This is a genomic window from Moorena sp. SIO1G6, assembly GCF_010672795.1.
GTDB lineage: Bacteria > Cyanobacteriota > Cyanobacteriia > Cyanobacteriales > Coleofasciculaceae > Moorena > Moorena producens.
Window position 1 is genome coordinate 1 of sequence record NZ_JAAHFZ010000043.1, and the last position, 51,534, is coordinate 51,534.

General features: G+C 42.6%; 44 protein-coding genes and 3 pseudogenes. 26 read left to right on the forward strand and 21 right to left on the reverse strand.

What is annotated here, in order from left to right; genetic code table 11:
* Positions 1-439 precede the first annotated feature (439 nt).
* Positions 440-580 (reverse strand): hypothetical protein, encoded by a 141-nt coding sequence (locus F6K63_RS27405; protein ID WP_287254556.1) that lies wholly within the window; start codon positions 578-580, stop codon positions 440-442.
* Between the two features lie 148 nt (positions 581-728).
* On the opposite strand from F6K63_RS27405, the gene F6K63_RS27410 reads away from it, so the two are divergent.
* The 3 genes from F6K63_RS27410 to F6K63_RS27420 all read left to right on the forward strand — a co-directional run bounded on the left by F6K63_RS27410 (position 729) and on the right by F6K63_RS27420 (position 3,677).
* Positions 729-1,589, forward strand: a complete 861-nt coding sequence (locus F6K63_RS27410; protein ID WP_008178237.1) for a ribonuclease HI family protein — start codon at positions 729-731, stop codon at positions 1,587-1,589.
* An 804-nt stretch (positions 1,590-2,393) separates the two neighbouring features.
* Positions 2,394-2,903: a late competence development ComFB family protein gene (locus F6K63_RS27415; RefSeq protein WP_008178239.1), complete on the forward strand. Its 510-nt coding sequence runs from the start codon at positions 2,394-2,396 to the stop codon at positions 2,901-2,903.
* Positions 2,904-3,221: 318 nt separating this feature from the next.
* Positions 3,222-3,677 (forward strand): SRPBCC family protein, encoded by a 456-nt coding sequence (locus tag F6K63_RS27420; RefSeq protein ID WP_008178241.1) that lies wholly within the window; start codon positions 3,222-3,224, stop codon positions 3,675-3,677.
* A 274-nt stretch (positions 3,678-3,951) separates the two neighbouring features.
* Here F6K63_RS27420 and F6K63_RS27425 read toward each other — a convergent pair whose 3' ends face one another.
* Complete coding sequence (locus tag F6K63_RS27425) at positions 3,952-4,263, reverse strand: TRADD-N-associated membrane domain-containing protein (protein ID WP_008178243.1); 312 nt, start codon at positions 4,261-4,263, stop codon at positions 3,952-3,954.
* Between the two features lie 397 nt (positions 4,264-4,660).
* Positions 4,661-4,798 carry a hypothetical protein gene (locus F6K63_RS27430; protein WP_154659751.1) on the reverse strand — a complete coding sequence of 46 codons (138 nt, stop codon included), beginning with the start codon at positions 4,796-4,798 and terminating at the stop codon, positions 4,661-4,663.
* Between F6K63_RS27430 and F6K63_RS27435 the strand changes: the two genes are divergently transcribed.
* The gene (locus F6K63_RS27435) at positions 4,782-6,158 is read left to right on the forward strand and encodes an AAA family ATPase (protein ID WP_008182711.1); all 1,377 of its coding nucleotides are present in this window, start codon (positions 4,782-4,784) and stop codon (positions 6,156-6,158) included. The genes F6K63_RS27430 and F6K63_RS27435 overlap by 17 nt on opposite strands.
* A 135-nt stretch (positions 6,159-6,293) precedes the next feature.
* Positions 6,294-9,197 carry a WD40 repeat domain-containing protein gene (locus F6K63_RS27440; protein WP_008182713.1) on the forward strand — a complete coding sequence of 968 codons (2,904 nt, stop codon included), beginning with the start codon at positions 6,294-6,296 and terminating at the stop codon, positions 9,195-9,197.
* Between the two features lie 588 nt (positions 9,198-9,785).
* On the opposite strand, the gene F6K63_RS27445 is transcribed toward F6K63_RS27440, so the two are convergent.
* From F6K63_RS27445 to F6K63_RS27455, 3 genes are all read right to left on the reverse strand, one after another.
* Positions 9,786-10,142, reverse strand: a complete 357-nt coding sequence (locus tag F6K63_RS27445; RefSeq protein WP_008182715.1) for a XisI protein — start codon at positions 10,140-10,142, stop codon at positions 9,786-9,788.
* Positions 10,133-10,543, reverse strand: coding sequence for an element excision factor XisH family protein (locus F6K63_RS27450; protein ID WP_008182717.1), 411 nt, complete (start codon positions 10,541-10,543; stop codon positions 10,133-10,135). Before F6K63_RS27450 ends, F6K63_RS27445 begins: the two co-directional genes overlap by 10 nt.
* A 192-nt stretch (positions 10,544-10,735) precedes the next feature.
* Positions 10,736-10,915, reverse strand: coding sequence for a hypothetical protein (locus tag F6K63_RS27455; protein WP_287313641.1), 180 nt, complete (start codon positions 10,913-10,915; stop codon positions 10,736-10,738).
* Positions 10,916-11,114: 199 nt separating this feature from the next.
* On the opposite strand from F6K63_RS27455, the pseudogene F6K63_RS38025 reads away from it, so the two are divergent.
* From F6K63_RS38025 to F6K63_RS27475, 3 genes and pseudogenes are all read left to right on the forward strand, one after another.
* Positions 11,115-11,471 (forward strand): annotated as a pseudogene (locus F6K63_RS38025) (type II toxin-antitoxin system RelE/ParE family toxin).
* A gap of 19 nt (positions 11,472-11,490) precedes the next feature.
* Positions 11,491-11,820 (forward strand): helix-turn-helix domain-containing protein, encoded by a 330-nt coding sequence (locus tag F6K63_RS27470; protein WP_008182726.1) that lies wholly within the window; start codon positions 11,491-11,493, stop codon positions 11,818-11,820.
* Between the two features lie 21 nt (positions 11,821-11,841).
* Complete coding sequence (locus F6K63_RS27475; protein WP_154659752.1) at positions 11,842-12,003, forward strand: hypothetical protein; 162 nt, start codon at positions 11,842-11,844, stop codon at positions 12,001-12,003.
* Positions 12,004-12,141: 138 nt separating this feature from the next.
* Here the strand turns inward: F6K63_RS27475 and F6K63_RS27480 are convergent, their stop codons facing one another.
* A complete protein-coding gene (locus tag F6K63_RS27480; protein WP_071986857.1) occupies positions 12,142-12,396 on the reverse strand; it encodes a hypothetical protein in 255 nt (84 codons plus the stop codon).
* A gap of 1,007 nt (positions 12,397-13,403) precedes the next feature.
* On the reverse strand, positions 13,404-14,273 hold the full coding sequence (locus F6K63_RS27485; RefSeq protein WP_287263812.1) for an EamA family transporter: 870 nt from the start codon (positions 14,271-14,273) through the stop codon (positions 13,404-13,406).
* 1,127 nt (positions 14,274-15,400) lie between these two features.
* Here F6K63_RS27485 and F6K63_RS27490 point away from each other — a divergent pair.
* From F6K63_RS27490 to psb34, 3 genes are all read left to right on the forward strand, one after another.
* Entirely contained in the window at positions 15,401-15,895 is a 495-nt protein-coding gene (locus F6K63_RS27490) for a RodZ family helix-turn-helix domain-containing protein (protein WP_075873601.1), read from the forward strand.
* 326 nt (positions 15,896-16,221) lie between these two features.
* Positions 16,222-18,237, forward strand: coding sequence for a glycine oxidase ThiO (gene thiO, locus F6K63_RS38030; protein WP_008178249.1), 2,016 nt, complete (start codon positions 16,222-16,224; stop codon positions 18,235-18,237).
* A gap of 162 nt (positions 18,238-18,399) precedes the next feature.
* Positions 18,400-18,579 carry a photosystem II assembly protein Psb34 gene (psb34, locus tag F6K63_RS27500; RefSeq protein ID WP_008178251.1) on the forward strand — a complete coding sequence of 60 codons (180 nt, stop codon included), beginning with the start codon at positions 18,400-18,402 and terminating at the stop codon, positions 18,577-18,579.
* 57 nt (positions 18,580-18,636) lie between these two features.
* Here psb34 and F6K63_RS27505 read toward each other — a convergent pair whose 3' ends face one another.
* Entirely contained in the window at positions 18,637-19,677 is a 1,041-nt protein-coding gene (locus F6K63_RS27505) for a tetratricopeptide repeat protein (RefSeq protein WP_008178253.1), read from the reverse strand.
* 204 nt (positions 19,678-19,881) lie between these two features.
* On the opposite strand from F6K63_RS27505, the gene psbP reads away from it, so the two are divergent.
* The 6 genes from psbP (at position 19,882) to F6K63_RS27535 (ending at position 25,938) form a co-directional block, all read left to right on the forward strand.
* Positions 19,882-20,424 carry a photosystem II reaction center PsbP gene (psbP, locus tag F6K63_RS27510; RefSeq protein WP_044491972.1) on the forward strand — a complete coding sequence of 181 codons (543 nt, stop codon included), beginning with the start codon at positions 19,882-19,884 and terminating at the stop codon, positions 20,422-20,424.
* 211 nt (positions 20,425-20,635) lie between these two features.
* On the forward strand, positions 20,636-21,229 hold the full coding sequence (locus tag F6K63_RS27515; RefSeq protein ID WP_287313643.1) for a Maf family protein: 594 nt from the start codon (positions 20,636-20,638) through the stop codon (positions 21,227-21,229).
* A gap of 158 nt (positions 21,230-21,387) precedes the next feature.
* Complete coding sequence (locus F6K63_RS27520) at positions 21,388-21,822, forward strand: hypothetical protein (RefSeq protein WP_287313645.1); 435 nt, start codon at positions 21,388-21,390, stop codon at positions 21,820-21,822.
* A gap of 120 nt (positions 21,823-21,942) precedes the next feature.
* Positions 21,943-22,068, forward strand: coding sequence for a hypothetical protein (locus F6K63_RS27525; protein ID WP_267871964.1), 126 nt, complete (start codon positions 21,943-21,945; stop codon positions 22,066-22,068).
* Between the two features lie 476 nt (positions 22,069-22,544).
* Positions 22,545-24,632, forward strand: coding sequence for a hypothetical protein (locus F6K63_RS27530; protein WP_008178262.1), 2,088 nt, complete (start codon positions 22,545-22,547; stop codon positions 24,630-24,632).
* A gap of 415 nt (positions 24,633-25,047) precedes the next feature.
* Positions 25,048-25,938 (forward strand): DUF8581 family protein, encoded by an 891-nt coding sequence (locus F6K63_RS27535; RefSeq protein ID WP_008178266.1) that lies wholly within the window; start codon positions 25,048-25,050, stop codon positions 25,936-25,938.
* Between the two features lie 20 nt (positions 25,939-25,958).
* Here the strand turns inward: F6K63_RS27535 and F6K63_RS27540 are convergent, their stop codons facing one another.
* The 3 genes from F6K63_RS27540 to F6K63_RS27550 form a co-directional block, all read right to left on the reverse strand.
* The gene (locus tag F6K63_RS27540; protein ID WP_008178268.1) at positions 25,959-27,110 is read right to left on the reverse strand and encodes an aspartate carbamoyltransferase catalytic subunit; all 1,152 of its coding nucleotides are present in this window, start codon (positions 27,108-27,110) and stop codon (positions 25,959-25,961) included.
* Between the two features lie 50 nt (positions 27,111-27,160).
* On the reverse strand, positions 27,161-28,387 hold the full coding sequence (locus F6K63_RS27545) for an RNA-guided endonuclease InsQ/TnpB family protein (RefSeq protein ID WP_287313647.1): 1,227 nt from the start codon (positions 28,385-28,387) through the stop codon (positions 27,161-27,163).
* Positions 28,388-29,012: 625 nt separating this feature from the next.
* Positions 29,013-30,473 carry a phospholipase D-like domain-containing protein gene (locus tag F6K63_RS27550; protein ID WP_287313649.1) on the reverse strand — a complete coding sequence of 487 codons (1,461 nt, stop codon included), beginning with the start codon at positions 30,471-30,473 and terminating at the stop codon, positions 29,013-29,015.
* A gap of 207 nt (positions 30,474-30,680) precedes the next feature.
* On the opposite strand from F6K63_RS27550, the gene F6K63_RS27555 reads away from it, so the two are divergent.
* From F6K63_RS27555 to F6K63_RS27590, 8 genes and pseudogenes are all read left to right on the forward strand, one after another.
* Positions 30,681-31,061, forward strand: a complete 381-nt coding sequence (locus F6K63_RS27555) for a DUF7682 family zinc-binding protein (protein WP_008178278.1) — start codon at positions 30,681-30,683, stop codon at positions 31,059-31,061.
* 104 nt (positions 31,062-31,165) lie between these two features.
* Positions 31,166-32,329 (forward strand): cysteine desulfurase family protein, encoded by a 1,164-nt coding sequence (locus tag F6K63_RS27560; protein WP_287313651.1) that lies wholly within the window; start codon positions 31,166-31,168, stop codon positions 32,327-32,329.
* Positions 32,330-32,463: 134 nt separating this feature from the next.
* Positions 32,464-33,219 carry a DUF1995 family protein gene (locus tag F6K63_RS27565; RefSeq protein ID WP_008178282.1) on the forward strand — a complete coding sequence of 252 codons (756 nt, stop codon included), beginning with the start codon at positions 32,464-32,466 and terminating at the stop codon, positions 33,217-33,219.
* A gap of 470 nt (positions 33,220-33,689) precedes the next feature.
* Positions 33,690-36,968 (forward strand): hybrid sensor histidine kinase/response regulator, encoded by a 3,279-nt coding sequence (locus tag F6K63_RS27570; RefSeq protein ID WP_287313653.1) that lies wholly within the window; start codon positions 33,690-33,692, stop codon positions 36,966-36,968.
* Positions 36,969-37,123: 155 nt separating this feature from the next.
* A pseudogene (locus F6K63_RS38035) lies at positions 37,124-37,555 on the forward strand (hypothetical protein); the annotation flags it as partial.
* Positions 37,497-37,691 (forward strand): hypothetical protein, encoded by a 195-nt coding sequence (locus tag F6K63_RS27580; protein WP_131826941.1) that lies wholly within the window; start codon positions 37,497-37,499, stop codon positions 37,689-37,691. The pseudogene F6K63_RS38035 and the gene F6K63_RS27580, both read left to right, overlap by 59 nt.
* Positions 37,692-37,697: 6 nt before the next feature.
* Positions 37,698-38,804: pseudogene (locus tag F6K63_RS27585) on the forward strand (ISAs1 family transposase); the annotation flags it as partial.
* 184 nt (positions 38,805-38,988) lie between these two features.
* Positions 38,989-39,630 carry a LysE/ArgO family amino acid transporter gene (locus F6K63_RS27590; RefSeq protein ID WP_008178299.1) on the forward strand — a complete coding sequence of 214 codons (642 nt, stop codon included), beginning with the start codon at positions 38,989-38,991 and terminating at the stop codon, positions 39,628-39,630.
* A 319-nt stretch (positions 39,631-39,949) separates the two neighbouring features.
* Here the strand turns inward: F6K63_RS27590 and F6K63_RS27595 are convergent, their stop codons facing one another.
* A complete protein-coding gene (locus F6K63_RS27595; protein WP_287313655.1) occupies positions 39,950-41,044 on the reverse strand; it encodes an SIS domain-containing protein in 1,095 nt (364 codons plus the stop codon).
* A 439-nt stretch (positions 41,045-41,483) separates the two neighbouring features.
* Between F6K63_RS27595 and F6K63_RS27600 the strand changes: the two genes are divergently transcribed.
* Positions 41,484-42,209 carry a cyclase family protein gene (locus tag F6K63_RS27600; RefSeq protein ID WP_267871966.1) on the forward strand — a complete coding sequence of 242 codons (726 nt, stop codon included), beginning with the start codon at positions 41,484-41,486 and terminating at the stop codon, positions 42,207-42,209.
* A 477-nt stretch (positions 42,210-42,686) separates the two neighbouring features.
* Here F6K63_RS27600 and F6K63_RS27605 read toward each other — a convergent pair whose 3' ends face one another.
* The 8 genes from F6K63_RS27605 to F6K63_RS27640 form a co-directional block, all read right to left on the reverse strand.
* The gene (locus F6K63_RS27605; RefSeq protein WP_008178307.1) at positions 42,687-43,991 is read right to left on the reverse strand and encodes a SidA/IucD/PvdA family monooxygenase; all 1,305 of its coding nucleotides are present in this window, start codon (positions 43,989-43,991) and stop codon (positions 42,687-42,689) included.
* The gene (locus F6K63_RS27610; RefSeq protein WP_287249779.1) at positions 43,943-45,427 is read right to left on the reverse strand and encodes a class I tRNA ligase family protein; all 1,485 of its coding nucleotides are present in this window, start codon (positions 45,425-45,427) and stop codon (positions 43,943-43,945) included. The genes F6K63_RS27605 and F6K63_RS27610 overlap by 49 nt, the downstream gene beginning before the upstream one ends.
* On the reverse strand, positions 45,424-45,840 hold the full coding sequence (locus F6K63_RS27615) for a cupin domain-containing protein (protein WP_287249777.1): 417 nt from the start codon (positions 45,838-45,840) through the stop codon (positions 45,424-45,426). The genes F6K63_RS27610 and F6K63_RS27615 overlap by 4 nt, the downstream gene beginning before the upstream one ends.
* A 58-nt stretch (positions 45,841-45,898) precedes the next feature.
* Positions 45,899-46,945, reverse strand: coding sequence for an FAD-dependent oxidoreductase (locus F6K63_RS27620; protein WP_287266330.1), 1,047 nt, complete (start codon positions 46,943-46,945; stop codon positions 45,899-45,901).
* A 55-nt stretch (positions 46,946-47,000) separates the two neighbouring features.
* Positions 47,001-48,260 (reverse strand): argininosuccinate synthase, encoded by a 1,260-nt coding sequence (gene argG, locus F6K63_RS27625; RefSeq protein ID WP_287249771.1) that lies wholly within the window; start codon positions 48,258-48,260, stop codon positions 47,001-47,003.
* Positions 48,261-48,521: 261 nt separating this feature from the next.
* The gene (gene ectB, locus F6K63_RS27630; RefSeq protein WP_008188187.1) at positions 48,522-49,850 is read right to left on the reverse strand and encodes a diaminobutyrate--2-oxoglutarate transaminase; all 1,329 of its coding nucleotides are present in this window, start codon (positions 49,848-49,850) and stop codon (positions 48,522-48,524) included.
* 340 nt (positions 49,851-50,190) lie between these two features.
* Positions 50,191-51,117: an ornithine carbamoyltransferase gene (gene argF, locus F6K63_RS27635; protein ID WP_008188186.1), complete on the reverse strand. Its 927-nt coding sequence runs from the start codon at positions 51,115-51,117 to the stop codon at positions 50,191-50,193.
* A 122-nt stretch (positions 51,118-51,239) separates the two neighbouring features.
* Positions 51,240-51,365: a hypothetical protein gene (locus F6K63_RS27640; RefSeq protein WP_287266328.1), complete on the reverse strand. Its 126-nt coding sequence runs from the start codon at positions 51,363-51,365 to the stop codon at positions 51,240-51,242.
* Positions 51,366-51,534 lie beyond the last annotated feature (169 nt).

Consider the following 51,534-nt stretch of genomic DNA (forward strand, 5'->3'; position numbering starts at 1 on the left):
CCCGTGTCGTTAATAAAGTAACCCGTGTATCCGAACGCGCCCCGCGTCGGCGAAAGCCGATAGTGATGGCTGGAGTTGGTAAGAAGCCCACACTGTAATCTTCGATGAGCGTGTGGGAGTATGTCACATAAGGTTTAAGAAACTATGAAGGATGAACTATGAAAAGGGAGTCGGGAGTCGGGAGTCGGGAGTCGGGAGTCGGGAGTCGGGAATCGGCAATCGGCAATCGGCAATCGGCAATCGGCAATCGGCAATCGGCAATCGGGAATAGAGCAGCAGTTGCTAGTGGTGCTTTAGGGACGGGCTCGCCCTCATTTCATCGGTAGCCAGTGTTGGTACAGTAACGGGCAAGATGCCCGTTACACCCACCGAGCCAAACAGCTTTTAGGATATGCACCTATAGTGTTTTTCATACCTATGAGCTACACAGGATGTTTTCCTACTCCCGACTCCCTCGGTGCGCTTTCCGTAGGCGAATTAAATTCGCCACGGGTCGCACCGCTCCCGACTCCCCATCTCCCCATCTCCCCATCTCCCCATCTCCCCACCTCCCCATCTCCCCATCTCCCCATCTCCCCATCTCCCCACACCCGGTCACCCCACACCCCACATACGCTAGTTGAGTCTATTACCTTATATATATATATATGCTTCCCTTCTTCAGAGGTATTTTGCGATCCTCTGTAGGAGCCGCTGCGTGAACGCAAAAGCGAAGGAACGAATATTAGATGAACAACCAATCAGTCAACTTAACAGCTAAGAAGACTAACAGTAAGCTTACGATCCTATTTGATGGGGGGTCTCGTGGGAATCCTGGAATAGCTGGTGCTGCTGCTATTATTAAACAACCAGGAGCTCAAACTATTAGCGTTAGTAAATTTTTCCCTCATGCTACCAACAATGAGGCCGAATATAACGGAGCTATTCTTGGGTTGGAGAAAGCCTTGGAAATCGGTGCTGGGCAGGTAGTCCTAAAAGGAGATTCTCAACTGGTTATCAATCAGCTTAAAGGTACCTGGAGAGTTAAAACACCCCACTTACGACCCTTATGGACAAAAGCTAAGTCACTTCTGAATCAGTTTGACTCTGTTAAATTGGAGTGGATTCCCCGAGCACAGAATTCAGAAGCCGATGCCGCTGCGAATCAGGCTATGGATCAACGCAAAGGGGTTAGCGCTGTAAGAAATAAAGCCACTGGGTTGCCCAAGGTTCAACCTTCTTTACCAAAACTTGCTGACCAGTTCTCTGAGTTGCCCAAGGTTCAACCTGTACCAAAACTTGCTAACCAGATCTCTGAGTTGATTGCGGACGCAAAAAATGCTAAATTTAAAAATTTACTTAAGTTAAAAAGTGGTCGGGATGAGTTTACTAGCAAGCGATTACCCACCCTAAAGGAAATGGTACCTGCTTCTGTTCAAAATGCGATCGCATCGGCTATGGCTGATGCTGATGACTCTACCTTAGCCAAGGTATACCGCTGGTATCTTAGAGGATTACCCGCAGACCTAGCCATTAGAAAAGTCCAGGTCGATTTAGAAGTATCTGAAAAGATTATCGAGCGTCGAAAAAAAAATCAACAAACCCTCTAATTATAACACATGATTATCGCTTTAGCAATCCTAGGTAATTTGTAGTAATAAGGAAAAACTCTGAACAAGCCCTCAGTACTTACTAATTAGTACTAGATTTCTTCTACAAAATGCGACTGGTTCACCATTGGGATGGCGAACGCAACCGTGGCTTTTGCCTGTGATCGATATCATAGGCGGAAAGCAAAAGATCAGTTATTATTGTGGTTACCAGACTCACCTGGCTAGGTGTGGGGTTAAGCTCAAACCTAAAAAAATACTAAAAAGCTATTGTTGAGAGTTCCTGACAGGATACATAAAAGCGTAAGCATATGCGCTACGCGCACGCGTGCGCGTTCAGCGGTCAGCGTTCAGCGGTCAGCGGTCAGCCAAAGGCTTACGCTGCTTGAGGTGCCGTCAGCTTTTTGGCACAGGCCACAAGCGCTGTGATTTCACTCAGATTAAACAAATGGTTACCTGTTTTATTCAAAAGCACCTCAAGTAGCGTGGCACAGGCTTCGACGCATCGGACCTAACCCATAAGCTGATACGCGACACGCTGATAGCTAAAAGCTGATAGCTGATAGCTGACGGCTGAATGCTTACATAAAAGCTATCTATAAGTGCTTCACTACAGCAGTAGAAGCTCAGAGCTAATCCAACAGGAGTTCAAAAAATTGGTTACTAAGAAACGGTGACCCCAAGTAGGGTATTTGGCTAGCTGGTTCTTGCGTAGGCAGAACAAAATGTCTTTCACATGGCCATCTTTGATCAAGCCACTCGTCAAGGGCTTTTTATTTATTGCAATATCTAACTGGTTAAGTCATGGAAGCACATCGATTACATCAAGCAATAACCTATCAAAATGTCATGGAAATCTTAGTGGCTCAGGAAGTAGAGCGTCAAAAGTCTCGACTTTCCCCGAAGCTAGCTAAGTATATAAACCATGTAGAAGTGGCTACCTATGCCCTCAATCGTTTACCACCTCTGTATGCTTCCTGTGAAGAGGGGAGGCGTCAGCAGCAGTTAAAGGGTAACAAAAAACTAAGGCAGCAGATTACTACTACTGTGCGTCAAGCCTTTGCTGCCGTGCAACGAGACCCGATCAGACTCTGTACACCGATCAGACCACAAGAAGAAACCGAATCTCTAGCGGCTAAACTGGCTCTGCAAGGAATCCGGGAATTACTCAAAAATAAAGAAATAACATGGTATAATCTGGTCAGTATTGTCAGGCAAACCCTGATTAGAGCAACTCAGATCAGAAAAAATCGGCAAAAAGAGCAGCCAAGAGACCCAATTTATGGTTGGAGTGACTCTCGTTACCAGCTCTAAGTTTGCGATCGCGTAGCGTGACCTACGGTCAATCGCGTTCACAGCTTGACAGGTTGACAAGTTGAAGGTTGACAGGTTGATCAGTTGAAGGTTGACAGGTTGATCAGTTGACAGGTTGACAGGTTGACAGGTTGACAGGTTGACAGGTTGACAGGTTGACAGGCTATAGTCTCCAAACCAGCGTTTTAGATTTATGTCTAATATCATGTTGGGATAATTACCCTTAATAAAAATCTCCCCATCTCCCCATCTCCCCACACTTCCCACCCTCCCTATAATTATGGGTATTCAACCTGACTTGATATAACTGGGTATCTAATGCTGCACTTTAACTATTCTACTGTGATCAATGCACCAGTTGAGATAGTTTGGACCTTTCATGAGCGAGATGATATTCTCGATCTGCTCACTCCACCCTGGCAACCAATCCAGGTGATCCGTCGTGAGGGGGGTTTAGGGATTGGAGCAGTTTCGGAATTTCGGATTTTTCTTGGTCTAATTCCCTTAGAGTGGATTGCTGTTCATACCGAGTATGAGCAATACCGACTCTTCAGTGATCAACAACAAGAAGGACCCTTTGACTATTGGGTTCATCGCCATCAATTTATTCGAGAAGATCAGAAAACTAGGCTAACTGATTCCATTGAATTTGCCTTACCAGGAGGAGCGTTAGTCGAAGATATGTTTGGTTGGTTAGTAACGCTGCAATTAGAGCAAATGTTTCGCTATCGCCATAAAGTAACCCAACGAGAATGTTCTAAGTTGGTGAATTGAGTAGGGTTAGTAGGAAACGGGCAAGATGCCCATTCCACGGAAACGGGCAAGATGCCCATTCCACCCACCGGGTCAAACTCAAAGTATGGAACAGCGAACAGGTAAAAATAATCAGATTTGATGCTTTCAGTACTAAAATTGATTGTTATCGCCTCCCCTATTACGTTTTTTTGTACTGATGTCAGGTAAGCATTCAGCTATCAGCTAATGCGCTACGGAAACAGCTAAAGGCTTGTGGCCAACGGCTGACGGCTGATAGCTGACGGCTGAATGCTTAGGTTTCATCTAACAACTTCTCCATCATTTCCTCTAACTCTTCCTTTGAATCCTTCGCGAATTGGACACTAGTAATAGTCCCCAAAACTCCGCCCGATGCTGTCAAGCTTGCTTCCGACACTTTGTCAATATACAAAAGCCCGACACCACATAAAGTCATCAACGCTGATGCCGCAGTTACACCAAGAGCAAGGTTGTAACTATGTCTTACTTGTCGTAATAATTCCCGGATGATTTCTTCTTTGATATCACTTTTGAGATCACGGTTGTCATCCTTAATTTGTCGCTTCTTAGAAAAACTAAATGCCATTGTTGATCTCCTCAATCTTCTATCGTTGGCTGCTGATATTCGTATCTTATTCAGAGGAAACTATCTACAGCAAGGGCAAATGGGTTTAGTTGATGTTAGGTTTTGCCCTACTGGCTTTTAGGGAGCAGGGAGCAGCGATCCCCCCTAACCCCCCTTAATAAGGGGGGGAAAGAGCAGAGAAGAAAGAAAAGGGAAGAGGGAAAAAATATTCTGTACCTCATAGCTATGAAAAATGCTGTAAAATAGATTAGGGCAAATAGGTAAATCAAGAAAACCTATCTGCCCTAATTAAGCATTCAGCTATCAGCTATCAGCTATCAGCTATCAGCTATCAGCTATCAGCTTATGGGCTATGGGCAAGCTACGGAACTTTTGAAGAAAACAGGTAAGCGTAAAGTCACAACGTCGAAGCCTGTGCCACAAAGCTAACGGCTGACCGCTGACCGCTGACCGCTGAATGCTTACCGACTCCCGACTCCCGACTCCCGACTCCCGACTCCCGACTCCCTAAAATCAAAATGCGTGAATCTGACAAAGTGCGATCGAGTCAGCAAGGTAAAGCCAGACTCAAACAAGCTTACAAAGACGCTAAACTGACTCAAGAGAAACTAGCACAGCAAGCCAATGTCTCTGTGGATACCGTTAAGCGCTTGCTTGGTACTAAAGATTGTCCCCATGGAGTGGAAAGATGGGCAGTTAGAAATATTTGTAAGGTTCTAAAGATTAAACCAACTGATATCGTTGACAGAAAAGACTGGGAGCCTCAACACCAGTTACCACCAGAATTTAAACAATTTATTCAAGACAAAACTCACTTATTTTGCGGACGTGAGTTTGTCTTTAAGGCTATTGAAGAATTTTTCAGCAACACTGCTCAGGGCTACTTTACGGTTATTGGTGATGCTGGCATGGGTAAAAGCGCCATTGCTGCTAAATATGTATTAGACAATCCAGACGCAATTTGCTTTTTTAATAGTCGTGCTGAGGGCATGAATCGTCCAGAATTATTCCTCAAGAAAATCCGTCAACAATTGATCACTCGTTACCAGTTGCCAGATGCTCAAGATGCCGATTTATCAGCGTTGTTGGCTAAAGTTAGGGAAAAATTATCTGCCGGTGAACGGTTGGTGATTGTTGTGGATGCCTTGGATGAAGTTGACCAAGAAGGAGCTGGTAATCTTTTATATTTACCGACTATTGTGCCAGACCGTGTTTATTTTATCCTGACCAGAAGACCCTATAATCAGAATGAGAAAAGGCTGCGGTTATCCCCGAGTACACCAACCGAAGAATTGGATTTAAGGGCAAACTCTCAACAAAGCCATCGAGATGTAAAGGAGTATATTTGGCAATTGCTGAATCATCCAGACTATAAACCGGGATTGAGTCAGTGGATTAAAAAGCAACGTGCCCTATCTAATCAAGAGTTTGTGGAAGAGATTGCGGGAAAAAGCGAAAATAACTTTATGTATTTGCGCTGTGTGTTGCCAGCCATAGCCGATGGCTTTTATAATGATAAACCCTTGAATGAATTACCGGTAGGGTTACAAGGCTATTACGAAAACCATTGGCAGCTGATGGGGATGACAACCAAGCCTTTACCTAGGGATAAAATTAAAATTGTTTATGTGATGTGTGCCTTACGTAGTGCGGCTTCTCGTCAAATAATTGCCAACTATTCTAAGCAGGATGAATTTACCGTGCAGGAAGTGCTTGATGGATGGCAGCAATTTTTACATAAGCAAGAAACTTATCGACCACCACGTTATCGATTTTATCACGAAAGTTTCCGAGATTTTTTGCATCGACAGGATATTGTGCAAGCGGCGGGTATGATGTTACCTAATATTAGTGTTGAAGTTGCGGATAATATGACAGAAGGGCTGGAGTTATGAGTAATCTTCGCAGTTTTGTAGGGTGCCTTAGGGGCGGTTGCCCTAATTTTCCGCCTCTTCGTGCTTGGTTTTGACAGCCAGCCCCGTAATGCACCACCGGCTCAAATAGCAAAAGTGAGATACACCCCTTGAATTATGAGTAATCTTCGCAGTTGGTTAGGGCAAAAGTCACCAGAAGAAATAGAGCATTTCTTGGGTGAAATTCCCCGTTTATGGTTAGAAGGTGGGAACCTTAACAAATTATCTCGTTTGTTGAGTAATTATGAGTTTATCGAAGCCAAACTTAATCATCCTGAATTTGGTATAAAGGCACTGATTGAAGATTATGAGTTGATTGATAATATAGACTTATATCATCCAGACTACAGCGAGCAAACGATACAATCCCTGAAGTTAATTCAGGGAGCATTGCGGTTATCAACACATATCCTAACTCAAGATCCAACCCAATTAGCAGGGCAACTCTCAGGGCGTTTACTAGATTTTGATAGCCCAGACATTCAACGATTATTACAACAGATACCGCAAACTGAAACTACTTGTTTGCGTAGCTTGAGAGCTACGTTAACTTCCCCTACTGGACCCTTACTATCTACCCTTAGTGGTCATGGTGACTCGGTAAATGCCGTTGCTGTCACACCAGATGGCACCAGGGTAATTTCTGGTTCATCTGACCACACCGTTAAAGTGTGGGATTTGAATACAGGTGCAGAAGTCTTAACATTAACAGGCCATACTTCTCCAGTAAATGCTGTAGCAGTTACTCCTGATGGCACCAGGGTAATTTCTGGTGCCTCTGATAATACGATTAGGGTCTGGAATTTAGCAACAGGTAAAGAAATACTGAGATTTAATGGTCATAGTGCTCCTGTAAATGCTGTAGCGGTGACTCCCGATGGAACCAGGGTAATTTCTGGTGCCTCTGATAACACTGTTAAAGTCTGGAATTCAGCAACAGGTCAAGAAATATTAACATTTAATGGTCATAGTACCCCTATAGTTGCTTTAGTGATTACTCCCGATGGCAACAAAGCGGTTTCAGCATCAATTGTGGAGGTTTATCACCATATCATAGTCTGGAACCTAGAAACAGGAAAAGAAGAATTAACTCGAGAATATAATGGAAACTTAGTGAAAACTGTTGCTATCACCTCTGATAATCACTTAATTTATGGATCAGATAATGGAGCTATTACGATTTGGAGTTTAGAAAGCCCTGAAATGTTTTACCTACTGGCTCCATCTCACAATACTGAGACAAGGGAGAAATTACACCCCATAAGCCGTGTGCTTTCCGAGCTCGATCCACTCGATCCATCTCACAATACTGAGACAAGGGAGAAATTATATTCCATTACCCTTGCCCCTGATGGCAAGTCGATGATTGCTGTTTACAGTGATAATTTTTCAATGGTTTGGGATTTAGAAACAAATCAGGAATCCGACCAAGTTAAGTTTCATTATCAATTCAAAGGTCATCTCGAAGGTCATACTGCTCCGATAGTTGATATTGCGTTTACACCTGATGGTAAACGATTTATTTCTGCTTCCAAAGATAAAACCCTTAAAGTGTGGAATTTAGGCTTAGAAAAAAATAATAATAAAGTTCTCAATGATAACAAATATGTAAATGATGTAACCATTACTACCAATGGCAAACAAGTAATTTTTAGCTTACCCTATAACAGAGTTACAGTTTATGATTTAGAAAAAAATACCCAAATTTTAAACTTTGCTACTGATAAATATCCATATAGGTTTTCCCGAATAAAAAATAGATTTGTAGAAATTATAGATAAAATATTTGACTGGTGGATAAAAGCACTAATTATTAATTTAACTTATAGCTTACTAAGCTTAGGTATAACTTTGTTTTTAATTGTTAAACACAAGTTTTATCCTAGGATCAGATTGAATGATAATTTTCACTTATTACTTTTTAAATCACCCGTCATCATTGGATTTTTAATTAATATTTTCTTTTTTGTTAAATTACTTGTGAGCTTGATGATTGGCAATAAAAAACACAAAAATCAATTTCAAAAAGCTCCTAAGATGTACTCAAATTTTAAAGTAGATGAATCAAGCCAATTTTTCGGTAAAAAAGAAATTATTACACTAGCTAAAATACCATATAAAGATGAAATTATTTTTATAAATAAACATCTAGATTTGTTTAATTCTTGTTATTTTTTTACTGCCTGGGACTTAAAGCAAAAAAATCATAAATTTGATTTGCGAACTCCCTCGCAGTTGAGATTTATTGCTTTATGCTTGTTAATCCCTATTGCTAGTATATCGTTGTTAGTATTTTCTTGGAAAATAATTTTTATTAAATTACCATTATCTTGGTTGTCAAAAATATTAATTTGGTGTGGATTATCTTTAATTCCACTAGTAGTCTCAGTATTAGCATTAGTATTTTATGAATCTCTAACAAGCATATCAATCACGCCAGATGGCAACTATGTAATCGCTGGTTCAACTAACAGCACTATTAAAGTTTGGAATCTCCAAACCAGAAAGTTACGTTTTCTCCTCAAAGGTCATCGCCAGGAAATAACTAGTTTAGCTATCACCCCAGATGGTAAGTATTTGGTTTCTGGCTCCAAGGATAAAACTATCAAAATTTGGAATCTAGAAACTAGAAAGGAATGTTTCACCCTTACAGGTCATGGGGATTCAGTCAATACTCTCGCCGTAACCCCTGATGGTAACTACGTCGTGTCTGGCTCAGAGGATAATACTATCAAAATTTGGGATTTGGAAAAGCGAGAGGAAATATTTACTTTTACAGGTCATACCGACTCCATAAATCGGATCAAAGTAACATCCAACGGTAAGCTAGTGATTTCTGCATCTTCCGATAAAACACTCCAAGTCTGGGATTTCGAGACTAGGGAAGTTATTGCTACGTTTACTGGAGAAAGTGCGATCAACTGTTGTGCCGTTGCACCAGATGATGTCACCATTGTCGCAGGGGATGAAGGGGGAAATATGCATTTTTTGCGCTTGGAGGGAGTAGGGAGTAGGGAGTAGGGAGTAGGGAATAGGGAACAGGGAACAGGGAGTAGTAATAAGATTTGATTCTTTCTTGATGCAGTCGATCATAAAACAAGCACAAGAGATCCTGTTGCCTCAGTCTTCAAATCCATAGAAGTAGAGTGGGCATCCTGCCCGCGCGACAATAAGCATGAAACTGGCATCCTGCCCGCGCGACAATCTAAGAGAATAAATTAATCATAAATTCATCGTAGGGTGGGCAGTGCCTAAGACGGATAATATTAGGGTTTAATCGATTTTATCAGCACTGCCCACCAACCTAAAATTAACTATAAACTAGTAATACTATTAATCGTAGGTGGGCATTTTATAAAACGAATAATAATAGGTTTTAATAGATTTTATCAGCACTGCTCACGGACAATAAAGAGTTTAGCTTTTTAATAAAATTAATCGTTAGTCAGGTGGGCAGTGCATCAGAGCAATTTAAAAGCTGACCATTGGTTTGATCAGCACTGCCCACCCTACATCTACGCCTGATCGTGTTTGGGTCAATTCTTTTCCACTGTTCCCTGTTCCCTGTTCCCTATTCCCTGTTCCCGACTTCTGCAAGAAGTCTTTAGATTAATTAACAATCCCGTCACCTATACCAAAACCAGTATACTGGCGTACTTCAGGTTCATGAAAAGCTAAAACAATATCCTGTTTTGGAACTCCCATTTCCACTAATCGGTTAGCAAGTCCTTCTTCGGTGCCGTCATGCTGAATCCAAATTTTTCCACCCTTGATATCAACATGTAAAATACAGCCAAAATCACGTTTATTCCCACGCCAACCAACATAGAGTAGTTGGTAGTGATCCTGCTCTGTATCAAAGACAGTCTGAACCTCATACTCTGGTGCAATTGTTTGCCGTGAAGCCCGTTGAGCACGTTCCGAAAGAAGATTTCGAATATACTGGCGATATTGCTCTACAGCCATTGAACAATTACCTCCTGTTTCACATCATAAATTAGTAATCTAATCTGATAACGATCAACTGCTGCCATGATGAAGCGTCGCTGGAAAAAACTCTCATAAATTGGCTCTCGCACAGCCAAATAAAGCTGGCGATCGGCTTCCATCCTTGCCAGTGCATCTCGGTAGTTTAGGAATTGCCCCAATGCCATATGAAAGTCGGAAACCTTGGATGGGCTGATAAAACTTTTGACTTCAACAGCAATTTTCTGATTTTTTCGTTCTGCTGCTAATAGTTGCTCCGCTCCTAAATCAATCTCAAAATAGACATCATCGATCCTAATTTCGTAAGGGTCTGCCGTAATCTTCCAGTTGTCTTTTTCTAAAGCAGTTCTAACAACAAAATGAAACCGATATTTGACCATATCAACCTTCTCAGCATAGATCCTTTAACCCCGTCTACCCTAATTTAATAAACCTGGGGGATATTGCAGTCTCTCCCTGCTGATTCGCATTTGTCTTGCACTCCTTCAGACATATCATACTATTTATAGGGCACTACATTCTATTGTAGATTATAGCAATTATACAACTTGTGAGGTACAAATTTATGGTTTTTAGGGAGCAGCAATGCAGCGCGGTCTTGGGGAGGCAGCGCCGCCAAAGGCGGTCTCCGCCATGAGCGAATGCCGTGGTTTCCCCCACTCGCGCTTTGCATCAAGACGGGAGCAGGGAGCAGGGAGCAGGGAAAAGGGAAGTGGAAAATCGGAAGTGGGAAAAACTAATGTGTACCTCACAACTGCAATAAATGCTATATTTGATTATTTATTGATGGAGTCGCTGATGAATGTTGCTAGGTACTATGGATAAAAGTGCTCTGTCAATTCCTTTTGCTTAACGGAGATAAAGCTAATCCCAGGATCCTCTTTGCCAAGAGGGTTTACCCACAAGGAAGTGAACAAGAGCAACTTTACAATCTAGATGCCAAATTTAAAAATGGGAGATGAATTACTGAAAACTGTTATTTGGGTTGGACCTTCAAAAAAGGAACTTTTAGGGTTTCCTGAAGATGTCATTGATGAAGTTGGTTACATTCTCTATCGGGTTCAAAAAAACCAAAATAATCCTCATATTAAACCTTTGAAATAATTAAATGGAGTGTTTGAAATTGTCAGCGATTATAAAACAGATACTTACAGAACAGTATATGCTGTAAAACTTGGGAATACTATTTATGTTCTCCACGCCTTTAAAAAAAAGTCAAAGACAGGTATTAAAACTCCAAAGCAGACTATGGATTTAATTAAAGAACGCCTAAAACAAGCACAAGATATTGCCAAACAACAAGATTAATAGCACCAAGGATAAAATAATGCCAGATTATACTGTAAGCTCAGGTAACATTTTTGCTGATTTAGGATTTATTAATGCTGAAGAAAAGTTGGCTAAGGTTAAACTAGCTTCACTCATTTTCGATATTATTGATGAAAGGCAGTTGGCTGATTCAGATGTGGCTATGATTTTTAAAATTGATCCTCTTCAAGTCATGGATTTAAAAAATGGTCGCTTGCAAGGGTTTTCCTTGGAAAAACTGTTATTTTTTTTGGTAGCATTAGGTCAAACTATTGAAATTAGCGTCAGTCCAAAACCCGAAACTGTATCTAGTGGGAAGATACAAGTAATCCGTCAATCTTATGCTTGAATATAACCCTTCAAGGGGTAAGTGACTGTTGTGCTACCGACTCCCGATTCCCGATTCCCGACTCCCGACTTCCTAAAAAAAATCGGTCAAGTTTGGTTAAGCCCAATTCTTGACCGCATTGAATTTTTCAATATGTCAGAAGTACAACTAAGCTGTACTTCTGACATAATAACTCCAAATTGACTATTACGTTGTTGTTGAATTAGTCAGCAACTGCTGGAAACCAACAACATCCCAACTCATACTGCTTCATCCTGCTTCACAAAACAACCTTCACGATTCCTGTTGGCCAGGGATTTTCATCCCTGGCAAATTCCTATCCTAGTCTACGTGGAAATATCGAATCAAAAAGGTCATCACCTGACCAGGCTTTCCGGTAGGCTCCAGAGTGCTCCATTCGTCGGGGTGTGCATACTTAAGGGCATACACGGCATTAATGCTGTTGCGAACCTGTTCAGGAGTACCGACCAAGACGTGCTTGGCTTTTTTGCACTTACGGCATTGGTCACCAGAGTTTTCTGGGCAATTAGGATTGTTGAGATTGTGATCTGAGTTGGGATTCATGTTGTTAGTCATTTGGAGTTTTATGTTTGAACTGTGTATAATATTAATATATTAATTTATTTACTAATTGTCAAGGGGTTTAGGAATTTTTTTTTATTAGGAAATGGGGAATTTAGAATTTAGAATTTAGAATTTAGAATTTAGAATTTAGAATTTAGAATTTAGAATTTAGAATTGGGAATAGATTAATCGTAGGGTGGGCAGTGGAGCAGACGGATACTATCAACTTGTAATCGGTTTTATCGGCACTGCCCACCGACATAAAATTAACTAGAAAATAGGAGTTATTTGTTTAGCTTTTTAATAAAATTAATGGTCTGGTGGGCAGTGCATCATACCAATTTAAACGCTGACAATTGGTTTGCTAAGCACTGCCCACCCTACATCTATTACTTTTGCCTTAATAAGCACTACCCACCCTACATCTTTTGCTGGTCTGGTGGGCAGTGCATCATACCAATTTAAACGCTGACAATTGGTTTGCTAAGCACTGCCCACCCTACATCTATTACTTTTGCCTTAATAAGCACTACCCACCCTACATCTTTTGCTGGTCTGGTGGGCAGTGCATCATACCAATTTAAACGCTGACAATTGGTTTGCTAAGCACTGCCCACCCTACATCTATTACTTTTGCCTTAATAAGCACTACCCACCCTACATCTTTTGCTGGTCTGGTGGGCAGTGCATCATACTAATTTAAACGCTGACAATTGGTTTGCTAAGCACTGCCCACCCTACATCTATTACTTTTGCCTTAATAAGCACTACCCACCCTACATCTTTTGCTGGTCTGGTGGGCAGTGCATCATACCAATTTAAACGCTGACAATTGGTTTGCTAAGCACTGCCCACCCTACATCTATTACTTTTGCCTTAATAAGCACTACCCACCCTACATCTTTTGCTGGTCTGGTGGGCAGTGCATCATACTAATTTAAACGCTGACAATTGGTTTGCTAAGCACTGCCCACCCTACATCTTTTGCCTATTCCCTGCTCCCTACCCAAAACCCAATCCTAATGTCCCGATAAACTAATTAGTAAAACTCCCAATACCATAATTGCTGCTCCAGTTGCTCTTTCCTGAATTCCTGGTTCTTTAAAAATTAGACATCCTAAGATTACACTAATTAAAACACTCATGCGTTTAACAGCGATCACGTGGCTAACAAAGGTCATTTCCAGAGCTGTCATTTGGCACAAAATTACTCCGGCCTGAAAGAAACCAATAGGAACTATAGATAGTAAATATTTTGGAATTTGGTTTAATTTACTTCTTGATTTAGACAGCATTATCACTCCCATACCTGTAGCAATAAAGCTATGCATCGCAATTGCCCAAAATATTGGAGATGAATTTTGTACCCCCACCTTATCAACGTTTGAGGTAATACTAAAAATTAAAGCTACGGTTAACATTAGCTGAGGGCCTCGTTGCTTGAGTAGCCCTTTAAAAGGGGCGAGGTAACCGTTTCTTTTCTCTTTCAAATTTAAGCTATAAGACCCAACCACAATCATGAGAATTCCTCCCATATCTAAGGGGGTGGGATATTCTCCAACAATGATTGGGGATGTCACTAATAAAAATAACGGGGTGAAGGTCATAAAGGGAACGGTAATGGATAAGTCAGACCGACTCAATGCTTGGATATACAAGCTCATCGCTACCACATTCAGAGACCCTCCGACCATTAAGGCTAAGCCAAAATTTTGGCCTAATTCCGGAATTTCAATCACAAAAAGGAGGGGCAGTAAAACAGGTAAAGAAAAAAATAATACTGCCCAAGAAATAATGTAAGCATCAACATTTTTGAGCCCTCGCTTACTCGTCAAATCCTTGCCAGAGGCAAAAAGAGCTGTTAGACTAGCGAATATTAACCAAAGCATAGTAGTGCTAACCTGTAGTTTAGTCAGAATAGGGATAATGAGTGAATAGCAGACTTAACTAGCCTAGCTTAAAGCATAAGTTAAGGCATAAGTTAAGACATAGTTAAATTGAGGATTTATGGTTAACTGTTGACTGTTGACTGTTGACTGTTACCCGTCACTAAGCAACCCTATAAAAGTAGATAAGTTAACTAAAACAGTTAACTAGAACAGTTGACTAAAACAGTTAACTGTGTATTAGCAGAAGCAGTTAGCGATCGCACTGAGTCAGTTAGCTTTTGAATCATCCTCTGTTACCCGATCTCCCCATCAGTGCTAACAGAATGTAAGCTAAGGCACATTTAGCAATGGTTAACTAATGGTTAACTAATGGTTGAGAGTTGGGGGATGCCATAAGTCTCGTGCCATCATAGGCAATTTTGGTCTCGGGATACCTGGACATCCTCCAAGTAATTTTGATCTGGTCAATCCCGGGAAAAAATCCAAATTGATCAACAAAATGATCAAAAATTTACTAGAAACATGATAATGTTGAAAGTTAATCTATCAGCTATCAGCTATCAGCTATCAGCTATCAGCTATCAGCTATCAGCCAAAGGCCAACCTACTGATTGGTGCTTTTGAATAAAATAACGTGACGGCTGACAGCTGACGGCTGAATGCTTATGTTGACAGTAAATTAGATTGACAATAACCAAGTCAAAAAAAACCTGTTGACCTATCCCACGTTCACGTAATCGAAATGCTATCGGTCTGATGGGCGTGGGACTGTTGCAACAGGTCGGGGATGTAAAACCTCAGCTTAGTCGCAAAACTCAACTTAGGCAATCCCCGGTCAAGTGACAAGCCAGTACCGTAGCGTCAGCTTGGAGTCTGGTAATTCACAAGACGATTTCCGCGCCTTGGGTAAAAATCATACCGGTGCGCTAGATGGGTGCAGGGGATAGGGTCAAACCGATGCAGTCGGCCAAAGGGGGAAACCCCTACTCGCCCTTTGCATCAAGAAAATGAACAATTTTCTTTTCTAGTGACCTCCGGAGAACTCAACTGGTATATTATGGGCGGGTGTGTTCACCGAAAAGGGACACATCTGTAAATTCCCTACTTCGACACACAGGTATTAAGTCATGGAAACACAATTCTTGATATCGAATCAGAGTATGAACAAATATATGAGGTTAACTACCAAATTATTAGTCCTGGTTGCTCTCCTAGGAGCAGTTAGTGCTTGTAAGGGTCGCCAAATCGAAGAGGCTCCCCAGAGTGCAAATCAAGTAGAACCAATTCCTGAAGCTGAGGAAGAAAAGGCTTCTCGCTTTAACATTCCCTTCTTTAATCTGGGTAGGAACCAGGAGGAGGCAGAACCAACGGATACAGCACTGTTAGAAGACCCATCAACTACAGAAGCTGAAACACCGAGTATTCAACCAGAGCAACCGATCGCACAAGCACAGCCGACTACAACTGATCCCTTTGCACAGCCAGAGGAGGATACTGTTGCTCAAGGAACTACCGTCATCAGTGAGTCTAGTGCTCCAGCGACTACAGCAAGCTCAGCAACTACAGGAAGTTCTGGTACAGTAGTATACGAAGATAATGACCCCATACCAGCCCTATGGTAAAGGGCACTACCTGTAGTTGTTTAAAAGGTTGGGGAAGAGATTAGAGATTGGGGATTAGGGGATGGGTCAAAAGCAGAAAGGATGAAAAATAAAGGTTGAAGAATAAAGCTTGAAGTAAAAAGGATAAAAAATAAAGGTTGAAGGAGGAAATGGGTTGATCGGACTTAAGGTTGACTAAAAACGTTATCCACAACCTACGAGTTACACTTCCCACTTCCCACTTCATACTTAATAGTTCATCCTTGATACTTCATACTTAATAGTTCATCCTTGATAGTTCATCCTTGATACTTTCCCCAATCCCTAGTCTCCACTCTCCTTAACCTATGAAAGCAGCAAGTGACATTCTGATTATTGGCGGTGGCATTATCGGTTTAGCGATCGCTGTAGAACTGAAACAGCGTGGGGCAACAGTAACTGTTGTCACCCGCAATTTCCAAGAAGGTGCCACCCTAGCTGCAGCGGGAATGTTAGCACCATTCTCAGAAGCGCTCCCCATTGGTCCGATGCTAGATTTAGGCTTGTGGTCCCACTCACTGTATCCTCAATGGTGTACCAAACTGGAACAGATGACTGGTGTGGCAACGGGCTATTGGCCCTGTGGCTTTTTAGCACCGGTCTATGAAGGGGCAGCAGGAAATCAGCAACACCAGCTCAGCAACCAAACCGGAGTTGCTGACTGGTTAGACAAAGATACAATTCATTGCTATCAATCCGGTTTAAGCTCAGAAGTGGTTGGTGGTTGGTGGTACCCAGAAGATGCTCAGGTGGTTCCCCAAGCACTCAGTAAAGCCCTGGGACTGGCTGCCCAAGAATGGGGAGTAGAGCTGCGTGAAGGGATAGCTGTGGAGGCAATTCAGCAGCGCAATCGCTTAGTCTCTGGGATTAGAACCTCCGCAGGGGAACTCCATGCAGACCATTATGTCCTGGCAACTGGAGCCTGGTCTAATCAACTGTTGCCCTTGCCAGTGGCTCCAAAAAAAGGTCAGATGCTGTCAGTAAAAGCCACTAAAAATTATCAACACCCCTTGCCACTACAGCGAGTGTTACATGGCTCTGAGGTTTATCTAGTCCCCCGTCGAGATGGACGAATTCTGATTGGTGCAACAGTAGAGGATGTGGGTTGGCAGCCTGACAACACTACTGCTGGAATTAACCGTTTGTTAGAATCAGCTATCCGGCTATATCCGGAAATCCAACACTGGTCGATTCATGAGTGTTGGTGGGGATTTCGACCAGCAACACCTGACGAATTACCAATTCTTGGCACTGGTCCTTGCCAAAACCTGAGCCTGGCTACGGGTCACTACCGCAACGGTATTTTGCTGGCTCCGGTAACAGCTTTGTTGCTGGCTGACCTGATTGAGAAGCAAAAGTCTGACCCATTGTTAGATCAATTTCGATACGACCGACTTTACCATCAACCAGCCTCAAGTCAAAGCAGTCCTAATCTAATAAGATTATCTAGTAACTCCTCCTCAACACCAGTGCTGCACTATAATTCTGGTACGGTCCGGGACTCTCACTCTGACAATGGGAAGGAACCATCCCCAGCTGATTTACTCACCATTGCGGGAAAAACCTTTCGGTCTCGTCTGATGACTGGCACAGGTAAGTATGACTCTCAACAGGTAATGGCTGAAAGTATTGCCGCTAGTGGCAGTGAAATTGTAACGGTGGCTGTGCGTCGGGTACAAACTAAAGCACCAGGACACGAAGGGCTAGCGGAATCCCTGGATTGGAGGAAACTGTGGATGTTACCCAACACCGCAGGCTGTAAAACGGCGGAAGAAGCGGTGCGAGTGGCACGGCTTGGTCGGGAAATGGCGAAGCTATTGGGTCAAGAAGACAATAATTTTGTGAAACTGGAAGTGATTCCTGATCCTAAGTATTTACTCCCTGACCCCATTGGTACTCTACAGGCAGCAGAGCAACTGGTAAAAGAAGGGTTTGCGGTTTTACCCTATATTAATGCGGATCCGTTATTAGCCAAACGCCTAGAAGAGATAGGATGTGCTACGGTGATGCCTTTGGGTTCACCCATTGGTTCGGGACAGGGCATCAAGAATGCTGCCAATATTGAAATCATCATTGAGGAAGCTGGAGTGCCGGTGGTGGTAGATGCTGGCATAGGTAGCCCCAGTGAAGCCACCTATGGGATGGAGTTAGGGGCAGATGCGTTATTGATTAATAGTGCGATCGCATTAGCAGGTAATCCGATCATGATGGGAAAAGCGATGGGAATGGCCACCGAAGCTGGTCGTCTGGCTTACCTAGCTGGTCGTATTCCAATTAAAAACTATGCTAGCGCTAGCTCACCCTTGACTGGTACCATTAGCTAGCTTACAAATTCATAGATCAAAGAACTTGTCAAGGTCTAGGACTGGATTAATACTTTAACGTAACAAATCAAGCTAATCAGGAAAACTGAAGAGTAGTTATGCCAATTTTTGTTACATTCTTTGTTACATTTATATAAATAAAGTAAAAAAAGGTTGTAATCCATGCCATATACAGTAGAAGAGGGCGGGCGTTTAAACAATTTTGCTAAAGAGCCAAAAGTTTACCAGGCAGAGCCACCCACTGCAGCAGAAAAGCGCAACTACCTGATCTTGGGTCTAACAGCCCTGATTTTAGTAAGTGGCTTGATCTTTGTGGCTTTCTCAGCCTCTGGTGTGAGCTAGGTACTGCACAGAAGAAAGCTGTTGAAAAGCCACTTCAGTTCAAGGGTCTGGTTGCCATTAAAGCTTTTTGATGGCTTCCATCGCTTCTTGATAATTTTCAGTTCTGCCTTGTTCTTGGAATAAATCAGCCGCTTTTTTGAAATCCTGAATCGCTTCCTCAACCTTATTGAGGTCAAGTCTGGCTAGACCCCGTTTATAAAACGCATCGGCAAAAGTGGGTTCAATTTTTAGAGTTTCTGTGTAATCAGCTACAGCAGCTTGATACTGTTTGAGCTTACTGCGAGTTAAACCGCGTTGGTAGTAAGCCATAGCATTTTTAGGGTTAATCGAGAGAGCTCGATCGTAATCCGCAATTGCTTGGAAATAGTTATCTACTTCACTGTAGGCATTACCTCGACTGAGATAAACCGTATCATTATCGGGTGTCAGAGCAATAGCCTTGGAAAAATCAGCGATCGCTTCGATGAACTTCTTTTGCACAAAATAGGCATAACCACGGTTGCTATAGGCTTCACCATAGTCGGTTTTAATCTTGATAGCAGCAGTGTAATTATCAATCGCTTCTTGATAATTCCCCTGAATGTGGTGGACGTAGCCGAGATTGTAGTTTATATCAGGGTCATAGGGTTCCAGCTGCAAAGCCTGTTTGAAATTTGCCATTGCCTCTGGATAATTACCATTATCTAGTTGATCCACGCCCCGGTTGTAGAATTCAACAGCACTCATCCGGGGTATAGTTCTCACTGGCAATTCCGTATTAAAAGGGTCTTTCTCAACAGAGGGTTTTTCAGTAGTAGCTGGTTTCTCCTCCACAGGTTGGGCTTGAGTAGTAGCTGGTTTCTCCTCCACAGGTTGGGCTTGAGTAGTAGCTGGTTTCTCCTCCACAGGTTGGGCTTGAGTAGTAGCTGGTTTCTCCTCCACAGGTTGGGCTTCAGTATTAGTTGGCTCTTGCTTTGACGTAGGCTTTTGATTATCTGGCTCAGATCGGATAATGACTGGAACTGGAAGTGGCTCCTGCTGAGCATAGACAGTTGCGGTAAATCCAGTCAGTATTGTGGCAAGTCCTAGACTAGAGATAGTTAAATAAGTTGGTTTCATGGTATTCCTTACAAAGCCTGATGATTTCCAGAATTGTTACCGTGTGCAGTTGTCTAAAATCGCTCTATTAACTTGACTTAACTATCTATCACACATCTGGTGAGTGTCCAACCGGTAACAGAAAATACATAGGGGCAAGTACGATTAGTTAAAGATGAGACAATTAAGCAGCTGAGTTGACGTTTAATAGAGATGCTCAAAGAGATGCTCAAGAAAATTGCACCACTACTGCTGCTAGTGTTGAGTCTGGCTATACATGGCTGCACAACTGGTGCCAGTGGTCTACAAAGCTATGTAGACAGCCTTAACGGTTATCAGTTTTTGTATCCCAACGGTTGGGTCCCGATCAAGGTGACTGATGGACCCGATGTAGTGTTCCACGATATTATAGAAACCACCGAAAATGTTAGTGTGGTGATTAGCCCAGTGCCGGAAGGCAAGAGCCTTGCTGATTTAGGTACACCCTCAGAAGTGGGGTATCAGCTGCAAAAAAATGCCATTGCTCCTCCCGATTCTGGTCGCACAGCCGAGTTGGTTAATGCTGAAGCTCGTGAGGTAGCAGAAAAGACGTATTACCTTTTAGAATACAACGTCCAACTTCCCAACCAAGAACGGCACAACCTCGCCAGTGTGGTGGTCAACCGTGGCAAGCTCTACACCTTCAATGCTTCCACCACCGAACGACGCTGGGGTAAGACCAAAAATTTATTGGAGGCAGTGGTTAAGTCCTTTTCAGTGAACTATTAAACAGTTGTTCGCGTAGGGTGGCCTAAAGGCCAAGGTAGCAGGTTTGAAGGGTTGAAGGTTACAGGTTGTTTGGTTGTTTGGTTGTTTAGTTGTTCGCCAAAGGCGTGCTAATCAGGTACAGTCTTTTTTGACGCTGATTTCCTTAAAACCCTCTTGCCTATTGCCTTAAAAAAATAAGCAATGTCGCTCAAACGTTTCTGAAAATTGCTATATGGATGTGCCGACTTTTGTATTAGCTTCAGCTTCTAATGCTCGCAGACGATTGTTGCAAACTGCTGGTATTGAACCGGTGGTCTGCCAAAGCAATTTTGACGAATCTCAAGTGCAGCATCCAGAACCAGCAACGTTAGTGCAGATTCTAGCTGAACAAAAAGCAAAAACTGTTGCTGATCAATTTAGTGACGCTCTGGTATTAGGCTGTGATTCTGTATTGAGTATGGAGGGTGGGATTTATGGCAAACCCGCTAACCCCTCTGAAGCAATCGCTCGTTGGCAAAAGATGCGAGGGACTACTGGAGAACTCTATACAGGTCATGCTTTAATTGATTTATCTCGGAACAAAACCATAGTGCGCTGTGGTGTAACACGAGTTTATTTTGCCAATGTAAGCGATCGCGCTATAGAAGCCTATGTTGCTACTGGTGAACCCCTTAAATGTGCTGGTGCCTTTGCTTTGGAAGGTAGAGGGGGAATCTTTGTTGACAAAATCGAAGGCTGTCATAGTAATGTTATTGGTCTTAGCTTACCCCTACTCCATCGAATGTTACAGGAACTAGGATATGAAGTTACTGATTTTTGGCAATAGGTATAGTAATTGGTGATTAGTCATTTTCTTGATGCAAAGCGGGAGTGGGGGAAACCCCCGCAGGTCGGCGCTGCATCGCTTGTAATTACCAGTAGACTGTTAGCTGACTACTAAAAACTAAGAACTAAGAACTAAGGACTAGGGCAACAAAAAAATCTATGACCACTAAAGACGACTTTAAACAACAAATCAAGGCAGGTAACATTAGGGATGCCCTGACCCTATCCCTAGGTGAAGCAGTGGAGTTAGAAATTACGACTTGGGTATCCTCATCTAGCCCAGCTCCTCATTCCTCAGCTGAGCTAGACCAGCCAACCTCTGATTGTCAAATGCGTACTCGCATGAATATTGTTGATGGTGAAATCAACAACGAAGTTGGTTCAGAGTTTATGGGCAATGGACCTTACACTGAACTGAAGCAATTTCACCTACAGCAGGTACAACAAGGACGCCAGACTATTCAGCAAAATTTGGAAAATTTGCAACAACTGTTTACTGTTCTGAGTACTACCATGGGTCAGCTACCTCAAGGGTCTGACCTAGTTACTGATAGTAGCTCTAGTCTATCTTCCAAAAAAGGGAATAGGGAATAGGGAATAGGGAATAGGAAAAAAATCCTGTGTACCTCATTGCTATCAGAACCGCTATAACGATTACGCTGCTTTATTAACGCACCCTACAGATAGCGACAGATAGCATATAGAATGCCAACCATGCGATCGCAAAACCCTGGTAACGACCGTAACAAGCCAAGTGACTACCAATACCACAGTTTAAGCCTGCGTGGTAATGAGACCAACCCTTTAGCCACGGTCATAAATGCAGAAATTCAGGCATAATTTAGTTATTCTTACTGTTAAACAGACCTACTATCGTCAGGGAATAACAACTGCTAAAGGTAATTGATTCAAAGGCGCGCATTGCTTTGGCTTGGCATGCCACGCAAAACCTATTAATTATACCACAAACATACCAGCAAGCCTAACCCAGTAAGCCTAAGATTGAATCAATGTATTGAGGTGATCTGCTACTTCGGCGACAGGCAAAGTGTTCAGCAGTAATGGCCACTGCTAGGTTGCTTAACTGGTTGTGGTCTGATATAAATTTAACCTAAAGAATTTAAATAACCAAGTGTTTGTTGACGGTTGACGGTTGGGTCTTCACAGTCACTGAGAAACTTTCAACAAAAGCTATATCCTTTAAAGAATCCTACCACTATAACCCAAGGGTGGACGTGGGAATATCAAAAACTATTTATTATTAGTCAATCTAAACTAAATTACAAAACTACCCTAATAAGCGCGAGTATATTATTATGGCTCCTAGCGATGACTTCAGACAATACCTTAAGACAGGGAATATTAAAGAGGCTCTTGTCCTAGCCCTGAGCGAAGCAGTTGATTTGAAAATTACCACCTGGGTAGCTGACACCAATACGGATTTAGATGCAGCCCAGGCAAAACCTGGTCATCGTATGTGTACCCGCATTGATACTATTAACGGTGCCATCGATAATGAAGTAGGAGACCAGTTTATCGGCAATGGTCGCTATAGAGAACTGCGGCAATTTCACAATGATCAGGTGGCTCAAGGCAATCAAATTATTCAGAGCAACCTCAAGAGTCTGCATAAGCTCTTTGAGGTTCTACTCACTCTAGGTTACCCAACTAGCACTACTGGGGTTATAGAGCCTGAATCCCCTAGGGGCGAAACCCATTTATTACCAAGCATAGAACCGGTAACTGAAACTAGAGTAGCCATAGAGTCAGTCGAGTCAGTCGAGTCACAGACAGAGCATCGTGTCGATACAGTTACTAAAGCGGTTTTGGGGACTGGATTGGCAGCAGCAGCAGTTGCGTCTGCCTCGGAGTTAGTAGCAGAAACTCCCCCAGCCGAAGTCGAACCGACTCAGGCAGCACCAGAGACACCTCCAACCATCTCTGCTGACCTTGAGTCTGTAACAACTCCTACCCCAGGGAAACTTGATGATTCATTGATGAATCCCTACACCGTAACTGAGCCAATCATAAAACCTGGATTGGTCGATGAAGTAGTCGATGAAGTAGTTTCTGACGCTGGTTTGTTTCCAGAGATTACTGAGAGTAATGAATTGCCAGAAACTACTGAATTGGAGGAGGAAGAAGCAATAGCAAACTTCCTACAGGATAGGTGGTCAGAAAGTGAGTCAGTCTTGGTACCTCCACCCCCCATTGAAGAGGAAACAGACATTAGTCCTGACTTGCTACCAGATACGGCTCCAGAAGTGGAGTCAGTCTTGGTAACTCCACCCCCCATTGACGAAGAAACAGAGATTATTCCTGACTTCCTACCGGATACGGCACCAGAACTGGAGTCAATCTTGGTACCTCCACCCCCAGTTCCAGAAGAAACCCAGGCTAGTCCCGACTCTTTCCTAGAAACTGAGCCGGAATTGCTAGAAGTCCCCTCAGCCGAACTGGAATCCTCACTGATGCCATCCACAGATAGCACCCAGGCATTAGAAGCGGAAACTGAACAGGACGATTGGGATGACTCGATGTGGGAATTACTGGAATCTGTGCCTGATCAGGAGCTAAGTGACCAAGACGTTTCAGATGCAGAAATTGATCAACAATGGCAGGAATTCGTTGAAGAACAATCGGAACCTGCTGATTTAAAGCCATCCGATGCAGTGGATAATCAAAATTGGGAACTCCTGACATTAGAAGATTTGGAGTCAACACCATTATCACCAGAACCCACAACTGAGGCTTCAAACCATGAATTAGAAGAGGAATGGGGTGATTTGTTTGAAGAAGACACACAACAGATTGATGCAGAAACTAACATCCTTAGCCTAGAATCATTGGAGCTAGAAGAAAATGAGGATTGGGATGATTGGATGTTGGAACAACCGCAGGAGTCATCACTAGAATTGACCACTCCTGAGATAGATTCATTGGATGTCTCTGAGGATAATGAGTGGGATACATTAACGAAAAACGCTAATCCGTTCACTGCACCAAGCAATCTCAATGGATCAGCAACAGATTTAGAACTTGATGAAGACTGGGATGATTTCCCAACTGATGAACTGGAATCTTATCCATCTCTAGGAAATAGCTTGGATCTATCGGCACCTTCGGAAGATCCAGATACTTCAGAACTGACCAATGACCTAACTGATGACCTAACTGATAACCATAAAGTTAATCAGGATGAATCTCAAGAGTTAGATCCGTTTCTAGAAATCTCTGAGATCACCGATCAATCAGAGAAAGCATCTGAGGACCTCATGGAAGATTTGTTTGACTTTCCTGTGGCACAACAGACTGAATCTGAGCCCATAAAACTTGATGATGATAATTGGCCTAGCCTAGAAGAGTCACTATTTATTAAAAAACCACGTAAAAAAGAGGATTAATCTGGGGGTAATTAGCTTTTTCTGGCGCTAAAGGATAAGCAGTAAGCTTTACATCATACTCTTAAGTGTGATCTACAGACTGCCCTAGGTCGATTTTGATTCCATGGAGGAGTCGAAATCGATAATTCGTAAGCATTCAGCTATCAGCTATCAGCTATCAGCTATCAGCTATCAGCTATCAGCTATCAGCTATCAGCTATCAGCTATCAGCTATCAGCTATCAGCTATCAGCTATCAGCTTATGGCTTATGGCTTATGGCTTATGGCTTATGGCTTATGGCTTATGGCTTATGGCCACACTACTGTTCGCGTAGCGAATGGCTGACGGCTGACGGCTGACGGCTGACTGCTGAATGCTTACGATAATTCTTCCACTTATATCCACTTATATTAGGGTAGTTACTATACAATTACGATGGCCGTGACCAAGACCAGAAACCGTAAGCAACCAGCAACTACTGATGCAACATCACCTTTCAAACGAGGTGCCCTTGACCTTGGCGAATTAAATTCGCCACGGGTCGCACCTGATGTTACCTCTAGATTAGGTCAAACCCTTGATGAATTTTATGGCTCTTTGGGGGATGTCTTGATTGACATCACAGCTTTAGAAGTTAACACCATGGTAGTGGAGGAAATTAAGGGAGATAAGTTCATCCCCTGGGAAACTTACCGGGATATTTACCCGATCTCAGCAGACTATCTAGAGCAACAGGGAATTCATCAGTCTTTACGCGATCGCTACCTTGAGTTACGTAAAACCTTAGAACTAGAGTACACCGTGCTTCTGAGTGATCCCCATTCACCCTTGTATGATCCCACTGTTCTAGAGCAGGCTAGAGGAGGCCAAGAAATCCTCACCGACCCAACAGTAGAATTGCACCAAATTAACACCCGACTACCAAACCCTACTAAAACCAGCAGTTCAGAAGAAATGCTTCAAGCGCAACAGATTCTTAAGAACAATCGTTTCTTGCGTTGTTTGCGTAAGCTCAGTGAACTAAAAGCAGCACTGGATAGTCGGAATCAGGCATTGCTAAAAACTAATTCACAGCAACGGGCAAATGTCAAGTCAATCAATGATTTAATTTGCGCCCAAACTGTGATTCAACTAGATGGTGATGTGATCAACCGCTATGCTCAGGAAATTGTTAACCATCCTGATCGAGATTTGATTCTACACATCCATAAGCAAGGAGTCACTGCTAGTCAACAGCAGTGGAGAGGATTGCTAGAGTTTATTTTGGGTTTGGTACAGGGGTCAGTGAGATGGGGTAATGGTGACGGTTTACCTTGGCGCAATTGATGTACTCAGGGTATGAGCTGTCACAACTTACCACTACCGATTAAGTAAAGCAGCGCCATCCTAACCGCAACTCCACTAGTCACCTGTTGAGGAATTAAGCTAATCTCGGGATCATCCATCAGCTCAGAACTAATTTCAACCCCTCGGTTAACTGGACCAGGGTGGAGAATGTGAACATTGGGTTGGCAAAGTTGGAGGCGCTCCCGGGTAATCCCATAACGCTGATGATATTCTCTCAAACTAGGCAACAAATGACTCGTCATACGTTCTTTTTGCAGCCGCAAGGTCATGACAAAGTCAGCATCTTTTAGTGCTGGTTCAATGTCCCAGTGAATATAGAGCTTAGGATGACTAATTGGTAACTGTTGCGTAGACGTAAGGGAATGGCTGGCTTGACTTGTGATCGGTACCGTTGTTTTTAAAATCACAGGGGTTTCGGTGTACTGCCTCTGGTGACCAAGGCTAGACTTAGCCCATAACTCTTGCTGTTGCTTTTCCCTAGGTTGTTGGAGACGAGTACTACTGTATTCAGCAAATAATTGCGGAAGTAGGGTAGGTGGTCCAGCCAGATGAACCTCTGCACCTGTCGCCAGGAGACTCCAGATATTGGAACGGGCAACTCGTGAGTGCAAAATATCTCCAACAATGGTAACTTTTTTTCCAGCAAGCAGTTCTATGCGGGGATTGTCCCAGTCTAAGCAAGAACAAATTGTAAACAAATCCAGCAATCCTTGAGAAGGATGTTCATGTTGACCATCACCAGCGTTAAGTACACTTACCTGGACACCGAGTCGATTCATCTCAGTAGCAATAATTTGAGGAACTCCCGCCTGCCGATGGCGAATCACCATCATATTAGTTCCCATTGCCAGGTAAGTCTTTGCTGTATCAAGAATCGTTTCGCCCTTGCTTAAGGAAGATGTTCCTGGTGCAAAGTTTAGGATATCAGCAGAAAGACGTTTAGCCGCTAGTTCAAAACTGCTACGAGTACGGGTTGATGGTTCAAAAAACAAATTTGCAACCACGTGACCCTGTAATGCAGGTACCTTTTTGGTGCGTCGGGACAGTACCTCCCGAAAACTAGAGGCAGTTTGTAAAACTGTATTGTATTCATCTGGCGTAAAATCAGCCAGGGCAAGAATATGGCGGCGAGTCCAGGTGGCATTTGCCATATAAGTCGTCAAGCAATTAAATAACTTAGTTTTGCTGCTCGTGACAGCTCCTACACTGACCCGTTGGGTTCAGTGTAGGCTTCCCAGCCAATCCGGCTATTGCTTAGGAGGCGCTGGGCTTTAAGAACGGACTGCCCTTCCGCTCTGTTTTTTATATTTATCGCTGCATTATGGTCTCTATCAAGACTGCACCCGCAATGAGGACAATCGTGCCATCTGACATGCAGTTTTTTAGGAACTTTCCTCCCGCAATTGGAACAATTCTGTGAGGTGTTCTGAGCACTTACTGGAATAGCCAACAAGCCAGCATTCAAGGCTTTGCTTGTCAGTATCGCCAGGAAGCTTGACCACCCAGCATCCAACACAGATTTAGCCAATCGGGATTTAGCCATCCCCTTAACGTTTAGCTTTTCGTGGGCGATTACATCATACTTTGATAGCCAATAATTGGTTGTTTTAAAGTGGAAATCCTTCCGTTTATCTGCTACCTTTTTATGCTGTTTTCCAAGTTGCTTGATAGCCTTAAGTCTGTTGTTACTTCCCTTCTGGCGTCGGGATACTCGTTTCTGGATAACCTTTAACCGTTTTTGAGACTTCCGATAATACTGAGGAATATTAATGGTTTCCCCTTCAGAAGTAGTCAAAAACTCTTTGAGGCCAACATCAATACCAACTATTGAGTCAGGGTTAATATCAGGTTTTATCTCAGGAACTGTTTTATCTTCCAGAGATAAAACTAAATAGTAGCCATCACATTTTTTGGTGATAGTTGCTGTTTTTATCTTGAATCCAGCAGGTATTGGGCGATGAAGGATGACTTTGAGCTTTCCTAGTTTTGGTAGGTTGATCAGATTACCCTCCAAGCACCCCTCTTTCATTTGTGGATAAGTAAAAGTACGGTAGCGATGACGCTTTTTGAATCTAGGTCTCCCGCTCCGTTTCCCATTACTATCTCCTTTTATGAACCTATCAAAAGCCAATTTAACTCTTTTTACTACATCCTGAAGTACCTGAGAATGAACTGTTTTATACCAAGGATGAGTTTTTTTGAGGTTTGGGAGAGTTTTATTTTGACTAAAATAATCGGGATTATTTCTTAGATCGGGAAGATGGCAGACAAGGGGACAAGCATTGATAGAACAGCGATTTTGTTCATACCAGGAAAACCGGTCGGCCAAAAGGTAGTTATATTGAGCGCATAACATTGACAGCCAATTGTTTATCAATATTTTCTGTACTTTTGTCGGTTTCAATTTATACTGATATGCTATTCTCATGTTCGTTTTCATCCTACTTATCGACCGACTCTAATTATAATAAAGTGTATAAACTTATGACAACCCAAAAATGAAAGACAAGAAACTGATAATCAGGATTACTGACTTCGAGAAAAGACAGTTACAGCAAGAAGCAGAACGACGTGGAATGACTTGATCTGAATTAGTAAGAAGCTTAATAGCTCGCTTCCCTGTCCCGTGCATATCCTGTGCAAAATTCATCCCGGAGATGAAACCTTAGAAGAGTGGAGCCTTATTCCACGAGTTTTAACCAAAGGTGCGCTTGACCCGTAATTAAATTCGCCACGGGTCGCACCTCTTTTATGCATAGCCTGCCAACTATAAAGGCGACCCTCTGATTGCGGTAACTTCTGACCACACTCATGGCGTAGCATTGAGATGTGGGGCTTCTTTTACCGGACAGCTAACAGCTTTGAGAATTTCTGACACCCAGGAAACCCTAGATATCGATTAAGGTTAGCAGGTGGAGGTTTTACCAATTACTAATGACTAACGACAAAAAACAACAGACCATTTTAAAAGTGATTAACTGGACTTGATATAACACATCTATTTAATTGAGGGGTATAACCCGTCATGCTAACTATTCAATAGTATGCTCTACTCAAGAATGTGGATCAAGAGGCACACATTTTTGTTGTTGTGCTTTAATCTTTCGCTGAACTCTAACTGGTACTCCCTTCACTGCTTTGCCATAGAGGCGTTGAAACTCCCGTTCAAAATGGGCAGCAACCATAGGGCTATGAATAACTAACAAGGTCTCATCGTTCCTAGTATTTGCTGCTTTTGACCAGTTGTGAGAGCCTGTAATCACTGTCTTTCCATCGAGAATGGCAAATTTGTGATGTAAGACATCTCCTTCTGGCAACTGAGGCACACCGACGGTAGCAATCGGTTGACGCCAAGGACGGTTACCACTCTCATATTGACACTTGTGAGCAACAGCTACTCCCATCATGTCCAAACCCTCACTGTAATAGCGAAAGGCAAAACTTGGCTCAATTAGCGCTTTGAGCTGAACACCCTGTTGATGGGATTCCTCTAAAACATTGGTTAGCCGTTGCTCGGAAAAGACAAACAAAGCTATGTGAATGGTTTCCCTAGCCTGAGGAAGGATTTGAGCGATCAGACCATTGCTACTCTGATTCCAAGGTTTAGTAGTGGAGGTTGGGGAGAATTGTATAGCGATAGTTGTATCCCCCCCAGTTGTATCCCCCCCAGTTGTATCCCCCAGTGTGACCTGCTCTACTGGTCGCGATGGCTTCTTGAGACCAAACTTACTGTCTGGTTTACCGCCAGCACCATCTCCCCACATCAGGTTAAATTCCTGGGTGAATTGCTTAGCTAACTCTACACTGTCAATCTTGAGTAGATTGTTGGCATTGCCACGACTCTCTCGAAACTGAAAGTCACCATGTAGATCACTAAGAGTGAAGTTGGCTGAGGTAATAATAGAAACTTTGTTATCAATAACTATAAACTTATGATGCATTAAGCCACTGCCCCGAGAACCATCCGCTGTGTCATCAATCATAGGTACACCACCATTTCCTAAGATGATTAAAGCGTCTCCTTCTGAAATTTCCGTTGCACTGAGCTGACCATCTCCGTCACGGTCGATCAATATTAGGGACTCATTGTAGCGTGAGCGTTCTCTTTGGCGGAGTTTTGCCACTGACTCAGCGGTCAGTTGACTTACCGGAAGGCTGTAGTTATTGTCTAAAATGACTCTGACCTTGACACCAGCTTGCTGACGTTCTACTAAAGCTTGGGCAATTCTGGGCATACGCAACTCCTGAACCGCCACATCTACTGTGGACTTTGCTGATGCGATCGCATCCACAATCACTTGCTCCAAGTTATCTCCCTCCCGAGTTACTCCCCGGTAAGGATCGGTGTATTGGGCTGACCTACTATGATTAAAGTAAGCCTGAACCCAAGGGTCTTGGGGCAGAGGGGGTTCAATAGATACCTGTGGCTGAGCTTGTTGACAGCCACACAAAATCAATAGTATCAGCAAAAGATAATACAAATTCCAGTAAATGCACGCTGGTTGGGAACTCAAGGCATCAAAAAACCCGATTGGATAGCTGATTTCCCCATGCTAACAGCACAATCTTCAAATAGATGCAGTTGTTGAATTAACATAAAATACCAGGGGATATCAGTTGCCATCAAGTTCAACTCCCTCCCCTAATTGCCTTTTTTTATGGAATGGTTTACACCAAAGCCTAATTAGCGGGTTAGGGACTTTAACCCGAACTAGTGTCTTATGCCAAGACGAAAGAAAACATTCCCGTGTGGCCACAAGGGGTATGGTAAAACATGCCACCGATGTGATCAAAAAAACCGAGCACGGGAAGAGAAAAAACAGCAAAAACGGCAGTGGGAGTCTAGTTTTGAAGATGATCCCATTGACTTAAAAAACCTTCCTACCCATGTGGTGGTCAAAGCCCGTGGGATAATCGCTGGTTTGGAAAATCACCAGGATTACAGAGAATTTGGTGGCAAGCGGCTGCGCCACAACCGCTGGATCATCAGTATTCCTGTAACGCGCAACTACCGAATGATTTGTCACGACCAGGGTAGCTTATTGGTTCCTCACGCGGTTTTGTCCCACGAGGACTATAATGTTGGTAAACCAGGTGGTTAGTTATTAGTCATTACTTATTAGTTTTCAGTTATTAGTCATCAGTTGGAGAGAGACCTGGAAAGGTTATATGCTTAAGATAGAGATAGCTGGTTGCCTGAAAACCCATGCAAATTTATCTGGACTATAGCGCCAACACACCACCACGCCCAGAAGTCATTAAAACTATGCAAGATGTGCTTACCCAGCAGTGGGGTAATCCTTCTAGCTTACACCAGTGGGGTCAGCGAGCGGCCATTGTACTGGAACGAGCTAGAATACAGGTAGCTAGGTTAATCAATGCACCAGCGGAATCGATTACATTTACCTCTGGCGGTACTGAAGCGGATAATTTGGCAGTGATGGGGGTTGCCCAAGGCTACAAAAAACCCCAGCATATCATTATTTCTAGTGTAGAGCATTCTGCGATCGCTCAACCAGTGGCCATGTTGGAGCAGTGGGGTTGGCAAGTGACCAGGCTACCAGTGGATTCTCTGGGACGGGTCAATCCCAGTGATTTAAAAGCTGCCCTACAGGCAAATACGGTTTTAGTCTCCGTCATCTACGGTCAAAGTGAAGTAGGTACACTCCAACCTATTGATGAACTAGGACAAATTGCTCGTGAACAGGGTGTGCTGTTTCATACCGATGCAGTTCAAGTAGCCGGACGGCTATCTATCGATGTTCAACGACTACCGGTGGATTTGCTGTCGATTTCCAGTCACAAAATTTATGGTCCGATGGGAGCAGGGGCACTGTATATCCGCCCTGGTGTAGAGTTAGTGCCCCTGATCTCCGGTGGTGGACAAGAATCCCGATTGCGGTCTGGAACCCAGGCGTTGCCAGTAATTGCTGGGTTTGGAATCGCGGCAGAACTAGCAGCAGCGCAAATGCTAACAGAGACACCTCGGTTAATTCGATTACGCGATCGCATGTTTGACCAACTCGCTGATACTCCCTATCTCATTGCCACTGGTTCTAGAGACTATCGCTTACCCCATCACGTTAGTTTCTGTTTGACTTCCCCTACTGGGGGGGTGACTGGCAAAACTATAGTGCGCCAGTTTAATCAGGCTGGTATTGGTATTAGTGCAGGTTCAGCTTGCCACAGTGGTAAACTGAGTCCAAGTCCGATATTGTTAGCAATGGGTTACAACGAGCCAGCTGCTTTGGCTGGAATTCGGTTGACCCTGGGGCGAGATACCACAGAAGCTGATGTAGATTGGACGGTGATGGTACTCAAGCAAATTTTGGAACGACTGATGCCACAACCAGAATTATCTAAGGTCTAACTTTGCTCAAAAAAGGCTCAATTGCTCCTATGGGTAGGGTGGATTGGCGCTCGATTAATGTGGCGAGACATTAGTTTTCCTTTTTCTTTTAAGCCATTAATATTAGAGTTTTTGATTAACACACAGACAGACTCATGAATGAACTTCCTTTGAGCTTAGAAGATGCGATCGCTCAAGCTAAACAAGCGACCAAAGCCGCCCTAGATGACGGTCAAACCAGGGTACAAGTGGAGTTGGTCTTTCCAGAAATTGCCCTCCAAGCCCAGTCAATTGCCCAGGAATTTATTCCTATCTTTGAGCAGTATGGCCCCGGACTGAAAATCTTCTTTCCTGATACCGGTGCTTCAGCCCTTGCCCTTCGTGACTGGGGAGAGGTACCGTTTAAAATTACTGATGTTGGTACCAGTCGCTCCCCAGCAGAAACTAGAATTGAAGATGATGACCAGGTTTTCTTGCTAGTGGGCCCGTCTGCCGTGGAAGTAGCCCAAGTGGAAAAGATTTGCAATTTGGCGGGGGATCGCCCCTGTGTGATCCTAAATCCTCAACTGGAAGATGTCTCTATTGTAGGGATTGGCTATGCCGCACGTCAGTTACGCGATCGCTTTCTGAAAACCCTAGAGTCTTGTTATTATCTGCGACCCTTTCCAGGGGGTGCTCTATGGCGTTGTTATCCTTCTATGTGGCAAGTATGGCTAGAAATAGATGATGAGTATCAGTTGGTGACTGAAGAACCTAGCAAACCGACAGCAGAGGCTCTTGATCAAATTATACTTAAGGCAAGTCTAGTTAACACGACTAGCCCAGAAGATGCTCAAAATATACCATCTGCCCAAAAAAAACAGTCGTTATTCTCAGGTATCCAGAAATTCTTAAATGCTCTGAGTCGTTGAACTCACAGTTGAGCTCAGGTCAGAAAAACGTTATCAAAAATCTACCTAGCGAGGCAAAAAAACCTCGTCTGTATAGAGCGGCGCGTGTTAAGCTACGTCTTGGCTAGTTAGTTGGATGAATGGCGGACAGGAACTTTGATACTTTGTTATCGTCTGTTGTTATCGTCTATAATGAATATAGTAGGGTAATCAAATTAAGAGCTAACCGCGACCTACTAGCTAAAATAGATAAAATTTTTTGGTATTTTTCCGGCGCGGAGGGGCATCTCGTGTCGTCAATAAAGCTTGCCGAGTATCCGTTACCGTTGGGTGGAGTTGGCAAGAAGCCTACACTGAAATCGTTCGCGGAGCGGCTGTGTAAGAGCAGAGTCAGTGTAGGATTATGTCACAACTATCATAGAGGGAAGCGGCGAACTTGCCAAGGCAAAAGGTGAAAAATGTGCGCGTAATGTGGAATTAATGCTTTCCGAATGTCTAACAACCTAGATGCTCAGCCACCAGCAGTAATCAAAGACGAATTTAACCTAGATAACTTCCTAGAAGATATACCTGATATAGAGGAAGTGGAAAAACCAACTACTGATATCATCCCATACCAGACCGATGATGCTGGAGAACCGAAAGTTGGCATGGAAGAACTAAATAGCTTAGCTGATATATTTGAAGGTCAGACCCCTGATTTGGATCAAACCTGGCAAGAAGAAGAAATTATCGCTCCAGATAACCAGCAGTTGTCTAGCCAATCAGACAATTCTATCACTACAGACGAACCACAGGATTTATCTGACCTGATTAAAGAACTTGATGAGTTGGACATTCCGGAGGCAGCAGAATCTACCGAGGAAGATTTACTCAGTTTGTTCGATGAGGAATTTCCAGAAGAAGCAGCCTTTGAGTTACTACAGTCAAGGGAGTCAACTCGAAAGGATAGTCAACCTAACCTTACTCCAAGCCTGACAGATAAAGACCTTGAAGAATTACTTTCTTTTGGGAGTAGTGAGGGGAGCCTAACTCAAAAAACTAACCCAGCGGACGAATTAAGTAGTTTATTTGATGATACCTTTTTTGAAGAAAATAGCTCAAGCTCGGAAAGTACTCCTCCCACCAAATTAGATAGTTATGGGATGGGCAAACAGCAGCCTATCCCACCAAGCACCCCACACCCGGACCCCACCCACACCGACCTGAATGAAGATTTCAATCTGGTCAATGACTTGGAGCTGATTCCAAATCACCCCCCTGCAAACCATGAACAGCCAGCAATTAATTCCCCATCAACCACAGGGTCTCCAAAGCCCACCTCGACTTCAGCTCGACCCAGTGAGGCGTCTACACCCACTCGTAGTCCAACTGTCAAAGGAAAAAATAGAAAATCCCATCCCATAAAATCAAACAAATTACCAGATTCATCACCAAAACCATTACCAACAACCCAAGATCAATGGCAGCAATTAGAGCAGCTGTTGGCAGAAGCTACCGCACATTACCAAAACGTTGATTTTGACAGTATAAAACCTCTGGATGTGACCTTACCCACTGCTGAGGTGGTATCAGAGCAGAAAAGAATATTTGATGAACTAGAACTCCTATTAAATGAAACTAGTAGCCCTGAACCTAACCACTCCCTAGACCAAGAAACCCCGAAAACCAATCAGGCGGATTCAGTAGAGGATGACTTTAAAGACCTCGAGGACTTGCTACAGCAGGCAAATCAAAGCATCTCTGCTATTCCAGGAGGGATGAATCAGGAGCTGTCTCGCCAAACAAGGCGTCCGAGGTCTAAGCTATTTGAACAAACCATGCGGGTACCGGTTAAACAACTGGACACCCTGAGCAATTTAGTGGGAGAACTGGTGGTTGGTCGCAATACCTTAGAGCAAGATCAAGAACGGCTGCGGCAATTCTTAGATAATTTATCCCATCAGGTATCGAGCCTCAACGATGTGGGTTTGAAAATGCGGGACTTGTATGAGCGAACCCTGCTGGAAAATTCCCTATTGTCTAGTAGTAGGATTTACCGAACTACAAGTATCCAAGAACGGGAACAAGGAAACCAGAATTCCTCGACCTTAGAAGAGTATCACCCCCTGGAAATGGACCGCTTTACAGGCTTCCATTTGCTATCCCAAGAGATCATTGAGCTGATTGTCCGGGTTAAGGAGTCGGCGTCTGACATTGAGTTTTTGGTGGATGAAACCGACCAAGTAACTCGTACCCTCAGACAGGTAACCAATCAACTCCAAGAAGGACTGACGCGATCGCGTATGGTGCCCTTTGCCCAAGCAGCAGACCGAATGCCCCGTGCAGTCAGGGAAATTTCCTTGCAGGAAGGCAAGGAAGCCGAGCTACACGTTGAGGGGCGGGAAACCTTGATTGATAAAATGATCTTGGAACACCTCTATGATCCTATGACCCACCTGGTCAACAATGCCATTACCCATGGAATTGAGCTACCAGAGGAACGGCTGGCTGCAGGGAAGCCTAGGGCGGGTAAAATCACCCTCGGGGCATTCTACCAGGGAAATCAGACGGTGATTTCCATCTCGGATAATGGGGGGGGCATTGATCCAGATCGAATTAGAGCTAAAGCCCTTGAAAAGAATCTCATTTCCCCAACTGAGGCAAAAACCCTGAGCGACTTGGAGTTGTTCAATTTTATCTTCCACCCTGGGTTCACCACTGCTGAGAAAGTGACTGACACCAAAGGTCGAGGGGTAGGCATGGATGTGGTGCGCACCTGCTTAAGTGAAATTCGGGGAACCATTACTATCGACTCTACTCTCGGGGAAGGAACCACCTTTACCATTCGCTTACCCCTGACCCTGAGTATTTGTAAAGCCCTCTGCTGTGTAAGCGATCGCGCCAGAATTGCTTTTCCCATGGATGGGGTCGAAGACATGCAGGATGTCTCCCCTGACTGCATTCAGACCAATTCTCAAGGTCAAGCCTTTCTTCAATGGCGGGACAGCCAGATCCCATTCAAACCCCTCTCAGAATTGCTGACCTACCATAGCCAACTCAGCCGGGCGAGCGTCTATGGCAGCCAAAGGGAAGACAACCTGATTTCTGTGGTGGTACTGCGCAGTACAGGTAACATGCTCGCCGTAGAGGTTGATCAGGTATTGGGGGAGCAAGAAATTGTTATTAAGCAAATCGAAGGCCCTGCACCCAAGCCAGTAGGCATTACCGGGGCGACCGTCTTAGGGGATGGTCGAGTAATGCCCATTGCTGACGTCCTAGAACTGATTGACCTTGCTATGGGTCGGATTCGTAAAGATGGTGGTGTTGCGATCTGGCAAAGGATGGAAACTCCGACTGCCAGCGGAGCCGAGGTCAATCTCATCAAATCTGATCCCATGGTGTTGATTGTGGATGATTCAATCACAGTCCGAGAACTGCTTTCTATGACCTTCAGTAAAGCTGGTTATCGGGTAGAACAAGCCCGTGATGGTCAAGAAGCCTGGGATAAACTCCGGTCTGGTTTGCCTTGCGAGATCGTATTCTGTGACATTGAAATGCCCAGAATGGATGGTTTAGAACTGCTATCTCGCCTTCAAAAAGACCCAGATTTGTGTGAAATACCCCTGGCCATGCTCACCTCTCGTGGTGCTGATCGACACCGGAAAGTAGCTGCTGATCTCGGTGCTAGAGGCTATTTTACCAAACCCTATCTAGAAGACGTGTTACTAGATGCTGCCCAACGAATCAGGCAAGGGGAAGTGTTGTTAGCTGGAAGTAATCAAGAATAGATAATGCCAGCTACCCGTTGGCATTAGTCATTGCTCAGCAATTCTCATTTTGGGAAATAGGTGTTCAAATTGTGGAAATGCCGATAGTGTATTAATATCATCTAGATCACTCAAGAGAGTTGAAGCGAGCCAAAGCACCAGAGTTGTTTAACACAATAGTCAGTTCTTTTCGCTCCTGTCTGAAATCTCTGCAAGACTTGCCCACGGGCAAAAACACTCGCTATGGAATGGAAGATGCCGGTTTAAGTGCCTTTGGTGTGTTCTTGACCCACACCCCATCATTTCTAGCTTACCAGCGCCAGATGGAAAAAAGCAAAGGGTGCAGCAACGCCCAAAGCCTGTTTGGAGTGCATCACATGCCTCTCGACAACCAAATTCGAAGTTTACTCCACCAAGTCTTACCTGAGTGTGTGTCACCAGTGTTTGAGTAAATTGTGCAAATGCTGGAAAACGAGGGGCATTTGAGGAAGTTTCCAGGATTTGCTGACACGCTGTTGATGCCACTTGATGGCAAGGAATATTTCAGCTGTGAGAAAATCCACTGTGCCCAATGTTCAACCGGAAAGAGCAAGTCAGGAAAAACGAACTCATAATATGCTATGGGAACCGATGTCACAATCAAGGTATCCAATGGTCATTGGCTTCAATAAACCCACTAAAACCGCCGCAACCAGTCCATTATCCTTACCACTAAAGCCCGCCGGAGATAGTCAACAGCAATAGCCGCAAATGCTCGAACATTTTGAGAAGCTGTCAGACCCAATAGGTAAACAAGGGCTGCTTCATCCATTTATCAGTATTATCACGATTTCACTATTAGCTACCATGGTCGGTGCGAGGGGATGGGAAGATATTGAAACCTATGGAATCAGCCATTACCATTGGTTGTCTACCTTTTTACCATTGCCCAATGGAATTCCCTCGGCAGATACCTACAGGCGAGTGTTTGAACAAATATCCCCCAGTGTGTTTGATGATAGCTTCCAGAGCTGGTTAACTAGTTTAGTGACAGATAATGGGGCACAGGTGATTCCGATTGATGGCAAACAAATCAAGGGTTCCTATGATCTAACCCTCGCACAATCAGCTTTGCATGTGGTTAGTGCGATCGCGAGTGAGCATCGGTTATTTCTAGGGCTTGTTAAAGTGGACGATAAAAGCAATGAGATTACAGCCATCAAGCGCCTTACTAGAATTATTGGATATCTCTGCATAATTACCATTGATGCCATGGGAACTCAGTATGAAATAACCCATGATATCCGTGCTTTGGGTGGAGATTATGTTTTGGCGCTCAAAAAAAATCATCCCACTAAGTTTCACGCAGGTGAAGCAATGGGAAAGAAGCTGCTGTTGCTAATCAGGCAAGAGGATATTGAGTATAGCTATGATATTAGGGTAGAATCAGCACACAATCGTACTGAAAAGCGCGATTGTGTGGGCGGTAACTCTTGCCTCGTTAGACCAAGATTTATATAAGCAGTCCCACTGGTCTGGATTACAGACTATTGTGATGGTTATTCGCACCCGCGATCTGTGGAACAAGACTACTCGTGAGGTGATGTTTTACCTGACTTCTCTACCACCCCATGCTCAAAAGTTAGGCAAAGCTATCCGAAAACACTGGTCCATTGAAAATCAACTTCATTGGGTATTAGATGTGACTTTTGGGGAGGATGGGAGCCGAATTGGTAAAGGGCATACCCCACAGAATATGGCTTTACTCAAGCGCGCAAGGGTCTCAATTTACTCAATCTTGAAACAAGCTATAAACGTAGCACTCGTCAATTAGCGTTGCGAGCCAGCATGGATACAAGGTATATGCTGAAGGTTTTGAAAGCTTCGATTCCCTTACAGTCGTGCCTTATCCGAGTCATAATTTTTCGCCGCTGTACCCTGTGTCACCCTCCCAGCAGAAAAATACTTTTGCAAGAGGTCTACTCTAAGTTAGGATGTTTTGAGAGATAAATGCTAGAGAATCTTTCTCTGATGAAAATTGTTGAAGTTTTCCTAGCATTTTATGTTTATTCCAACGGTTGTAAATATCAAAAAAATATCACAGATGCTCACCGCTTTCCTTTCTGGTACATGGCTTGGTTTTTCTTTACTAGTAGCAATTGGAGGACAAAATGCTTTCATATTAAAACAGGGCTTAAAGCAGGAGCATGTTTTTATCATTTGTTTAATTTGTGCTTTATCAGATGCTATTTTGATAGCTTTTGGTGTTTCTGAATTTCATGTAATCATAGAAGAAATACCTTGGATAGAAGAGATTGCCAGAGATTTTGGAGCCATCTTCCTTACAGGCTATGGTATACGTAGTTTCTGGTTAGCTGCTAAATCATCTGATTCTTTAATTCCATCTACTGACGATTCAACATCTCTTGCCATTGCTATTACAACTTGCCTTGCTTTCACATGGCTTAACCCTCATGTGTACTTAGATACAGTTGTGCTTGTGGGATCAATATCCACCCATTATTCTACTGCAAGAATTCAATTTGCACTGGGAGCTATATCGGCATCGTTCATATTCTTTTTCACCTTGGGTTATGGGTCAAGGATGCTGTCACCAATTTTCAGCAATCCAAGATCATGGAAAATTTTAGACATAGTAATCGGAGCTATTATGTTTATGATTGCAATAAGTTTGTTTTTGTGAGGAATAAGCTTACAGCGCTTGGCAATTCAGTTAGGTACAAAGTTCTGGATTTTTAGGGAGCAGGGAGCAGGGATTTCGGAGCATTAAAACAATTCTGTGTAGCTGATAGTTATGCAAACCGCCGTATCGATCTTCAGTTGTTTTTATCCGACTTATTCAGCAGACCTTACTCAGGTAATTAATTGGGGAGCATGTCACAATTGCAGAACAAAAGTACTAAATCTCTAGCCCCTTCATGGGTTTAAGCTTGCTCTGATCATACATAGTTTATTTCTTCTGCAACTTGGACCTGCTCCCATTAATTCTGTGTAGGTGCTTACTACAAACGTATTAATGAGCGTGCACGGGCAAAACGTGGATCTTCAAGGCGAAATCCATCAGGGTTTGTTCCACGTTCCAATGCTAAGTAGTAGGTAAATAGTTGCAATGGCACAAGGCAAGTTATAGAGCAGAAGGGTTCTGGAACTTTAGGTACAGCAACCCAACTGGTTGCGTCAGTTTGCAGTGATTCCGCCGTTCCGTCGCTGATGACCAAGGAGGCAGCACCAATTTCTTGGATGAGTCCCACTAGCTCGATAACGCGCCCCTGTGCCGCCCCTGCTGGCGCAATCAAAACGAAGAGATCTTCTGCTTCAGCGCATTGAAATGGTCCATGCAGAATTGTCTCGATTGACATACCCTCAGCTTGCAAGTAGGAAGTTTCCTTAATTTTTAGTGCGATCTCATGAGCCGTGACAGCATTCGGACCACCACCAACTAACCAAATACGCCGTCGATTAACGTATTCGTGGGCAAGTAGTGCTATCTCATTCTCTGTTTCCAGTGCTGTGAGTAGTGCCTCAGGTAGTTCATGGTGCAGGAAGTTTTTCGTTAGAAAACTTGCCCCAGTGCGATGATAGCCGATACGTTCCGCAAGAGCAGATAGGACTGAAATCGCACCAATGTAACTGACAGTATGAGCTGATGACTTATCTTGTGCAACAGTAGTAAGGGTAATGTCGGTTTGCACAGCCTCATTAGCTCCACCCTCACCTGTAATAAACACTGTGTAACAACCTGCTTCACGGGCATGTTTGAGCGACTCAACTGTATAGAGTTTATTCCCACGATGACTAATACCAATGACGCAATCCCTTGGTGTAATGCGAAGTCCATAAAGCGCAAAGTCAAATGAGTGAACTGCCTGTGTGAACAGCTCTCCTCCATACAAACGCATTAGGTGTTCACCCACCTGAGCAGCATAATGTGAAGTGCCAATCCCAACTGTAAATAGCCGCTCGCAAGAGGCTATACGGGCAGCACACTGATCAATTAATCTTTCATTGCACCTAGCAGCATGGGCAAATGCTTGAGGTTGCGCAAGAATTGCCTCATATATATGAAAGGGATGTTTCACTCTTTGTTCAGTAGACATATTAATAGTTGTCCTCTCTATCGTGCAAGTTTTGCATTAATACAACTGGGCTTCGTTGCATAAAGAGTATGAGTTGAGTAGGATAATCTGTAGAGAGAAAAATAAAACTCCCCCCAGCCATGATATAAGCAACGGCCAAGATCCAATATAAGATTAGGAATTGGAGTGAGTACAACGCAACCCTCAAAAACCGAGGAAGTCTGACAATGGGAAAAACATGGTAAAACAGAAAGGACTATTCTGTTTGATATGGTGTCCAAATTAAAGAGGTCGCTTCAACTCTCGCGACCCAATCACTGCTGTAAAAATTAATAGTGGTTGTATTCCTATATTCAAATCATACTAAGGTTGAGTTTCTATGTGTTTATGCAGAACTTTGAAAGATCTTTACCAAAGAAGCTTAGACAACAATTATACCCCGGTTGTTTCAGATAAGTATATGGCAGCGTACAATAACTATATAAAACCACCGAAACTTAGAGGGCATATTGTTGATCTAACTCATACATTAGGACCACAAACGCCCGTATTCCCAGGGGATAAACCTATGAGACTAGAGATAGCATCAACATATAGTGAGAATGGCTATCAAGATTATGAATTACATCTGAATGAGCATACTGGAACGCACTTAGACGCTCCCATTCATTTTATCAAAGATGGCATTGCTGTGCACGAGATTCCAGTTCATTGTCTGTGTGGACCCTTGGTGGTGTTAGATATTCGAGACCGTGTGCTACATAATCATGATGCTACAGTGATTCCGGACGATATCTTGCGTTGGGAAAAGAAGTATGGAAAGATCCCTAGCAATGCCATCATTATTATGAATAGTGGCTGGGGAAAGTACTTCGGAGATAATAATGCTTTTGTAAACATGGATAAACAAGGAATTCCTCATTTCCCTGGTTGGAGTAAAACGGCTGTAGAGTTTCTGTTGGAAGCAAGATCTGTGCTTGGCATCGGTGTTGATACTCTTAGCCTTGATCAAGGGGCTTCGGAGGATTTCCCAGTTCATAATACTTGGTTGTCGAATGGGCTTTGGGGATTAGAAAATGTGGCTAACCTTGACAACATTCCCCCTTCAGGAGCATTCCTTTTTGTTGGGGCATCTAAAGTTTATGGTGGAACTGGAAGCCCAGTGCGCTTAATAGCAGTCATTTGACAATCTCCGTCCTAAAAGAACGGGGATTCTTGGCTCTACTACTCGTCGTGGCTCTTTCAAACCGGAGTCAGAAAAAGTAGAGGACAAATTTCCCCAAGCGTTTAGATCATAGATCTAGGTTTCGGTGTGCCGGAGACGAAACCTTAGAAGATTGGAGCCTTAATAAAAAAGTTTTAACCAAAGGTGCGCTTTCCGTCGGCGAATTTAATTCGACGACTGTAAGCGCACCTTTATACTTTTTTATCTAAGTTTTTCATAGACGTTGTAGTCGTTAGACCAAATTACGGAATACGTATCTCATACATATTTTTTACGTTGTCTATTTATGATTAGATAGTACCTATCTGACAAAAAGTTTATTGCTTATGCTTTTATTCTATCACATAATCATGAAAAGCCGTCCTAGAAGGACGGGGCTAATGACCCAAACTTTTTGGTAACAGTTCCACTTTTATGACGTGAGTGCCCCTCTCACGTTCAGACAACTACAGGACTAAGCCGCTTCAGAATACCACCCAGAATATCTTGTGCTCGCAGTGACACAAGGCTGATCGAACCGGCATCCCCCAAACCATGTGAAGACTCACATAACCCATTCAAGTATATATCTGGTAAAGAAACTCCTTCTTTCATGGCAATACGGTAGTCCCGCTCCACCTTGAGATAATCGTCTGTCCAAACAAAATTATCTGCTACATCACGGAGTAGTTTTGGCAATCCTTCCTGGCCATTACGACCGATATCTAAGAACCCAGTTGCCAATATCATTAAATCACACGGGAGTTCATCTATATTGCCCTTATAAAGCTGTCGGATAAGGATAGATTTTTTTCCATTCGGGTTGATCTCGTCAACCACACAATTGCGATAAATCTTCAAACGTTCGCGATGGTTTATTTTGTCCTCATACCGTATTAAATACAAGGCATCAAGAATATCCTTATCTACTGAGGAGTAGTTAGTACGGCGAAGCTGTTTATCCAACTCTGCTCTCATTTGAGGTGGTAGCCCATGGTAGTAATCTACAAACTCAGGAAAGTATACTTCATCACTGAAACAGCTAGTATCCTTGAGGCAATATGAAAAAGAACGATGAACCGAATAGATCTGCTGATAGCCTTTGTTAATTAGATCCAAGATAATCTCCACAGCACTCTGTGAAGCTCCAAGCACAACAATAGGTGAGTCTTTATCATATTTTTTAATATGATGGAGGTAATTAACAAAATGAATAACGTTTGGACTATTTACTCCCTTGATTTTAGGAATATTAAGATTCCTACCCGTTCCCACTACTAAACACCGAGTTAAGAAGTTAGTACCTTGGTTATTTGTAAGTCGCCATAGGTATTGACCACTTATATAAGCGAGTTCAATTTTGGTCACAGAACTTCCATACACCACGTTCTGAAATTGACTTCCTGCCCAGACAATATAATCGTAGTAATCTTGTCTAAGGGGATGCGTAACTCCAAGGTTAAGGAAATCGAACAACCGACCACTCTGATGGAGATAATTGACAAAAGTATACTTGCTTCTAGGGTTGACTGGAGTAACCAAATCCCTCAAAGGGTTGTTTTGGATATTACTACCATTTAGTAACATTCCCTCATGCCAAGATACTTGTGTATTACGCTCTATAAAGAGCACTTTGCCTGGATAATTGCCTTCCTCCATAGCAATGGCAAGAGCAATATTAGATGGCCCAAAGCCGACTCCAATAACATCGTATATTATCTCTTCACCAGCAATTTTGGAAGTTCGTGTTGTATATGACAACATGGTACCAATTCCTCCCAATTATAGTTAGATAATTCAAACTTATCACGAATAGATTGTGTATACTTAGGGCAAAAAGGGTCAAGTCCCATTACTAGTAAAACAGGTACGAAGGGAAGTAAAGAATGATTGCCATGTTGGAGGGATTCTCGTAAAAAATCAATAATATTCAGAGCGCGTTGGGCTAAAATACTTGACGAATAATCCTTGAGATCTAGAGGCTTCGACAAGATAGAGATTATTTTCTCTATAGTCTTATTATTCTTGTAGTCATCTCCATTTTCCATACTAGTTAATTTAGCATTGAAAACTTCTACAATATCATTAATTTTTCGGGCAATTTCAGATACTGTCTTTTCAAAGGCTATAAGGGAAAAGTTTGCTTCTTGAAATTCAGGGCCATGCAACGCAAGGAACAAGCGAATAATATCTGCCTCGTAATCCTTCACCAAATCTCGTGCCCAAATGAGATTACCTTTACTGGTTGAGAATTTAGAAGAGCCAAGATAATAAAATTGGTTAGTGATAAATCCACGTGGCAAAGGCCAATCGAACCCACATTTTTGTGCGGCTATCCCTAAGGCGAAATGGACGAAAACATAAAAATAAGAATTATCGAAACCAAGAAACTGGACATATTCATCTTTGTTACTTAGTTGACCTGCTGATTTTTTGAGAAAGTAAATGTGACCAGGATACATCTCTGCCCAAACATTTAGTTTCTGATCAGAAAGAGCAAAATCTATACTAATCCCCCGATTCATTTTATAGGATAGTGGAAAAGGGGTCATAGGTTGATCTAGAAGAGAAGAAATGAGGTGCTTTAGCGCGGGGCGGTGTGTTTCCATCCCAAGCAAATATTGTTCTAGCTCAGAACGGAATTCCTCAAGTTTGAGGACAAGCCTTGGTTCCTTCAAAATCTCTAAGCCAGGATATTGCACTTCAAGAAGATCAATTGCAGAGTTAGGATGTCCACAGGATTCACAAATACCACTACATGTATAACTCAAGCAATTGGGACAGAAACCAGAGATAAATGATTCGATCGGGTAAGTATCCGTCTTCTTATCATAGAAGACCTGCATTTCAGCTACTTCAACAAGGCCAGATGAGTATAACCGTTCAAAGAAAGCCTGAACAAATTCGCGATAGCTCGCATCCTGATTCCCAAAGTGATCGATAGCAATATCATAACTTGAGAGTGAATCACGGATTTCAGTACGAGACTGGTTGATCAAAGATGTAACCTCTATTCCCAATCGCCTAGCTGTCGTATCCACATAGGATTGGTTGTCATCAGTGCTGACAACATAGTGCGCTTGCTGTCCATGTTGTCTGATATACCGTTTGAAGATATCTGCAGCTAGATACGGACCAGACAGGTGGCCAACATGTAGATCCCCATTGGGAGTAGGTGGTGGTGCAATAATAAGAATCATTTCTGAGATAGGTCTCCTTGCTGGGAATTTATAGCATTAGTCTGATTATCTATATAGGTTTTAATTTGTTCTCGCGCCTCTGGCGAGTCCCAGAAGATGGTAATAAAAGTTAGTGGATCCTGATTTGACAGGTTCTGAAACCTATGGGTTTGTTCTCTGGGAATGAAAACAACATCCCCAGCTTCAAGATCTTCTTCTTCTGCCTCAATGTACATCCTTCCCTTCCCTGCCAATACGATAAAAGTTTCTAGCTCATCATGCTTATGGGGGGTTGTACACTCACCGGGTCGCACAGAAGCAATTGCGGATCCCCAGTAGAGAGGGTTAGATAAATCCTGGGAAGGATAAAGTCGCCGTAAATCGCAACCATATTCATACTTACTTAAGGCTTCGATCTTACGTTGAATATACATAAGCTATCTGACTCCTTTAAAAAAAAACTTGTTAGTGACTTCTGTACAAAACGGATTATCATAAACCGACAAGATGTAATGCTTCCTGTGCAAAAGCTTGGCTACACTTTGCGAGGTTTCCATTTCCTCCTGTGATTGTTATATAATTCCCTTTTCGCTCTACAAATGGCTTACCATTACTCGTAAGTGAAAGGGCACATGGCTTGACTGACAAAAGTTTGTGGGATCCACCCATAAATTCCTCTATATACAGCAATGCTTCCTGTAAATAACTGTACTCAGTATATCCCCCTTGGAACCACCATATCAACTTATCTATGCTAGCTAACTCTTCATAATGTAATTCTGTAAATCCGAACTTTGAGATAGCTGTATTCTCTAATTTTTGATACTGGAAAAAGCCGTAGGCATTCTGAAAGACATTTTGCTTTGGGGATGAATCGATAAAGCAAAAGCTACCTTCTTCTACATCTAATGGAGCAGTGGTGTAAATAAGAACTTTTCCTACAATGGTGATTTTACCTTGTTTGAAAGCTTCTTCCGAAAACGCTCCCCGGGTGTCAATAACAATGTCTGTGCTAGCGCTTTGACCAGTTAATGGAATAAGCTGATATACCTCTCTATCCTGTGTAACAGAGGTTACTGCCGTTGGATAAATATTTATGCTACGCCTTATTGAACGCCTATTCATGGCTTTAATATATCTCTTTGGGTCAAGGAAGCCTCCTTCTATATCTTCAGCATTGAAGAGTGGTCGTACCCTTGCTGAATGTTGCTCATCAATAGGCTGAAGGCTGGCATACAACAAGGCATCTTGGTTATCTTTACGATTATAATATACAGGAAGGTCGTAGAAGACTTTCATTTCTACTTCCTTTTCCAAAGCTCTAATTTCCTGAAGATTACGGATTGCCAGATCTTCCCAGTAGTGGTCATCATGATAAGTTCTAACAAGCCTTGAATCATCCTCATGGCTTGAGAAATAGCGACCTGCTGTACCATAGTTTGCGCCATATCCCACAACACTAGAATGATCTTTTGAAATCTCGTCTAAAATAGCAGATCCTAGCAAGCCATTCCCAATAACCGCAAAGTTAAAATGCATATCATCTATCCATATATTGCCCTAAAAATTAGCCTCCATGAATACAAATCTTGATTTACCAACTATGAGTTAAGCGGCTATGAGCTTTTGCCCGAGCACTTAAACTAAGAATGCGAAGCAGACCTTCTGAGTCAAGATGGCTAAAACTTCCAATGTTCTCCATAGAAGTTGTTTCTTTTGTATAAATACTGTGTGGTACATCTTCAGCAGAGACAAATGTTACATGTCCTTTGTAAATATCTACTGTAATCGTACCTGTAGCTAAATTTGTTACGGGCTCAATAGCTCGAAAACCCATTTGCGAAGGGAGGTCAAAACCTAAACCATAGTAAATGTTTTCTCCAAGTTGTGAAGCCATCTGATCGAACATCTTTTGGGATGCTCGATCAAGAATTAGTTGGAGGAGAAATCTGTAACATTTGCTAAGAATATCTATACCAGGCTGTTCATAAACTCCTCTAGATTTTAGCCCTACAATTCGATTCTCAACAACGTGAACTCCAATTCCAACCCCGTTTCGACCTCCTATTTGATTAGCCAACTTAAACCCATCAAGTAAAGACACTTGATTTTCGTTAATTGCGACTGGCCTTCCTTGCTCAAAACGAACAACAAACCTTTCAACCTTATCAGGTGCATTTTTTGGATAAACTCCCATAGTAGGAGTAACAAAATCTGAAGGTGTCTTTAAGTCTTCAAGCTTACCTCCTTCATAGGTGATACCCAATAAATTTGCGTCTGTTGAGTACGGAGTATCTTTAGTTGCTCGAATTGGAAGCCCATGAGCCTGGCAGAAGTCAATCATTTCGGCACGACCTTGAAATTTATCCAAATAGATCGGATCGCGCCAAGGAGCATATAACTTCACTTCTGGATTGAGCATGTGAGCCATAACTTGGAAACGAATTTGATCATTGCCACGCCCTGTAGATCCATGGGCAAGAATTGAGAGTTTATGTTGAGTCATTGCTTCAAGGATACCCTTAACAATGATGTGGCGTGCAATTCCTGTTATATTCCAATATCCACCTTCATAAAAGGCTTGAGCTTGAATGAGTTTCAGCCCTGCTTCAGCAAAGTGGTCTTGTAAATGAAGGAAATGATGGCTATATGCACCGGATTTTCTTATGCGATCTCCAATATGAGAAATATCTTTCTCATCTGGTTGGCCAAGATCGGCTGTAAAACAAATAGCTTTCACTCCTCTATCAGTAAGCCAACGAGTAATCGTACAACTATCGAGCCCACCTGATACAGCAAAGGCAATTGGTTCTCCAATTTCAGCAATTTCCAGTACTGTATTAATATCTTTCATTTTAGTTTTTTATTCCTGTTTTTACTTCCTTTATAAGAGGATGCAATTAATCCAATTTCTCAGAGGATCATTGGAAAGCCAAAGTTATTACCTTAAACTAATCAAGCTATCTCTAGGATATGTCTCTATAGCCCCTATGATCAGGCCATACTAAAAAAATAGTAAAGTAACATTTATGACTTTCCAAATAGTTTATTACAAAGGTATTTATGCAGATAATTTGATTTTAGGAAACAATCATATTTGATTCCTATCAGTTAATTACCACAATCTGCTCATTGCTTTAACTATTATCTCACAACCTTGGCGGAGGTCATGGATATCAATAGTTAATGGCGGTAACAATTTTATAACACTACTGTTCCTTCCGCAGACCTCAACAACTAAACCATTTTCAAAGCAAAGCTGTGAAACTCTTTTAGATACTTCAGGACTACTGTGACTTGACATATCAATTCCCCAAATCATACCAGCTCCACGCACTTCAACTCCTTCAAACTTTTCTAAAATTTCAGATTGCATAAAATTGGATAGAAAAGATTCTTTTTCTCTTAACTTAATTTCTAAACTCTTTCCTCCCCAATAGTGGTCGAAAGCGGCACTTGCCCCAACAAAAGCGAGCTGGTTTCCTCTAAATGTTCCATTGTGTTCGCCAGGCTCCCAAATATCGATATCCCTCCTCATTAGGACTACTGATAACGGTAAACCATACCCACTTAAGGATTTAGAGAGCGTAACAATATCTGGTGTAATATTAGCTCTTTCAAAGGAAAAGAAATAGCCTGTGCGACCACAACCTGCTTGTATATCATCGCAAATCAGCAGAATATCATGTCGCTCACACAAACTCTTCAAGCTCTCTAGCCAATCAATAGAAGCTACATAGACACCTCCCTCTGCCTGAACTGTTTCAACAATTATTGCTGCTGGCAGTTCAATGCCTGAAGAAGGATCTGTTAAGATTCGATCTATATAGCCAAGGGAATCAAAATTCCCATATGGACTACTTTCATAAGGAATAAATGTAACATTAGTCAAAGGCAAGCCAGCTGCTTTCCTAAATTTTTGATTCCCTGTCACAGCAAGGCTTCCTAAAGATACACCATGAAAGCCTCCCATGAAGGAGAAAATACCTTCCCGACCTGTAACTTTTCGAGCTAACTTAAGAGCAGCTTCAATGGCGTTAGTTCCTGTTGGACCAGGAAATTGGATCTTGTAGTCCAACTCCCTTACATTCAGAATATTTGAAAACTTATGGAGAAATTCTTTTTTTGCACTAGAATACATATCTAGGCCATGGATAAGACCATCCTGGGATATATATTGAGATATTTTATCCTTAATAAAAGGATTGTTATGCCCATAATTAAGAGTTCCTGCACCTGCGAAGAAATCAATTAATTCTTCTCCAGACTCAAGATAAAGTTTTGAGCCCTTAGAGCGACTAAAAACAGCAGGGAAACTTCTACAGTACGATCTAACGTTAGACTCGTAACGATTAAATATTTCATCAATAGGATGATCAGGGCTTAAATAGTCCGTTAATATTGATTTTCTCTCTGGATCTTGAATTGCTTTCTGTGAATTCATGGCTAATTATATCCGTAATAGTAGTATTGGATACAGAAATTTTAGGTCTACATTCATATCATAAAACTAAATTAGTTTCTAGATTCTTTTAATTTACAAAAATTAAAGGTTTAATTTATAAAAATGAATTTTATTGATTTAGCAAACTTAGAGACTGTTTGAAAAGTATGGATTATCACCTCAAAGATGATCACCTCAAAGTGGTCTAGATTACCTAGACTTATCCATCAAAGTCCCTATTTTTCACTTGGCTCTAAGAGTGAATCAGCGTAACCTTTCAGACTTTTCAAACAGCTTCTTACAGTTAACCAATTAGCTAGTCTGGATTAGCAACTTAAAACTAATCATCCCCTAGAAGGCTTGCTAATAAAGCCTGTTGAATATGCATTCGGTTTTCTGCTTCTTGCCAAACTCGAGATCTAGAGCCTTCAATAACCTCTTCCGTAATTTCCTCCCCTCGCCGAGCTGGTAAGCAGTGCATCACAATAGTTTCTGACCCTACATTGCTCAATAATTCATCATTTACTTGATAAGGCTCAAATAATGGAAGACGCATGTCTCCAGAGTCGTCTTGACCCATACTAGCCCACATATCTGTATAGATGATCTGTGCATCTTGTATTGCTAATTTGGGATCGTGGAGAAGCTGCACTTCAGTTCGGCCTTGAGCAATTGCCTTAGCTTTCTCTAGAACTGTAAGATTTGGTTGATACTCTTGAGGCGTAGCAACTCTAACATTCATGCCTACTAGGGCACAGGCAAGCAAAAGTGAATGGGAGATATTGTTGCCATCGCCTAAGTAAGTTAGTGTGAGATCAGAAAAAGACCCGAAGCATTCTTGAATTGTGAGGAGATCAGCCAGTACTTGACAAGGGTGTTCAAAATCACTCAAAGCATTAATAACTGGAATGTTGGCATAGCGGGCGTACTCTTCTAAGTGCTCCTGGCCAAATGTACGAATTGCTAGCACGTCAAGGTACTTGCTCAAAACTCTTGCCATATCTGATAAAGGTTCTCCTCGAGACTCTTGGGTTAGTGCAGGATTAAGATCTAGAACCTTCCCTCCAAGTCGAGACATTGCTGCCCAGAAACTAACCCGAGTTCGCGTAGAAGGCTTGTAAAACAACAAGCCCAAAAGTTTATTCGATTGAATGTTAACTTGACCACTTTTCATTTTCCTTGCTAGATCTAAAAGCTGAAGAATTTCTTCAGCTTTTAGATCTGACAGACTAAGTAAGTCTCGCCCTTTTAAAAAACCTATTTCCATTATTATCGCTTTCCGTTCACTGAATTGAATTTTTGCAGTATTTGACCTTTATGATTATATAGCTTCTAGCAAAATTAAAAACTATTTTTTGATCACGGTAACAGGGAAAGACTTCCAGGCCATTAATTACCATTAAAAGATCTTTTGGAGTCGTCTTGATGATTGAGGTTAAGCGCAGCATAGTAACTACGCTGCTGGTCGTCCATGCCAAAGGAAATAACTACTGCCTTTTGAGTAACGGTGATCACATACTTTTAAGTATTGTTACTGTAGGTTTTGGTGAACTGATCCTGGGGGGGCGACAAGCGCCCCGTAAACCTTGATATATATTAAATTGAGCGAATTATGGTAAAAAAAGATAGGTCAGAAATTGTCAAGACGACCTATCAAGTTAGAATGATACCATAATTATACCAA

What these genes read in the sequence shown, in the direction of transcription:
- F6K63_RS27405 (WP_287254556.1), bottom strand. Translation starts at nt 580, where the DNA reads ATGGGGAGATGGGGAGATGGGGAGATGGGGAGGTGGGGAGATGGGGAG.
- F6K63_RS27605 (WP_008178307.1), bottom strand. Translation starts at nt 43,991, where the DNA reads ATGTTGTCATATACAACACGAACTTCCAAAATTGCTGGTGAAGAGATA.
- F6K63_RS27445 (WP_008182715.1), bottom strand. Translation starts at nt 10,142, where the DNA reads ATGGCTGTAGAGCAATATCGCCAGTATATTCGAAATCTTCTTTCGGAA.
- thiO (WP_008178249.1), top strand. Translation starts at nt 16,222, where the DNA reads ATGAAAGCAGCAAGTGACATTCTGATTATTGGCGGTGGCATTATCGGT.
- F6K63_RS27425 (WP_008178243.1), bottom strand. Translation starts at nt 4,263, where the DNA reads ATGGCATTTAGTTTTTCTAAGAAGCGACAAATTAAGGATGACAACCGT.
- F6K63_RS27595 (WP_287313655.1), bottom strand. Translation starts at nt 41,044, where the DNA reads ATGTCTACTGAACAAAGAGTGAAACATCCCTTTCATATATATGAGGCA.
- F6K63_RS27615 (WP_287249777.1), bottom strand. Translation starts at nt 45,840, where the DNA reads ATGTATATTCAACGTAAGATCGAAGCCTTAAGTAAGTATGAATATGGT.
- psb34 (WP_008178251.1), top strand. Translation starts at nt 18,400, where the DNA reads ATGCCATATACAGTAGAAGAGGGCGGGCGTTTAAACAATTTTGCTAAA.
- F6K63_RS27570 (WP_287313653.1), top strand. Translation starts at nt 33,690, where the DNA reads ATGTCTAACAACCTAGATGCTCAGCCACCAGCAGTAATCAAAGACGAA.
- F6K63_RS27620 (WP_287266330.1), bottom strand. Translation starts at nt 46,945, where the DNA reads ATGCATTTTAACTTTGCGGTTATTGGGAATGGCTTGCTAGGATCTGCT.
- F6K63_RS27435 (WP_008182711.1), top strand. Translation starts at nt 4,782, where the DNA reads ATGCGTGAATCTGACAAAGTGCGATCGAGTCAGCAAGGTAAAGCCAGA.
- F6K63_RS27555 (WP_008178278.1), top strand. Translation starts at nt 30,681, where the DNA reads ATGCCAAGACGAAAGAAAACATTCCCGTGTGGCCACAAGGGGTATGGT.
- F6K63_RS27450 (WP_008182717.1), bottom strand. Translation starts at nt 10,543, where the DNA reads ATGGTCAAATATCGGTTTCATTTTGTTGTTAGAACTGCTTTAGAAAAA.
- F6K63_RS27490 (WP_075873601.1), top strand. Translation starts at nt 15,401, where the DNA reads ATGGAAACACAATTCTTGATATCGAATCAGAGTATGAACAAATATATG.
- psbP (WP_044491972.1), top strand. Translation starts at nt 19,882, where the DNA reads ATGCTCAAGAAAATTGCACCACTACTGCTGCTAGTGTTGAGTCTGGCT.
- argG (WP_287249771.1), bottom strand. Translation starts at nt 48,260, where the DNA reads ATGAAAGATATTAATACAGTACTGGAAATTGCTGAAATTGGAGAACCA.
- F6K63_RS27480 (WP_071986857.1), bottom strand. Translation starts at nt 12,396, where the DNA reads ATGACTAACAACATGAATCCCAACTCAGATCACAATCTCAACAATCCT.
- F6K63_RS27525 (WP_267871964.1), top strand. Translation starts at nt 21,943, where the DNA reads ATGCGATCGCAAAACCCTGGTAACGACCGTAACAAGCCAAGTGACTAC.
- F6K63_RS27420 (WP_008178241.1), top strand. Translation starts at nt 3,222, where the DNA reads ATGCTGCACTTTAACTATTCTACTGTGATCAATGCACCAGTTGAGATA.
- F6K63_RS27470 (WP_008182726.1), top strand. Translation starts at nt 11,491, where the DNA reads ATGCCAGATTATACTGTAAGCTCAGGTAACATTTTTGCTGATTTAGGA.
- F6K63_RS27520 (WP_287313645.1), top strand. Translation starts at nt 21,388, where the DNA reads ATGACCACTAAAGACGACTTTAAACAACAAATCAAGGCAGGTAACATT.
- F6K63_RS27540 (WP_008178268.1), bottom strand. Translation starts at nt 27,110, where the DNA reads ATGGCAAATGCCACCTGGACTCGCCGCCATATTCTTGCCCTGGCTGAT.
- F6K63_RS27600 (WP_267871966.1), top strand. Translation starts at nt 41,484, where the DNA reads ATGGCAGCGTACAATAACTATATAAAACCACCGAAACTTAGAGGGCAT.
- F6K63_RS27565 (WP_008178282.1), top strand. Translation starts at nt 32,464, where the DNA reads ATGAATGAACTTCCTTTGAGCTTAGAAGATGCGATCGCTCAAGCTAAA.
- argF (WP_008188186.1), bottom strand. Translation starts at nt 51,117, where the DNA reads ATGGAAATAGGTTTTTTAAAAGGGCGAGACTTACTTAGTCTGTCAGAT.
- F6K63_RS27590 (WP_008178299.1), top strand. Translation starts at nt 38,989, where the DNA reads ATGTTTATTCCAACGGTTGTAAATATCAAAAAAATATCACAGATGCTC.
- F6K63_RS27610 (WP_287249779.1), bottom strand. Translation starts at nt 45,427, where the DNA reads ATGATTCTTATTATTGCACCACCACCTACTCCCAATGGGGATCTACAT.
- F6K63_RS27535 (WP_008178266.1), top strand. Translation starts at nt 25,048, where the DNA reads ATGGCCGTGACCAAGACCAGAAACCGTAAGCAACCAGCAACTACTGAT.
- F6K63_RS27505 (WP_008178253.1), bottom strand. Translation starts at nt 19,677, where the DNA reads ATGAAACCAACTTATTTAACTATCTCTAGTCTAGGACTTGCCACAATA.
- F6K63_RS27440 (WP_008182713.1), top strand. Translation starts at nt 6,294, where the DNA reads ATGAGTAATCTTCGCAGTTGGTTAGGGCAAAAGTCACCAGAAGAAATA.
- F6K63_RS27530 (WP_008178262.1), top strand. Translation starts at nt 22,545, where the DNA reads ATGGCTCCTAGCGATGACTTCAGACAATACCTTAAGACAGGGAATATT.
- F6K63_RS27415 (WP_008178239.1), top strand. Translation starts at nt 2,394, where the DNA reads ATGGAAGCACATCGATTACATCAAGCAATAACCTATCAAAATGTCATG.
- F6K63_RS27545 (WP_287313647.1), bottom strand. Translation starts at nt 28,387, where the DNA reads ATGAGAATAGCATATCAGTATAAATTGAAACCGACAAAAGTACAGAAA.
- F6K63_RS27410 (WP_008178237.1), top strand. Translation starts at nt 729, where the DNA reads ATGAACAACCAATCAGTCAACTTAACAGCTAAGAAGACTAACAGTAAG.
- ectB (WP_008188187.1), bottom strand. Translation starts at nt 49,850, where the DNA reads ATGAATTCACAGAAAGCAATTCAAGATCCAGAGAGAAAATCAATATTA.
- F6K63_RS27515 (WP_287313643.1), top strand. Translation starts at nt 20,636, where the DNA reads ATGGATGTGCCGACTTTTGTATTAGCTTCAGCTTCTAATGCTCGCAGA.
- F6K63_RS27485 (WP_287263812.1), bottom strand. Translation starts at nt 14,273, where the DNA reads ATGCTTTGGTTAATATTCGCTAGTCTAACAGCTCTTTTTGCCTCTGGC.
- F6K63_RS27560 (WP_287313651.1), top strand. Translation starts at nt 31,166, where the DNA reads ATGCAAATTTATCTGGACTATAGCGCCAACACACCACCACGCCCAGAA.